Annotated in this window: 48 protein-coding genes, 3 tRNA genes and 2 pseudogenes (1 of these 53 only partly in view); 33 read left to right on the forward strand and 20 right to left on the reverse strand. The window is 70.2% G+C overall.

What is annotated here, in order from left to right; genetic code table 11:
* The 4 genes from gyrB to AB0E67_RS25695 form a co-directional block, all read left to right on the forward strand.
* Positions 1–926, forward strand: the 3' portion of a protein-coding gene (gene gyrB / locus AB0E67_RS25680) for a DNA topoisomerase (ATP-hydrolyzing) subunit B (RefSeq protein ID WP_362030890.1). Its footprint begins 1,216 nt before the window's first position; the window shows 926 of its 2,142 coding nt (coding positions 1,217–2,142); its start codon lies beyond the left edge, outside the window; it ends in the stop codon at positions 924–926.
* Between the two features lie 46 nt (positions 927–972).
* A complete protein-coding gene (gene gyrA, locus AB0E67_RS25685; protein WP_362030892.1) occupies positions 973–3,633 on the forward strand; it encodes a DNA gyrase subunit A in 2,661 nt (886 codons plus the stop codon).
* A gap of 93 nt (positions 3,634–3,726) precedes the next feature.
* Complete coding sequence (locus tag AB0E67_RS25690; protein WP_362030893.1) at positions 3,727–4,338, forward strand: DUF3566 domain-containing protein; 612 nt, start codon at positions 3,727–3,729, stop codon at positions 4,336–4,338.
* A 70-nt stretch (positions 4,339–4,408) separates the two neighbouring features.
* Positions 4,409–4,482 (forward strand) — tRNA-Ile (locus tag AB0E67_RS25695).
* A 362-nt stretch (positions 4,483–4,844) separates the two neighbouring features.
* Here the strand turns inward: AB0E67_RS25695 and AB0E67_RS25700 are convergent.
* Entirely contained in the window at positions 4,845–5,216 is a 372-nt protein-coding gene (locus tag AB0E67_RS25700) for a DUF6344 domain-containing protein (protein ID WP_360105772.1), read from the reverse strand.
* A 381-nt stretch (positions 5,217–5,597) separates the two neighbouring features.
* Here AB0E67_RS25700 and AB0E67_RS25705 point away from each other — a divergent pair, with 381 nt between their 5' ends.
* Entirely contained in the window at positions 5,598–5,732 is a 135-nt protein-coding gene (locus AB0E67_RS25705) for a DLW-39 family protein (RefSeq protein ID WP_003958712.1), read from the forward strand.
* A gap of 370 nt (positions 5,733–6,102) precedes the next feature.
* Positions 6,103–7,494, forward strand: a complete 1,392-nt coding sequence (locus tag AB0E67_RS25710) for a hypothetical protein (RefSeq protein ID WP_362030895.1) — start codon at positions 6,103–6,105, stop codon at positions 7,492–7,494.
* 198 nt (positions 7,495–7,692) lie between these two features.
* Here the strand turns inward: AB0E67_RS25710 and AB0E67_RS25715 are convergent, their stop codons facing one another.
* Together AB0E67_RS25715 and AB0E67_RS25720 are read right to left on the reverse strand one after the other, a co-directional pair.
* On the reverse strand, positions 7,693–9,132 hold the full coding sequence (locus AB0E67_RS25715) for a protein kinase (protein ID WP_362030897.1): 1,440 nt from the start codon (positions 9,130–9,132) through the stop codon (positions 7,693–7,695).
* Positions 9,133–9,303: 171 nt separating this feature from the next.
* On the reverse strand, positions 9,304–9,852 hold the full coding sequence (locus tag AB0E67_RS25720; protein ID WP_362030899.1) for a DNA-binding protein: 549 nt from the start codon (positions 9,850–9,852) through the stop codon (positions 9,304–9,306).
* 172 nt (positions 9,853–10,024) lie between these two features.
* Here AB0E67_RS25720 and AB0E67_RS25725 point away from each other — a divergent pair.
* Positions 10,025–10,097: transfer RNA gene (locus AB0E67_RS25725), tRNA-Ala, on the forward strand.
* A 104-nt stretch (positions 10,098–10,201) separates the two neighbouring features.
* Here the strand turns inward: AB0E67_RS25725 and AB0E67_RS25730 are convergent.
* Positions 10,202–10,945, reverse strand: a complete 744-nt coding sequence (locus AB0E67_RS25730) for a DUF5324 family protein (RefSeq protein WP_362030964.1) — start codon at positions 10,943–10,945, stop codon at positions 10,202–10,204.
* A gap of 563 nt (positions 10,946–11,508) precedes the next feature.
* Between AB0E67_RS25730 and AB0E67_RS25735 the strand changes: the two genes are divergently transcribed.
* Both AB0E67_RS25735 and AB0E67_RS25740 read left to right on the forward strand, forming a co-directional pair.
* Positions 11,509–12,036: a peptidylprolyl isomerase gene (locus AB0E67_RS25735; protein WP_351517567.1), complete on the forward strand. Its 528-nt coding sequence runs from the start codon at positions 11,509–11,511 to the stop codon at positions 12,034–12,036.
* A 163-nt stretch (positions 12,037–12,199) separates the two neighbouring features.
* A complete protein-coding gene (locus AB0E67_RS25740; protein ID WP_362030966.1) occupies positions 12,200–13,102 on the forward strand; it encodes a rhomboid family intramembrane serine protease in 903 nt (300 codons plus the stop codon).
* A 399-nt stretch (positions 13,103–13,501) separates the two neighbouring features.
* Here AB0E67_RS25740 and crgA read toward each other — a convergent pair whose 3' ends face one another.
* Positions 13,502–13,756 carry a cell division protein CrgA gene (gene crgA / locus AB0E67_RS25745; RefSeq protein ID WP_073790737.1) on the reverse strand — a complete coding sequence of 85 codons (255 nt, stop codon included), beginning with the start codon at positions 13,754–13,756 and terminating at the stop codon, positions 13,502–13,504.
* A 140-nt stretch (positions 13,757–13,896) separates the two neighbouring features.
* On the opposite strand from crgA, the gene AB0E67_RS25750 reads away from it, so the two are divergent.
* The 6 genes from AB0E67_RS25750 to AB0E67_RS25775 are packed head-to-tail and all read left to right on the forward strand — an operon-like array spanning position 13,897 to position 18,705.
* On the forward strand, positions 13,897–14,664 hold the full coding sequence (locus AB0E67_RS25750; RefSeq protein ID WP_362030901.1) for a DUF881 domain-containing protein: 768 nt from the start codon (positions 13,897–13,899) through the stop codon (positions 14,662–14,664).
* A gap of 26 nt (positions 14,665–14,690) precedes the next feature.
* Complete coding sequence (locus AB0E67_RS25755; RefSeq protein ID WP_362030903.1) at positions 14,691–15,416, forward strand: class E sortase; 726 nt, start codon at positions 14,691–14,693, stop codon at positions 15,414–15,416.
* Between the two features lie 57 nt (positions 15,417–15,473).
* On the forward strand, positions 15,474–15,656 hold the full coding sequence (locus AB0E67_RS25760) for a hypothetical protein (RefSeq protein WP_073790732.1): 183 nt from the start codon (positions 15,474–15,476) through the stop codon (positions 15,654–15,656).
* Entirely contained in the window at positions 15,653–16,291 is a 639-nt protein-coding gene (locus AB0E67_RS25765; protein WP_362030905.1) for an aminodeoxychorismate/anthranilate synthase component II, read from the forward strand. The genes AB0E67_RS25760 and AB0E67_RS25765 overlap by 4 nt, the downstream gene beginning before the upstream one ends.
* Positions 16,288–17,949: a class E sortase gene (locus tag AB0E67_RS25770; RefSeq protein WP_362030907.1), complete on the forward strand. Its 1,662-nt coding sequence runs from the start codon at positions 16,288–16,290 to the stop codon at positions 17,947–17,949. The genes AB0E67_RS25765 and AB0E67_RS25770 overlap by 4 nt, the downstream gene beginning before the upstream one ends.
* A gap of 27 nt (positions 17,950–17,976) precedes the next feature.
* Entirely contained in the window at positions 17,977–18,705 is a 729-nt protein-coding gene (locus tag AB0E67_RS25775; RefSeq protein WP_362030909.1) for a class E sortase, read from the forward strand.
* A 152-nt stretch (positions 18,706–18,857) separates the two neighbouring features.
* Here the strand turns inward: AB0E67_RS25775 and pknB are convergent, their stop codons facing one another.
* The 6 genes from pknB to AB0E67_RS25805 all read right to left on the reverse strand — a co-directional run bounded on the left by pknB (position 18,858) and on the right by AB0E67_RS25805 (position 26,933).
* Positions 18,858–20,843, reverse strand: coding sequence for a Stk1 family PASTA domain-containing Ser/Thr kinase (pknB, locus tag AB0E67_RS25780; protein ID WP_362030911.1), 1,986 nt, complete (start codon positions 20,841–20,843; stop codon positions 18,858–18,860).
* 167 nt (positions 20,844–21,010) lie between these two features.
* Positions 21,011–22,465 (reverse strand): penicillin-binding transpeptidase domain-containing protein, encoded by a 1,455-nt coding sequence (locus tag AB0E67_RS25785; protein ID WP_362030913.1) that lies wholly within the window; start codon positions 22,463–22,465, stop codon positions 21,011–21,013.
* Entirely contained in the window at positions 22,462–23,862 is a 1,401-nt protein-coding gene (locus tag AB0E67_RS25790; RefSeq protein WP_362030915.1) for an FtsW/RodA/SpoVE family cell cycle protein, read from the reverse strand. Before AB0E67_RS25790 ends, AB0E67_RS25785 begins: the two co-directional genes overlap by 4 nt.
* A gap of 22 nt (positions 23,863–23,884) precedes the next feature.
* The gene (locus AB0E67_RS25795; RefSeq protein WP_362030917.1) at positions 23,885–25,390 is read right to left on the reverse strand and encodes a Stp1/IreP family PP2C-type Ser/Thr phosphatase; all 1,506 of its coding nucleotides are present in this window, start codon (positions 25,388–25,390) and stop codon (positions 23,885–23,887) included.
* A gap of 129 nt (positions 25,391–25,519) precedes the next feature.
* Positions 25,520–26,035 (reverse strand): FHA domain-containing protein, encoded by a 516-nt coding sequence (locus tag AB0E67_RS25800; protein WP_351517553.1) that lies wholly within the window; start codon positions 26,033–26,035, stop codon positions 25,520–25,522.
* Between the two features lie 10 nt (positions 26,036–26,045).
* The gene (locus AB0E67_RS25805; RefSeq protein ID WP_362030918.1) at positions 26,046–26,933 is read right to left on the reverse strand and encodes a DUF3662 and FHA domain-containing protein; all 888 of its coding nucleotides are present in this window, start codon (positions 26,931–26,933) and stop codon (positions 26,046–26,048) included.
* A gap of 314 nt (positions 26,934–27,247) precedes the next feature.
* Between AB0E67_RS25805 and AB0E67_RS25810 the strand changes: the two genes are divergently transcribed.
* From AB0E67_RS25810 to AB0E67_RS25820, 3 genes are all read left to right on the forward strand, one after another.
* Positions 27,248–27,330 (forward strand) — tRNA-Leu (locus AB0E67_RS25810).
* A gap of 399 nt (positions 27,331–27,729) precedes the next feature.
* Positions 27,730–29,451, forward strand: a complete 1,722-nt coding sequence (locus AB0E67_RS25815) for a histidine kinase (RefSeq protein ID WP_362030920.1) — start codon at positions 27,730–27,732, stop codon at positions 29,449–29,451.
* Between the two features lie 33 nt (positions 29,452–29,484).
* Positions 29,485–30,144: a response regulator transcription factor gene (locus AB0E67_RS25820; protein WP_360105725.1), complete on the forward strand. Its 660-nt coding sequence runs from the start codon at positions 29,485–29,487 to the stop codon at positions 30,142–30,144.
* Between the two features lie 214 nt (positions 30,145–30,358).
* Here AB0E67_RS25820 and AB0E67_RS25825 read toward each other — a convergent pair.
* Positions 30,359–30,517, reverse strand: a pseudogene (locus AB0E67_RS25825) (helix-turn-helix domain-containing protein); the annotation flags it as partial.
* A 65-nt stretch (positions 30,518–30,582) separates the two neighbouring features.
* Here AB0E67_RS25825 and AB0E67_RS25830 point away from each other — a divergent pair.
* From AB0E67_RS25830 to AB0E67_RS25845, 4 genes and pseudogenes are all read left to right on the forward strand, one after another.
* Positions 30,583–31,111: pseudogene (locus AB0E67_RS25830) on the forward strand (hypothetical protein); the annotation flags it as partial.
* A 238-nt stretch (positions 31,112–31,349) separates the two neighbouring features.
* Positions 31,350–32,789, forward strand: coding sequence for a DUF2252 domain-containing protein (locus tag AB0E67_RS25835; protein WP_362030968.1), 1,440 nt, complete (start codon positions 31,350–31,352; stop codon positions 32,787–32,789).
* Positions 32,790–32,857: 68 nt separating this feature from the next.
* Complete coding sequence (locus tag AB0E67_RS25840; RefSeq protein WP_362030922.1) at positions 32,858–33,808, forward strand: J domain-containing protein; 951 nt, start codon at positions 32,858–32,860, stop codon at positions 33,806–33,808.
* Between the two features lie 46 nt (positions 33,809–33,854).
* On the forward strand, positions 33,855–34,199 hold the full coding sequence (locus AB0E67_RS25845) for a rhodanese-like domain-containing protein (RefSeq protein WP_362030924.1): 345 nt from the start codon (positions 33,855–33,857) through the stop codon (positions 34,197–34,199).
* 280 nt (positions 34,200–34,479) lie between these two features.
* Here the strand turns inward: AB0E67_RS25845 and AB0E67_RS25850 are convergent, their stop codons facing one another.
* The 6 genes from AB0E67_RS25850 to paaA all read right to left on the reverse strand — a co-directional run bounded on the left by AB0E67_RS25850 (position 34,480) and on the right by paaA (position 39,470).
* Positions 34,480–35,703 carry an acyl-CoA dehydrogenase family protein gene (locus AB0E67_RS25850; RefSeq protein WP_362030926.1) on the reverse strand — a complete coding sequence of 408 codons (1,224 nt, stop codon included), beginning with the start codon at positions 35,701–35,703 and terminating at the stop codon, positions 34,480–34,482.
* A 203-nt stretch (positions 35,704–35,906) separates the two neighbouring features.
* The gene (locus AB0E67_RS25855; RefSeq protein ID WP_362030928.1) at positions 35,907–36,965 is read right to left on the reverse strand and encodes a 2Fe-2S iron-sulfur cluster-binding protein; all 1,059 of its coding nucleotides are present in this window, start codon (positions 36,963–36,965) and stop codon (positions 35,907–35,909) included.
* Positions 36,966–37,478: a 1,2-phenylacetyl-CoA epoxidase subunit PaaD gene (paaD, locus tag AB0E67_RS25860; RefSeq protein WP_362030930.1), complete on the reverse strand. Its 513-nt coding sequence runs from the start codon at positions 37,476–37,478 to the stop codon at positions 36,966–36,968.
* Positions 37,472–38,173, reverse strand: a complete 702-nt coding sequence (gene paaC, locus AB0E67_RS25865; RefSeq protein ID WP_362030932.1) for a 1,2-phenylacetyl-CoA epoxidase subunit PaaC — start codon at positions 38,171–38,173, stop codon at positions 37,472–37,474. The genes paaD and paaC overlap by 7 nt, the downstream gene beginning before the upstream one ends.
* The gene (paaB, locus tag AB0E67_RS25870) at positions 38,170–38,460 is read right to left on the reverse strand and encodes a 1,2-phenylacetyl-CoA epoxidase subunit PaaB (RefSeq protein WP_073790700.1); all 291 of its coding nucleotides are present in this window, start codon (positions 38,458–38,460) and stop codon (positions 38,170–38,172) included. Before paaB ends, paaC begins: the two co-directional genes overlap by 4 nt.
* Positions 38,457–39,470 (reverse strand): 1,2-phenylacetyl-CoA epoxidase subunit PaaA, encoded by a 1,014-nt coding sequence (paaA, locus tag AB0E67_RS25875; protein WP_362030934.1) that lies wholly within the window; start codon positions 39,468–39,470, stop codon positions 38,457–38,459. The genes paaB and paaA overlap by 4 nt, the downstream gene beginning before the upstream one ends.
* Positions 39,471–39,588: 118 nt before the next feature.
* Here paaA and AB0E67_RS25880 point away from each other — a divergent pair, with 118 nt between their 5' ends.
* The 3 genes from AB0E67_RS25880 (at position 39,589) to AB0E67_RS25890 (ending at position 42,490) form a co-directional block, all read left to right on the forward strand.
* The gene (locus tag AB0E67_RS25880; RefSeq protein ID WP_362030936.1) at positions 39,589–40,419 is read left to right on the forward strand and encodes a DUF5819 family protein; all 831 of its coding nucleotides are present in this window, start codon (positions 39,589–39,591) and stop codon (positions 40,417–40,419) included.
* Positions 40,416–41,729 (forward strand): HTTM domain-containing protein, encoded by a 1,314-nt coding sequence (locus AB0E67_RS25885; RefSeq protein WP_362030938.1) that lies wholly within the window; start codon positions 40,416–40,418, stop codon positions 41,727–41,729. Before AB0E67_RS25880 ends, AB0E67_RS25885 begins: the two co-directional genes overlap by 4 nt.
* A gap of 74 nt (positions 41,730–41,803) precedes the next feature.
* The gene (locus tag AB0E67_RS25890; protein ID WP_362030970.1) at positions 41,804–42,490 is read left to right on the forward strand and encodes a TrmH family RNA methyltransferase; all 687 of its coding nucleotides are present in this window, start codon (positions 41,804–41,806) and stop codon (positions 42,488–42,490) included.
* Between the two features lie 208 nt (positions 42,491–42,698).
* Here the strand turns inward: AB0E67_RS25890 and paaN are convergent, their stop codons facing one another.
* Positions 42,699–44,399: a phenylacetic acid degradation protein PaaN gene (paaN, locus tag AB0E67_RS25895; protein WP_362030940.1), complete on the reverse strand. Its 1,701-nt coding sequence runs from the start codon at positions 44,397–44,399 to the stop codon at positions 42,699–42,701.
* A 124-nt stretch (positions 44,400–44,523) separates the two neighbouring features.
* Between paaN and AB0E67_RS25900 the strand changes: the two genes are divergently transcribed.
* On the forward strand, positions 44,524–45,117 hold the full coding sequence (locus AB0E67_RS25900) for a TetR/AcrR family transcriptional regulator (RefSeq protein WP_362030942.1): 594 nt from the start codon (positions 44,524–44,526) through the stop codon (positions 45,115–45,117).
* An 82-nt stretch (positions 45,118–45,199) separates the two neighbouring features.
* Here the strand turns inward: AB0E67_RS25900 and AB0E67_RS25905 are convergent, their stop codons facing one another.
* Entirely contained in the window at positions 45,200–45,706 is a 507-nt protein-coding gene (locus AB0E67_RS25905; protein WP_351631255.1) for an Lrp/AsnC family transcriptional regulator, read from the reverse strand.
* A 282-nt stretch (positions 45,707–45,988) separates the two neighbouring features.
* Between AB0E67_RS25905 and pdhA the strand changes: the two genes are divergently transcribed.
* From pdhA to AB0E67_RS25940, 7 genes are all read left to right on the forward strand, one after another.
* On the forward strand, positions 45,989–47,164 hold the full coding sequence (gene pdhA, locus AB0E67_RS25910; protein ID WP_362030944.1) for a pyruvate dehydrogenase (acetyl-transferring) E1 component subunit alpha: 1,176 nt from the start codon (positions 45,989–45,991) through the stop codon (positions 47,162–47,164).
* Positions 47,161–48,192: a transketolase C-terminal domain-containing protein gene (locus AB0E67_RS25915; RefSeq protein ID WP_362030946.1), complete on the forward strand. Its 1,032-nt coding sequence runs from the start codon at positions 47,161–47,163 to the stop codon at positions 48,190–48,192. The genes pdhA and AB0E67_RS25915 overlap by 4 nt, the downstream gene beginning before the upstream one ends.
* Positions 48,192–49,763, forward strand: coding sequence for a dihydrolipoamide acetyltransferase family protein (locus AB0E67_RS25920; RefSeq protein WP_362030948.1), 1,572 nt, complete (start codon positions 48,192–48,194; stop codon positions 49,761–49,763). Before AB0E67_RS25915 ends, AB0E67_RS25920 begins: the two co-directional genes overlap by 1 nt.
* Before the next feature lie 301 nt (positions 49,764–50,064).
* The gene (locus AB0E67_RS25925) at positions 50,065–50,907 is read left to right on the forward strand and encodes an NTP transferase domain-containing protein (protein WP_362030950.1); all 843 of its coding nucleotides are present in this window, start codon (positions 50,065–50,067) and stop codon (positions 50,905–50,907) included.
* A gap of 215 nt (positions 50,908–51,122) precedes the next feature.
* A complete protein-coding gene (locus AB0E67_RS25930) occupies positions 51,123–52,886 on the forward strand; it encodes a molybdopterin molybdotransferase MoeA (RefSeq protein WP_362030952.1) in 1,764 nt (587 codons plus the stop codon).
* The gene (locus AB0E67_RS25935) at positions 52,844–53,980 is read left to right on the forward strand and encodes a potassium channel family protein (RefSeq protein ID WP_362030954.1); all 1,137 of its coding nucleotides are present in this window, start codon (positions 52,844–52,846) and stop codon (positions 53,978–53,980) included. The genes AB0E67_RS25930 and AB0E67_RS25935 overlap by 43 nt, the downstream gene beginning before the upstream one ends.
* 163 nt (positions 53,981–54,143) lie before the next feature.
* Positions 54,144–55,130, forward strand: a complete 987-nt coding sequence (locus AB0E67_RS25940) for an NAD(P)H-quinone oxidoreductase (protein WP_362030956.1) — start codon at positions 54,144–54,146, stop codon at positions 55,128–55,130.
* Positions 55,131–55,454 lie beyond the last annotated feature (324 nt).

The raw sequence follows: 55,454 nt of genomic DNA on the forward strand, positions 1-55,454 counted from the left end.
TCGAGGGCCAGACGAAGACCAAGCTGGGCAACACGGAGGCGAAGACCTTCGTCCAGAAGGCCGTCCACGAGCACCTCACCGACTGGTTCGACCGCAATCCGAACGAGGCCGCCGACATCGTCCGCAAGGGCATCGCGGCCGCCACCGCCCGGGTCGCCGCCCGCAAGGCGCGCGACCTGACCCGCCGCAAGGGGCTGCTGGAGAGCGCCTCCCTGCCGGGCAAGCTGAGCGACTGCCAGTCCAACGACCCGACGAAGTGCGAGATCTTCATCGTCGAGGGTGACTCCGCCGGTGGTTCGGCGAAGTCCGGCCGCAACCCGATGTACCAGGCGATCCTGCCGATCCGCGGCAAGATCCTGAACGTCGAGAAGGCCCGCGTCGACAAGATCCTGCAGAACACCGAGGTCCAGGCGCTGATCTCGGCCTTCGGCACCGGGGTCCACGAGGACTTCGACATCGAGAAGCTCCGCTATCACAAGATCATTCTGATGGCGGACGCCGACGTCGACGGCCAGCACATCAACACCTTGTTGCTGACGTTCCTCTTCCGGTTCATGCGTCCGCTGGTCGAGGCCGGACACGTGTTCCTCTCCCGTCCGCCGCTCTACAAGATCAAGTGGGGCCGGGACGACTTCGAGTACGCGTACTCGGACCGGGAGCGCGACGCTCTGGTGGAGCTGGGCAAGCAGAACGGGAAGCGGATCAAGGAGGACTCGATCCAGCGCTTCAAGGGTCTCGGCGAGATGAACGCCGAGGAACTGCGCGTCACCACGATGGACATCGACCACCGGGTCCTCGGCCAGGTCACGCTGGACGACGCGGCGCAGGCCGACGACCTCTTCTCGGTGCTCATGGGCGAGGACGTCGAGGCGCGGCGCTCGTTCATCCAGCGCAACGCCAAGGACGTCCGCTTCCTCGACATCTGAGTCGGCCGCATCAGCCAGCCGCCGCTCGAAAGGACTTTGACCAGCAATGGCCGACGAGAACACCCCTGTCACACCCGAAGAGGAGCCCGCCGTCGCCGGTGTGGGCATGCGTGTCGAGCCCGTGGGGCTCGAGACGGAGATGCAGCGCTCCTACCTCGACTACGCGATGTCCGTGATCGTCTCGCGTGCGCTGCCGGACGTGCGGGACGGTCTCAAGCCCGTCCACCGCCGGGTGCTGTACGCGATGTACGACGGCGGCTACCGGCCCGAGAAGGGCTTCTACAAGTGCGCCCGTGTCGTCGGTGACGTCATGGGTACGTACCACCCGCACGGCGACTCGTCGATCTACGACGCGCTGGTGCGCCTGGCGCAGCCGTGGTCGATGCGGATGCCGCTGGTGGATTCCAACGGCAACTTCGGTTCCCCGGGCAACGACCCGGCCGCCGCCATGCGGTACACCGAGTGCAAGATGATGCCGCTGTCCATGGAGATGGTCCGGGACATCGACGAGGAGACCGTCGACTTCCAGGACAACTACGACGGCCGCAACCAGGAGCCGACGGTCCTGCCGGCCCGTTTCCCGAACCTGCTGGTGAACGGCTCCGCGGGTATCGCGGTCGGCATGGCGACCAACATCCCGCCGCACAACCTGCGCGAGGTCGCGAACGGCGCGCAGTGGTACCTGGAGCACCCGGAGGCCTCGCAGGAGGAGCTCCTGGACGCCCTGATCGAGCGGATCAAGGGCCCGGACTTCCCGACCGGCGCGCTGGTGGTGGGACGCAAGGGCATCGAGGAGGCGTACCGCACCGGCCGCGGCTCGATCACGATGCGCGCGGTCGTCGAGGTCGAGGAGATCCAGAACCGCCAGTGCCTGGTGGTCACGGAACTCCCGTACCAGACCAACCCCGACAACCTGGCGCAGAAGATCGCCGACCTGGTGAAGGACGGCAAGATCGGCGGGATCGCGGACGTCCGCGACGAGACCTCCTCGCGCACCGGTCAGCGGCTCGTCGTCGTGCTGAAGCGGGACGCGGTCGCCAAGGTCGTGCTGAACAACCTGTACAAGCACACCGATCTGCAGACCAACTTCGGTGCCAACATGCTGGCGCTGGTCGACGGCGTGCCGCGCACGCTCTCGATCGACGCGTTCATCCGCCACTGGGTGACGCACCAGATCGAGGTCATCGTCCGGCGCACGCGGTTCCGGCTGCGCAAGGCGGAGGAGCGGGCGCACATCCTGCGCGGTCTGCTCAAGGCCCTGGACGCGATCGACGAGGTCATCGCGCTCATCCGCAGCAGTCAGACGGTCGAGGTGGCGCGCGACGGCCTGATGGGCCTGCTGGAGATCGACGAGATCCAGGCGAACGCGATCCTGGAGATGCAGCTGCGCCGGCTGGCCGCCCTGGAGCACCAGAAGATCACCGCCGAGCACGACGAACTCCAGGCGAAGATCAACGAGTACAACGCGATCCTGGTGTCGCCCGAGCGGCAGCGGAAGATCGTCAGCGAGGAACTGGCGGCGATCGTCGAGAAGTTCGGCGACGACCGGCGTTCCAAGCTGGTGCCCTTCGAGGGCGACATGTCCATCGAGGACCTGATCGCCGAGGAGGACATCGTCGTCACGATCACGCGTGGCGGCTATGTGAAGCGCACGAAGACGGACGACTACCGCTCGCAGAAGCGCGGTGGCAAGGGTGTGCGCGGCACGAAGCTCAAGGAAGACGACATCGTCGACCACTTCTTCGTGTCGACGACGCACCACTGGCTGCTGTTCTTCACCAACAAGGGCCGGGTGTACCGCGCGAAGGCGTACGAACTCCCGGACGCCGGGCGGGACGCGCGCGGTCAGCACGTCGCCAACCTGCTGGCCTTCCAGCCGGACGAGCGGATCGCCCAGATCCTGGCGATCCGCGACTACGAGGCCGCGCCGTACCTGATCCTGGCCACGAAGGGCGGTCTGGTGAAGAAGACCGCGCTGAAGGACTACGACTCCCCGCGTTCCGGTGGTGTCATCGCGATCAACCTCCGCGAGACGGGCGAGGGTGCCGAAGGCGCCGCCGACGAGCTGATCGGCGCGGAGCTCGTGTCGGCCGAGGACGATCTGCTGCTCATCAGCAAGAAGGCGCAGTCGATCCGGTTCACGGCGACGGACGAGGCGCTGCGCCCGATGGGCCGTGCCACCTCGGGCGTCAAGGGCATGAGCTTCCGCGAGGGCGATGAACTTCTCTCGATGAATGTTGTCCGTCCGGGCACGTTCGTGTTCACTGCCACCGACGGCGGTTACGCGAAGCGGACTGCCGTCGACGAGTACCGGGTTCAGGGTCGTGGCGGCCTCGGCATCAAGGCTGCGAAGATCGTGGAGGACCGTGGTTCGCTGGTCGGCGCGCTGGTGGTGGAGGAATCGGACGAGATCCTCGCCATCACGCTGGGCGGCGGCGTGATCCGTACCCGAGTCAATGAAGTCAGGGAGACGGGCCGTGACACCATGGGCGTCCAACTGATCAATCTGGGCAAGCGCGATGCCGTCGTCGGCATCGCACGCAACGCCGAAGCCGGCCAGGAGGCCGAAGAGGTCGAGGGGTCCGAGGAGGGCACCGGGGCCGCGACGGCGGAGTCTGCCGAGAGCACGGTTGAGAGCACGGCCGCGAACACGGCCGAGGGCAACGCCGAGGACACGTCGTCCCCGGCAGGGGAGCACGAGGAGTAGAGCGTGAGTGGAGCCACGGGCGCCGGTTCGGCCGCTTCCGGAGCTGGAGCGAACGGTGCCCGTGGCCCCGCCACGGACTCCCGAGGGGGCACTGTGACGGACACCCGGGGGCCTCAGCCCCAGTACGAGGGCTACGCGACCGGGCCGTTGCCCGGCGAGCGCGAGCCCGCACCGGGGCAGGCGAGCGGGCCGTACCACCCGCCGCAGGCGTACCCCTCGCCCGCGGGCGGGACCCTGGGCGGCGACCGGCCGAACGGCACGCAGGGCGGCGCGCAGGCCGGCGGCGCCGCGCAGGCGGCCCGGATGCCGCGGACGGGGGCGCGGACGACTCCGCGTACCCGCAAGGCCCGTCTGCGGGTGGCGAAGGCCGACCCGTGGTCGGTGATGAAGGTGAGCTTCCTGCTCTCGATCGCGCTCGGCATCTGCACGGTGGTGGCGGCTGCGGTGCTGTGGATGGTGATGGACGCGATGGGCGTCTTCTCCGCCGTGGGCGGCACGATCAGCGAGGCCACCGGCTCGAACGAGAACAACGGCTTCGACCTCCAGTCGTTCCTGTCGCTGCCGCGGGTCCTCCTCTTCACCTCGGTCATCGCGTTGATCGATGTGGTGCTGGCGACCGCGCTGGCCACGCTCGGCTCGTTCATCTACAACCTGTCGGCGGGCTTCGTGGGCGGTATCGAGCTCACGTTGGCCGAGGACGAGTAGCGCGCGGGGTATCGATTTTGGGACTGGCCCCGACGTGCGCTAATCTTCAGAAGTCAGCGCGCAGCGCGGAGGGGCTATAGCTCAGTTGGTTAGAGCGCATCCCTGATAAGGATGAGGCCACAGGTTCAAATCCTGTTAGCCCCACAGTGAAAGTCGAAGGCCCGGTTCCTCTTCGGAGGAGCCGGGCCTTCGGCGTGTGGTCGGGTCGGTGTGCGAGTGGCGGGACGTTCGTCGGCGCCGGACGGATCGACACCGTTCGGCGCGGGACGGACGGGGCGGATCGACGAGGGACGGATCGGAGCGGGAAGAACAGACGCGGGACGGATCGGCGCGGTGGTCTGCTCCGTCGGCCGGGTCGGCGCCGGGCGGTCGGCCGTGCTCGACGGGTGCGCGCCGGCGGTCGACGGGTGGGGCGGCAAGCCGGGGGCGGGGGCCGGAGCGCGTGAAGAAGCCCCCGCCCGGTGCGAACCGGTCTCGGGGGCTCGTGCGATCGGCCGGTGCCGCGCTCAGGGCGGCAGGAGGGACGCGTCCCCCGCCGGGGCCCGGAGGGTGGTGCGGGCGGGGCTCATGGTCGCCGCGGTGTACGCGGTGTCCGGGGACAGACGTCTCGCGGCGGGCGAGGAGCCGTGTGCCTCTGCCTGGATGCGCTGCTTCATCGTCGGTGGCAGCGACCTGTCCCGCGGAAGAGTCCATCGGACGGACGGGGCGGTCGCGGTTGCCGCGGTCGCACCGGCGTGCTCCTGGTTCGTGGCGGTCGGCTCCGCGGCGCTCTGCTGCGTGGCCGCCGCGGGGGTGTTCATGAGTCCCAGGGCGGCGAGGAGCGCGAAGAAGGCGGTGACGAAGGCGGTCCAGATGCTCTTGGGCGTGAAGGTGCTCATGGCCCCTCGCTTTCGGGCTGTCCGTTTTGCTTACCTTTCCGATGATGTGGATGTGGGTTGTGATTTCGTGGACCGACGCTGCGGATCCGTCGATCTTCAGATGAACACCACTCGTCTGGTGCAACCGGCCTCGACGGGCTTCTGCGAGGCGTTCGGTGCGGCCCCGCCTCCCGGGCCGCACCGGCCTCTGGTGTGCGCCGAGGGGCGGCCTCCGGGGCTTCGCCGGTGCGATTCGCCGGGCGGTCACCGGCGCCGGGGGCCCGAGTGATCGCTTTGCCTGCGGCGCCAGTTGGGTCGCGGGCAGGTCACCGATCGATATCGGCCGGTGTGTATAGTCGGGCGGCAGAAGTCCCCTACGTCAAGGAAAGACGAGGTCGCGCGGTGAAGAAGCTTCTCCTGGTCGCACTGGCCGCCATCGGCGGGCTCCTCGTGTACCGCCAGATCCAGGCGGATCGCGCCGAGCAGGATCTGTGGACGGAGGCGACTGACTCCGTGCCCGCAGGTTCGGGTGTGTGAGACAGACAGTCCGATTGCGGGCCCCGGTCGCTGAGCGGCCGGGGCTTCGTGCTGTTGCGGCGCCGGAACATCCGTGCCTCCGGGGGTCCCACGCGAATCGACGGCGTGAAAGCCGGGGGAGTGCGGGCGGCCGGGGTGCGGATGACAGGGGCGCGTATGGCGACGACGCGGTCGGCGAGCGTACGGACGGCGACAACGCGGACAAGACGGGCAATCGGATCGGCGTCGGAGACAGCGGCGGCGCGGGCGGGGCAGGATGGACCGGGATCGCGGCCGCTGCCGGGGCGGGCGCCGTGGCGGTGATCGCGTGGCCCGTGTCCGTACGCCCCGGCGTCGCGGGCGGGCCGCACGGACGACGAGGGGAAAGCGCGTGATGAGGCAGCGCAGCAGGGGCCGGGTGGCGCTGGCCGCGGTCGCGGCGATGTGCGCGGCGGCGGCGCTGCCGGCGCAGGCGTACGCGGCCGGTGAGGACACCGCGTACGCCTTCGATCCCGGGGCGAAGAGGATCAGCGGCGCGGAGGTCAGCATCGAGGCGTCGCCGCTCGCGGCCGGTTCGGTCTACCGGAGCTCGATCAAGGGCGGCGAGAAGCTCTACTACCGCCTCGACCTCGACGCGAGGACGAACGCGTACGTCTCCGTCGTGGCCGTGCCCAAGGGCGGCGGCCAGGTCGCCTACGGGGACGGCTTCACGGTCAGCGTCCGCGACAGCACGGACCGGCAGTGCAGCTACGAGACCGCCCGGTTCGGGTCGGCGGAGTTCCCGCGCCCGATCGCCGCGTACGCCCATCGCACCGTCGGCAAGGACGGCAGCGCCTGCCAGGAGGCCGGGACGTACAGCGTCCTGATCGAGCGGGAGAGCAAGGACACCTCGTCACCCGATGCCTGGGACCTGGAGCTGCGCTACGCGTCGGAGCCGCAGGTGAGGACGGGCGGTTCGATGCCGACCGAGGCGCCGGAGAACTGGCCGTCGGAGACGCCCGCGCCGCCCACCGCCACTCCGCAGAAGCGCTCCGGCGGTACCAGCTACTACGACGCGACCGGCTTGGAGACCGGCGAGTGGCACGACGACGTCGCGCCGGGACAGACCCGCTTCTACCGGGTTCCGGTCGACTGGGGGCAGCAGCTCTTCGCCACCGTCGACCTGGGCAACAACAACGCCTCCACCGAGTTCGTCGGCAGCGCGCTCACGCTGTCCCTGGACAATCCGGCCCACGGACACGTCGACGACGCGTCGCCGCTGTCGTACTCCGGGAAGTCCACGTCGGTGTCGCTGGACCCGCTGCCCCCGGTGGCGTACGAGAACCGCTATTCGTCCACCGGCAGCGTCGGCGCCATGCGGTTCGCCGGGTGGTACTACCTGTCGGTCACGCTCAGCCCCAAGGTGGCGGAGGCGTACGGCGACAAGGCGATTCCGCTCAGCCTCAAGGTCATGGTGAAGGGGAACCCGGACAAGTCGCCGTACGCGGGGGACGCCGGGATCTTCTCGGTCACCGGCAGCGACAAGGACATGGCGAGGAGCGGGAAGAAGGCCTCCGAGGCGGCCCGGAGCAGCACCATGAGGATGATCGGTGTGGCCGGGATCGGCGCGGGTGTCGTGCTGGTGCTCGGACTGGGGGTGTGGACGCTGCTGGCCCGGCGTCGTGCCGCCACGGCCCCGGCCTCCGCCGGACCGGTGCCGGGCGGAGCCGTGCCCGGGGCGCCGGGCGGACCGACGGGCGACGGCCGGTCGCCGTACGGAGGGCCGCCGCCGCAGGGCTGGTAGTCGCCGTGCGCGGCGACGCCGGGCAACCGCCGCGCACGGGAAGGGCTCGATATGTACGGGACGGTTGCCGGTGTACGTACGGGACGGGCCCCGGTGTACGGGACGGGCTCCTGGGCAGGGGCCGGGTCCCGGCGTACCGGACGGTTGTCGGTGTACGGGGGACGGGCCGCGCGTACGGGAGGCTCCGGGGCCTCGTGCTCAGATCTGGGTCAGCGCCCAGATGCCCACGGCGAAACAGAGCAGCGCCACCACCAGGATCGGGACGGCCACCTTCGGGGGCGGCCCCGGACGCCTCGTCGGCGACGGGGCAGCGGTGTGGGCGGGCGGTGCCCCCGTCGGCCCCGGCCCGGCGAACGGTGGCTGTCCGGCGGTGTACGCGCGAGTGAGGGCCGGGTCGCTGCGCACCCCGGTCGTGGGGAGCTGCGAGACATCCGGTGCCGGTGCCGGGTAGGGGGCGGCAGCTGAATGCGGCGGGTGCGGTGCGGGAGGTGTGGCCGCGGGTTCCGGGGCCGGCGCCGGCTGCCGGGGAGGCGGCGGGAGATGGAAGCTGCCCGTCTCCGACATCGATACGGGCGCCTGGGCCTGCGCCTGGGGCGCCGCCGCGGACGGCTGTCCCTGGTCGGTCGCCCATGCCTGGCCGGTCGGTCGTCCCTGCGCGGTGGGGGTCGGCGCGGTCCCGGATTCCGACGGCACGGTCCCGGGGACCGAGGCAGCCGACGGCGCGGGCGGATCGTCCTGGACGTCCGTCCGGGGTTCCGCGACCGGTCCTTCGGGGCCGAACCCGGCGGGCAGCGGCCCGATCTGGTCGAAGACCTCCACCGGCTCGTCGTCGGGGCCGGGCTCCGGCAGCATCTCGACCGCCGCCGACAGCGCCTTGCGCGCCCCCGTCGCCGTACGGAACCGGGCCTGGGGATCGGGCTGCAGCAGCCCGGCGAGGACCTGCCACAGAGGTTCGGGAATGCCTTCCGGGGCGCCGGGGGTGCCGTACGCGGCGAAGTGCTCGACGATGGCCCGCGCGTCCGGCTTCTTCCCCTGGAGCAGATACAGCGCGACCAGGCCGACGGCGAACAGGTCCGCGGGGAAGTCGGGTTCCGCACCCATCATCTGCTCGGGTGCGAAGTAACCGGGCGTTCCCACCACGTAGTTGGTCTCGGTGAGGCGCGGCTCGCCCTTGCGCATGGAGATACCGAAGTCGGACAGCCGCAGATGCGGCCGGCCGGTGCCGGTGGCCTCCAGAAGGACGTTGGCGGGCTTGATGTCCCGGTGCACCACGCCCTCCGCGTGCACCGTGGAGAGACCGGACAGCAACTGGTCGAGCAGCACGCACACGAAGCGCGGCGGCAACGGCCCGTAGTCACCGATCAGATGGGCGAGCGAACCCCCGCTCACCAGGTCCATGGTGAAGAGCACCTTGTCGTCGTCCGCGGCCCAGCTGGCCGGGGCGAGCACGTGCGGGTGCTCGATCCGCAGCGCCTGCTCGCGGACGAACCGCAGCAGTGTGTGGGCGTCGCTCTGCTGGAGGACCTTGGCCGCCACGTAGCGGCGGCGACGGTGGTCCCAGGCACGCCAGACGGCTCCGACTCCACCCCGTCCGATCGGATCGATCAGTTCGTACCGACCGGCGAAGACCTCACCCATTGCGCTGCGTCCGCTCCCCGTCCCTGACTCCCGGCCGGGCTCACGCCCGGCTCATGCCCCGCTCACGCCCGATCTCCGCACTTCTGCGTTCCGTGCGCCTTCGTGTTCCGTGTGTCTTCGCGTTCTGTGCGCTTTTGCGTCCCGTGATCCGTGTCCCGCGAACGCGCCGCGTCAGCCCTGGTGTCCCTCGTAGTGCGCCACCGCGTCCGCGGTGCGTCCCGCGCCGTACACCTTCAGGAACTCTGCCAGTTCCGGGTGGGTCGGGGCGAGGGAGTCCGCGGCATCGATGATGTCGCCGGCCGCCGCGACGGACCGCAGCAGCGACTGGATCTCGCGCACCACGCGCCGGACGGTCGGGGCGCCACCGGTGTGGGAGGTCTGGCTGGTGGCGGTGAGGACGGAGCCGCCCTGGGACTTCTTGATCTCCTCCATGCGGTCGGTGGCCTCGCCCGCGCTGATGCTGCCGTCGGCCACCTGACCTGCCAGTTCCTGGAGGGCCTGGACGCGCTGGACGACCGCGGGGTTACCGATCTTCGCGCGCTGACCGCTCATCAGCTGGGAGAGCATGGGGGCGGACAGCCCGAGGACTGCGGCGAGCCGGGCCTGGTTCAGGCCGAGGTCGTCGATCAGGCGGCGGAACAGGGCCCCGAGAGGTTCTCCGTACCAACTGCGCTGAAGCTCCCTGGCTCTTGCCGTTGCCTCTTGCTGAGCTGCATCCATGGCGTCTCCCCTTCGCTGCCGCTTCGCTGCTGCGAACCTCGTCGTGCATCTTACGGAGAGTGGTTGCCGACCGGGAGTCCCCATCTTTTTTGCGAGATTCCCGGGAGTACCCGGTACTCTGGTCTGCGGCGGTGGCCGAGGCGCGGAAACGTCCGGTGTTGTCCGCCTATTCGGGGCCTTAGCTCAGTTGGTAGAGCGCTGCCTTTGCAAGGCAGATGTCAGGAGTTCGAATCTCCTAGGCTCCACAGAACACGACGAAGCGGCTGCCGGAAGATCCCAAGATCTTCCGGCAGCCGCTTCGCTGTACGGGAGCCGCCGGTGGCGGCCGGGGCGGCGGTGGCCGAGCGGTTCAGCCGCGGTCGTCGGGGCCGGTGCCGTTCACGCCCTCCGGGCCGTCCGCGCCCCCGTTCCTCCTCGCCTCGCCGTTCTCCCCGGCTTCCCCGGACTCCGGGTCGAGCGGTGCCGGACCGGAACCGTCGACCGAGGACAGCGGGCCGCTTTCGGAGACCTCCGTGGGCGCGGACGGCTCGACCAGCCAGTCGGGGTTGGCCTGCTTGTCCCACCACCTCCAGGCGGCGTAGGCGGCGCCCGCCACGATGCCCGCCACGAAGAAGCCCTTGCACACCCGGCCGGCCTTCGCCCGCCGTTCGTGCTTCCTGGCCAGTTGCCTGATCTCCTTCGCGGTGACCTGGCCGCGCAGTGCGGCCAGCGCCGCCGCGCTGCGGGCCGACGCCTCCTCGGCCATGGGCTGGGCCACGGCCATCGCGTGCTCCATGCGCGGCACGGCGTAGTCCGCGGCGGTGCGGGCGGCCCGGCGGGTGCGGCACGCGGCGCGCTGCGCGACCTCGTCGACCTTGGGCGGGACGTGGGCGCGGGCCTGTTCGATACGTGGTGCGAGATGCGCGCCGTACTGGACACGGGCCTGATGGGCCGCCTTCGTCACCTTCGGTGCGAGCCGTGCGCGGGCCTCGTGCGCGAGATGCGCGGCCTGGTCCTTGGCCGTGTCGGCGTAGGGCGCCACCACTTCCGCGGCGTGCTGCACGCTGTCCTTGGCCGAGTCGGTTGCGGCGCGCACGCTGTCGATGCGGGTCACGGGATCCTCCTCCTTGGTGGCGGGTGGTTGGTCCGCCTTTCCACCCATTCAGAGATCATGCCTGCCGAAGGCGGGTCCGGCATGCGGGGCGGGCATCCGGGGCAGGCGTCCTGACCGGTCCGGGGCGTCCGGATGCCGTTGCGTCCGGCTGGTCGTGTTCGCGTGGTGCGACGTGGTTCAAGGGGGAGCTTGCCGACGAAGGTGCCGGGGTTCGGTTCAGCCCGCGCCGGTTCGTCACGCGCTTGGCCGCACGTGTTCCTGCGGGGAGCGGCACCTTCCTGCGGGGAGCGGGGAGCGGGGAGCGGGGAGCGGCCGAGCTGCCGAGCGGCACACGGCTGCGGCGTAACCCGTCGGGCGAGGCCGACACAGGTCGCCGGGTCGGAACGATGTGTGCCGTCGCGCGGGGATCGGGCATGGGAGTGAGGGGCGCGCGCGGGGATCGGGCAACGAGGTGAGCGGGGCGCGCGCGGGGTGGCGGCCGGGCGCCGGAACGGGCGGTCCGTGCGAGGATCGATGGGCGTCACCGACATCTGACGTCACCGAGGACTTACGGAAGGCAGATCGTGGCCGAGCAGCTTTACGCCACCTTGAAGACCAACCAGGGCGACATCGAGATCCGGCTCCTGCCGAACCACGCCCCCAAGACGGTCAAGAACTTCGTGGAGCTCGCCAAGGGCGAGCGCGAGTGGACGCACCCCGAGACCGGCAAGAAGTCCACGGACAGGCTGTACGACGGCACCGTCTTCCACCGTGTCATCAGCGGCTTCATGATCCAGGGCGGCGACCCGCTGGGCAACGGCACCGGCGGCCCGGGGTACGAGTTCGGTGACGAGTTCCACCCCGACCTGGCCTTCACCAAGCCGTACCTGCTGGCCATGGCCAACGCGGGCCCGGGCACCAACGGCTCGCAGTTCTTCGTGACCGTCGCGCCGACCGCCTGGCTCACCGGCAAGCACACCATCTTCGGCGAGGTCGTCGACCCGGCCAGCCAGAAGGTCGTCGACGCCATCGCGTCCACCCGGACCAACCCCCGCACCGACCGTCCGGTGGAGGACGTCGTCATCGAGTCGGTCGTCGTCGAGACCCGCTGATCACCTGCATCACCTGCGGTCATCGGATGATCACGTTCTGATCGTCCGATCGGGAACCAATCGCCCTGCTCGTCCGTACTTGTTACATGGCGGACGGGCAGGGCCGCGTCGTGCGTGCCGCCGCCACGACCAGGACCGAGGTGACCCGGAAGTGAGAGGACCGATGGACGAGCAGTCGCCGGAGGGCCGGGAGCGTCCGGGCGGCGCGGACGGTCCGCTCGGCTGCCACCGCCATCCCGGCCGCGAGGCGCACATCCGCTGCACCCGGTGCGACCGTCCGATCTGCACCGACTGCATGGTCGACGCCTCGGTCGGCTTCCAGTGCCCGGACTGCGTCCGCCGGGGGACCGGTACGGGACACGCCCCGGCCGCCGCCCGTCCGCGTACCCTCGCGGGCGGCGCCGTCGCAGCCGATCCCCGGCTCGTCACCAAGATCCTTCTGGGGATCAACGTCGCCGTGTTCGTCGCCGTCCTGGCGAAGGGCGACGAGCTGGTCAACCAGCTGCTGCTGCTCGGCCGCGCGACCACCTACTACGGCGGCCCGCTGGAGGGCATCGCCGAGGGACAGTGGTACCGCCTGGTGACGTCGATGTTCCTGCACCAGGAGGTCTGGCACATCCTCTTCAACATGTTGGGACTGTGGTGGCTCGGCGGTCCGCTGGAGGCGGTGCTCGGACGCGCCCGCTATCTCGCGCTCTACATGCTCTCCGGCCTGGCGGGCGGGGCACTCACCTACTGGCTCTCCGCCCCGGTGCAGGGATCGCTCGGCGCCTCCGGCGCGATCTTCGGCCTGCTCGGCGCCACCGCCGTGCTGATGCGCCGGCTCAACTACGACATGCGCCCGGTCTTCGCGCTGCTCGCCGTGAACCTGGTCATCACCTTCAACCCCTGGGGCGGAATCGCCTGGCAGGCGCATGTGGGAGGTCTGATCGCGGGCACGCTGATCGCGATCGGCATGGTGCACGCGCCCCGGGAGCGGCGTGCGCTGGTGCAGTACGGCACCTGTGCCCTGGTCCTGGTCGCGGTGATCGGCATCGTCCTCGCCCGGACGGCCGCGCTGACCTGACGCGGGCCGACCGACCCGGGGCGACCCGAGCCGGCCCGCGCCGCTCCACATGGACCTGAGAGCCGATCTCCTGGCGGCCCGAGCGGGCAGTTGCCGTGCGGCCGAGCCCGGAGGGCCCAGTTGTCCACAGCATGTGCCGGATCTTGTGCGTTCTGTGGGAACAAGTGAGCCCCTTGTCGCTGAGCTGGGTTTTTCCAGCGAGGACAAGGGGCCTGCCGACCCTGAAGGAGGGCGGCTGCAGTCACATCGGTGTCAACAGTCGGTGAGTTATCCACAGATCGTCTGACCTTTTCCCCTGCCTGTGGATAACGCTGTGGGTAACTTGGGGCAAGGCTTGCGCGAGCGGAGCCCGCTGTGCCCCGGCGCTCCGCGCCGGGGCGGGCCGACCCCGCCGCGGTCCTACTTCCACTGAGTGGAGACGCCGAAGCCACCGGCGATGAAGCCGAAGCCGACGACGATGTTCCAGTTGCCCAGCGACGTGATCGGGAGCTCGCCGTCGGTCACGTAGAAGACGACGATCCAGGCCAGACCGATCAGGAAGAGCGCCAGCATGACCGGCGCCACCCAGCTGCGGTTGGTCAGCTTTATATTGCTCGCCTGCTTCGCCGGAGGGGGCGTGAAGTCGGCCTTCTTGCGGATACGTGACTTCGGCACGAGGAACTCTCCTGTCGATGCGCTGCGTGACCGCGCAGGTAACTGTGGCTGGCGCCGGGGCGGGTGCGAGGGGGAATACTGCCTCCCCCGGGCGTCCGTTAGCGTAGTGCTTCCGTGGCGTCGAAGGAGATAAGGGTACGTTGAGCAATTCCGCCGACTCCTCCCGAGCGCCGGGCCGCCGCGCCTTCCGGCACCCGGCCCGGGTGCTCACCGCTGCGGTTTTCGCTCTCGCCGGCCTGATCTTCGTCACCAGCGCCAACACGGCCAAGGGCACCAACATCCGCACCGACGCCTCCCTGCTGAAGCTCTCCGACCTCATCCAGCAGCGCAGCGGCAAGAACGCCCAGCTGGACGAGACCAACGCGTCCGTGCGCGAGGACATCGACGCCCTCGTCCGGCGCGACGACGGTGCCACCGAGGAGGAGAACGCGCGGCTCAAAGAGCTGGAGCGGGCCGCGGGCACCACGAAGCTCTCCGGCCGCGGGGTGGCCGTCACCCTCAACGACGCCCCGCCCGACGCCACAGCGAACCCCGGCTACCCCGATCCCCAGCCCAACGACCTGGTCATCCACCAGCAGGACCTCCAGGCGGTCGTCAACGCGCTCTGGCAGGGCGGCGCGCAGGGCATCCAGGTCATGGACCAGCGGCTCATCTCCACCAGCGCGGTCCGGTGCGTTGGTAACACCCTGATCCTCCAGGGCCGCGTCTACTCCCCGCCGTACAAGATCACCGCGGTGGGCGATCCGGCCGCCCTCAAGCAGGCGCTCGACGACTCCCCGGCGATCAACAACTACCTGCTGTACGTGAAGGCGTACGGGCTCGGCTGGAAAGTCGACGAGCACCAGGCGGTGACTCTTCCCGGCTACTCGGGCACAGTGGACCTCCACCAGGCGGAGCCGGCGAAGTAGCGAGCTGCTGTGGGGAGGCCGACGCGGTGTCGGTGCGACTGATCGTGCGGACGTTCAGCGAACTCTGCATCACCGTCGGTGCCCTGATCGTGCTCTTCGTGGTGTACGTGCTGTTCTGGACCGGGGTACGGGCCACCGGCGCGGCCGAGGACCAGATCGGCACCCTGCGCGACCAGTGGGCCCACGGGGCGGCACCCGCCTCCGTGTCACCCGCGCCTTCCGTATCACCCGCGCCCTCCTCGTCCCCGACGGCGGCGCCGGAGCCCGTCCCCGCGGCGTACCGGGACGGCAAGCCGTTCGCGATGCTCTACATACCCCGCTTCGGCAAGGGATGGGAGTGGCCCGTGCTGGAGAACACCGGGACCCGGACCCTGCAGAAGGGAATCGGCCACTACTCCGGGACCGCCCGCCTCGGCGAACTGGGCAATTTCGCGCTGGCCGGGCACCGCCGCACCTACGGGGACCCGTTCAAGGACTTCCCGAAGCTTCGCCCCGGGGACGCGGTGCTGCTGACGGACGGGACGACGTGGTTCACGTACCGCGTCGACAGGAAGCCCTACCGGACGGTGCCGGGCGACATCGGGGTCATCGACCCGGTACCCCGCAAGTCCGGCTTTGACGGGCCGGGCCGCTATCTGACACTGACCACCTGCGACCCCGAGTGGGGGAGCAGCCACCGGCTGATCGCCTGGGCGCACCTCGACGAGACCCGGCCCGTGGCCGACGGCAGACCGGCGGCTTTCCACAGCTGACCCACGCGCGCGCCCCGGCCCTTTAGTCTGGTTCCCGTACCGAATGGAGGGGACCGCATGTACGGCTGGATCTGGCGGCACCTGCCGGGCAATGTGTGGGTGCGTGCGCTCATCTCGCTCGTGCTGGTGCTGGCCGTCGTCTACGCGCTTTTCCAGTACGTCTTCCCGTGGGCGGAGCCACTGTTGCCGTTCGGCGACGTGACGGTCGACGGCGAGGGCGGATCGGGGGCCGGACGATGAGCGCCCGCATTCTCGTCGTGGACAACTACGACAGCTTCGTCTTCAACCTCGTCCAGTACCTCTACCAGCTCGGCGCCGACTGCGAAGTGCTCCGGAACGACGAGGTGTCCACGGCGCACGCCCAGGACGGCTTCGACGGGGTCCTGCTCTCCCCCGGTCCCGGCACCCCCGAGCAGGCGGGTGTCTGTGTGGAGATGGTCCACCACTGCGCGGCGACGGGCGTCCCGGTCTTCGGGGTCTGCCTGGGGATGCAGTCGATGGCGGTGGCGTACGGCGGTGTGGTGGACCGCGCCCCGGAGCTGCTGCACGGCAAGACCTCGCCGGTCGTCCACGACGGCGCAGGGGTCTTCGCGGGCCTTCCCTCCCCCTTCACCGCGACCCGCTACCACTCGCTCGCCGCCGAACCGGACATGATTCCGCCGGAGCTGGAGGTGACGGCCCGCACGGCCGACGGCATCATCATGGGGCTGCGCCACCGTGAGCTGCCTGTGGAGGGCGTGCAGTTCCATCCGGAGTCGGTGCTGACCGAGCACGGCCACCTGATGCTCGCCAACTGGCTGGCGCAGTGCGGCGACACGGGAGCCGTCGCGAGATCGGCGGGGCTCGCGCCGGTGGTGGGCAAGGCCGTAGCGTGACCGAGCTCCGCCCCGAACCCGACGCCGGACGGGACGGCCCGTACGAGCGGGGAGCGTACGAGGCGGGTGCCTCCGGGACGGCGAGCGCGTTCGAGGCGGCGGGCTTCGAGGAGACGGGTGCCTTCGAAGCGGCGGTCGGTCGGCTGGCCGATCCGCTGAACGACCCGCTGCCGGGGCCGGTTCCGGGGCAGCACACGTTGCCATGGTTCCGCGCGGAGAGCGTGTCGCCGCCCGCGGAGGCCGTGTCGTCGGACGAACCGGGACCGGGGCACGAGCAGGGGCGGGGCCGGCGGCGAGGGCAGCACCGGGCTCCGGACCCCCAGGCACGGGCGCAGACGTATGTTCCGGCCCCCGAGCAGGCACAGACGTCACAACAGCCACACCCGGCGCAGCCGTCACCGTCATCACAATTGCCGGAGTCATCACCGTCCTCACAGTCATCGCCGCCGACACCGTCATCACCATCGGCACAGTCACCGCGGCCGCCACGGATGGCGCGTGTCTCTCAGGAGACCCCGCCGGAGTGGTACGACCCCGAGGGCTTCGAACGGGACTGGTACGGGTCACGGAACCCCGCACCGGCGCCCGAGGCGCGGCCGGTCCCTCCGCGGCCCTCCTCCCCCTCGTCCGTGGCTTCTGCCGTCGCGGACGACGAGGCGGCCGGGGCGCGGGCAGCGGAGCCCGGGGGCGCCGACGATCCACTGGCGTCGACCCGGCAGATGCCTCCGCTTTCCGTCCCCGTTCCCGACCCTATTCCTGTTCCCGGGCCGGACCCGGAGTCGGTGTCGGAGACGACATCGGTGTTGGCGTCGGACCTGGAGCCGGAGGAACCGCGCACCGGGGGCCGTGCCGAGCGCCGACGGGCCGCGAAGGGACGAGGCCGCCGACGTGCCGAACCGCGGCAGGGGCCCGCGAGTCCCGCCCCGCCGACGCCCGACAGGCCGATGTCGCGGGTCGAGGCGCGGCGTGCGGCGCGTGCGGCCAAGGAGAGCCCGGCCGTCGTCGCCAGCCGGGTCGTCGGCGAACTTTTCATCACGCTCGGTGTTCTGATGCTTCTGTTCGTCACGTACCAGCTGTGGTGGACGAACGTGCGCGCCGACCAGTACGCCGGCAAGGAGACGCACAAGATCCAGGACAAGTGGGCGAAGGGCGACCGCACTCCCGGCGTCTTCGAGGCGGGACAGGGCTTCGCCATCCTCCACATCCCCAAGCTGGACGTGGTCGCTCCGATCGCCGAGGGCATCAGCAAGGAGAAGGTCCTCGACCGGGGCATGGTCGGCCACTACGCCGAGGGCGCGCTGCGCACTGCGATGCCGTCGGACAAGCAGGGCAACTTCGCGCTCGCAGGCCACCGCAACACGCACGGCGAGCCCTTCCGCTACATCAACCAGCTGGGCCCCGGTGACCCGATCGTGGTCGAGACGCAGGACACGTACTACACGTACGAGATGACGAAAATGCTGCCGCAGACCTCGCCGTCCAACATCTCGGTCATCGGTCCGGTGCCGCCGGAGTCGGGATTCACCAAACCCGGCCAATACATCACGCTGACGACGTGTACACCGGAATTCACGAGTACGTACCGTTTGATCGTCTGGGGCAAGATGGTCGACGAACGACCGCGCAGCAAGGGGAAGCCCGACGCGCTTCTCGACTGACACATCATCACCACAGGGACGGGTGCGGTGACAACGAGGACCGAGCACGAAGAGCTGACCGGCGAGTCCGCGCCACCGTCGCGGCGTGCGGGCCGCCATCCCGTCGAGACCGCGATCAGCGTCTTCGGTGAACTCCTGATCACGGCGGGCCTGGTCCTGGGCCTCTTCGTGGCGTACTCCCTCTGGTGGACCAATGTGCTCGCCGACCGTGAGGCGACGAAGCAGGGGGACACCGTCCGCGACCGCTGGGCGGACGGGCCGGGCGCGCTGGACACCAAGGACGGCATCGGCTTCCTGCACGTTCCGTCGATGAGGAACGGCGAGGTGCTCGTCAAGAAGGGCACCGACACCGAGAACCTCAACGACGGCATCGCGGGCTACTACACGGACCCGGTGAAGTCGGCCCTGCCCTGGGACAAGAAGGGCAACTTCACCCTGGCGGCGCACCGCGACGGGCACGGTGCCAAGTTCCACAACATCGACAAGGTGCGGACGGGCGACGCGGTCGTCTTCGAGACCAGGGACACCTGGTACGTCTACAAGGTCTTCAAGGAGCTTCCCGAGACGTCGAAGTACGACGTCGACGTGCTGCTGCCGGTGCCGAAGGGATCGGGCGCGAAGAAGCCCGGCCGATACATCACGCTGACGACCTGCACACCGGTCTACACGTCCAAGTACCGCTACATCGTGTGGGGCGAGCTGGTGCGTACGGAGAAGGTCGACAAGGACCGCACGAAGCCGGCGGAGCTGCGCTGATGCCCGTCGGGTACAGTGCCGCCCCGTTGCGCGCCCCCATGAACGGCGCGAGCACGGTCATGACGGCGCGAACGCGGTCGTGACGGCGATGGCAAAGGGCCCCGGTCACCCGTTGTCGGGTGACCGGGGCCCTTTGAGGCCGGGACGGACGGTCAGTGTCTCCGCTGACCGTTCGGGCCGCCGAAGGAGTTGCCGTCCCCTCCGCCGGGAATGGTCATCACGCCGACCTCGCTGTTCTTGTCGACCTGCTGTCCCTGGCCGGGCTGGGAGGTGACGACCCGGGCTTTGTCGTCGTTCGGGCCCTGTACCTGACCGAGCCGGAGTCCCGCCCCTGCGAGCAGGTTCTTCACCTCTCCGAGGGTCTTGCCCTGGATGTCGGGAACCGTGGTCTGCTCCGGCTGCTTCGGGCCCTTCGACACCGTCAGGACGATCTGGGCGTCCAACGGCTGCGCCGAGTTCCCCGGCGGGTTCTGGCTGATGACCGTTCCCGCGGGCTTGTCCGAATCGACGTCGGTCCTGGAGACGTTCTTGAAGCCCAGGGCGGTGAGCTGTGCCACCGCGTCGTCATAGCTCCGGTCGGTCACCGGCGGAAGCTGCTGGGTGGCCTGCTTGGCGACCGTGATCGTGACCTCGGAGTTCTTCTCGGCCTTCGTTCCACCTTCGGGGTCCTGCTTGATGACCGTGCCCGGGTTGCTCTCGGACTCGACCGCGGTGACGTTGACCGTGAAGCCCTTGTCCTCAAGGTTCTTACGGGCGTTGGCCTCGGACTTCTCCGTGACGTCCGGGACCTCGACCTTCGGCGGACCGGCGGAGACGACGACCGTGACGGTGTCCTTCTCGGCCATCTTGTCGCCGGCGGTCGGGGTCTGGCTGCAGATCTTGTCCTTGGGCTGGTCCTCGCAGGGCTCGTGCGAACCGACCTTGAGGACGACACCGGCGTTTTCCGCGAGTTTCTGTGCCTGCTCCACGGTCGAGCCGACCACGTTCGGCGCACTGATCCGGCCGCTGTCGTCGTTGCCACCAGAGAGCGACTTGCCGATCAGGATCGCACCGATCAGGACCAGGACACCGGCGACGACCAGCAGGATCGTCGACGTGTTGCTCTTCTTCTGGCGGCGACGGTCCGGGCGGTCGTCGTAGCCGTACCCGCCGTCGTCCGGGTTGACCGGGGGCAGCATGGAGGTGGCGCCCGCGCCGTTCTGGTCGGCGGAGTGCAGTGCCGTGGTGGGCTGGTCGCCGTAACCGCCGTCGTAGCCGCCGTAACCGGGCGCGCCCATCGCCGCCGCGGCTGCGACCGGCTGACCGTCGAGGCACGCCTCGATGTCGGCGCGCATCTCGTCGGCCGACTGGTAGCGGTAGTCGGGGTCCTTGACCAGGGCCTTCAGCACGATCGCGTCCATGGCGGGCGTGATCTCGGGGTCGAAGTTGCTGGGCGGCTGAGGCTCTTCCCGCACGTGCTGGTAGGCGACCGCGACGGGGGAGTCCCCGACGAACGGCGGCCGGACGGTCAGCAGCTCGTAGAGCAGGCAGCCGGTCGAGTACAGGTCGGATCGCGCGTCGACCTGCTCGCCCTTGGCCTGCTCCGGCGAGAGGTACTGGGCGGTGCCGATGACGGCCGCGGTCTGGGTCATCGTCATGCCGGAGTCGCCCATGGCGCGGGCGATGCCGAAGTCCATGACCTTGACCTGCCCGGTGCGCGTCAGCATGACGTTCGCCGGCTTGATGTCACGGTGGACGATGCCCGCGCGGTGCGAGTACTCCAGTGCCTGGAGGATGCCGACGGTCATCTCCAGGGTCCGCTCGGGCAGCAGCTTGCGGCCGGAGTGCAGGAGCTCCCTGAGCGTCGATCCGTCGACGTACTCCATCACGATGTACGGGATGGAGACCCCGTCGACGTAGTCCTCGCCGGTGTCGTAGACCGCGACGATCGCCGGGTGGTTGAGCGAGGCGGCGGACTGGGCCTCACGGCGGAACCGGGCCTGGAAGGACGGGTCGCGGGCCAGGTCGACCCGGAGCGTCTTCACAGCTACGGTGCGGCCGAGCCGGGTGTCGTGTGCGAGGTAGACCTCGGCCATGCCACCACGGCCGAGCACCGAGCCCAGCTCGTACCGGCCGCCGAGGCGACGCGGCTCTTCCATAACTGTTCCAGCCCTCTCCGTCAGTCCCGACCGCACCGGTGCGCGGTCCGGCGGTGTGCTGCTCGCGCCTACGCTACCGGCCGCGCACTACCCGATCGGCCCGGAGCCCGGACCTGATACCTGACCGGTATCCGAAGATGCAGGTATGACACTTGGTGTGACGGTCATCACTTCTTGTCGATGACCGCTTTCATCACTGCCTTGGCGATCGGGGCGGCCAGACCGCCACCGGAGATGTCGCCGCGGTTCGCCTCGCCGTCCTCGACGACCACGGCCACGGCGACCGGGGAGCCGTTGTCGGTCTTGGCATACGAGATGAACCAGGCGTACGGCTTCTCGCTGTTGTTGAGGCCGTGCTGGGCCGTACCGGTCTTGCCGCCGACGGTGACGCCGGGGATCTGGGCGTTCTTACCGGTGCCGTCCTGGACGACGGTCTCCATCATCCGCTGGAGCTTCTGGGCGTTCTCGGCGGAGAGGGCCTGGCTGAGCTGTTCCTTCTTGTGGGTGTAGATGACGTCCAGGTTGGGTGCCTGGCGCTCGGCGACCATGTACGGCTGCATCAGCTTGCCGTCGTTGGCGACCGCGGCGGCGACCATGGCCATCTGGAGCGGGGTGGAGCGGTTGGACGCCTGGCCGATGCCGGCCATGGCGTTCTGCGGCCGGTTGTCCTTGGGGTAGATGCTGGCGTCGGACCGTACCGGAGTGAAGATCTCCTTGTTGAAGCCGAACTTGTCGGCCTGGTCGATCATCTTCTGGTTGCCGAGGTCGTCGCTGATCTTGCCGAAGACGGTGTTGCAGGACCACCGCAGCGCCTCCCGGAGCGAGGCGTTCTCGCACGGGATGTTGCCCTCGTTGTTCAGGTTGTTGGTCGACAGGGGAAGTCGCCAGGGCAGCGGGGAGTTCGTCTTCGCGTCGATGTCGGTGTACAGCCCGTTCTCCAGGGCCGCGGCGGCGGTGACGACCTTGAAGGTCGAGCCCGGAGGGTAGGTCTCGCGCAATGCTCGGTTGAGCATCGGCTTGTTCTTGTCCTCCAGAAGGACCTTACGGGCCTTCTCGTCCTTGAGGGAGTTGCCCGCGAACACCGAGGGGTCGTACGAAGGCGTACTGACCAAGGTCAGGATCGCGCCAGTCCTCGGGTCGAGCGCGACCACGGCGCCCTTCTTGTTGCCGAGCTTCTCGAATGCTGCCTTCTGCGCAGCACCATTGAGAGTGGTGACGATGTTGCCACCCTTCTTCTGGCCGCCCGTGAAGAGGGACAGTGTGCGGTCGAAGAAGAGCTGGTCGCTGTTGCCGGTCAGAATGCCGTCTTCAAGGTTCTCGAGCTGCGAGGCATCGAAGGCTTGTGAGGAGTAACCGGTCACAGGAGCCCACATGGGGCCGTTCTTCCATACCCGCTTGTACTTGAAGTCGCTGCCTGAGGTCTCGACGGATCCGGTGACGGGGTTGCCGTCGACGATGATGTTGCCGCGCTCGTGCGAGTAACGCTCGATCTGAACACGGCGGTTGTGCTCATGCCCATTCAGTTCGTCGGCACGCACGTACTGGAGCCAGTTGACACGGACCAGGAGAGCGAGGACGAGCAGCCCGCAAAAAATTGCGATCCTGCGAAGTGGCTTGTTCACGGTCGGACCACCTGGGTCATTTCGGCGTCGGGTGACGGAGCTGGGGCCGGCGCGGGGCGCCGTGCGGTGTCGCTGATACGGAGCAGGATGCCGACCAGGGCCCAGTTGGCGATCACGGACGAACCACCTGCCGCGACGAACGGCATGGTCATGCCGGTCAGCGGAATGAGTCCCATGACACCACCGGCGACGACGAAGACCTGAATGGCGAAGGAGCCGGAGAGACCGATCGCGAGAAGTTTGCCGAAGGGGTCGCGTGCGGCGAGAGCGGTGCGAATGCCGCGCTCCACGATGAGACCGTAGATCAAGAGGATGGCCATCATTCCGGCAAGGCCGAGCTCTTCACCGACAGTGGCAAGGATGAAGTCGGAGTTGGCGGCGAAGCCGATCAGGTCCGAGTTGCCCTGGCCGAGTCCGGTGCCGAGAGTGCCGCCGGAACCGAAGGCCATGAGGGACTTGGCCATCTGCTCGCTCGCGGCTTCCTTGCCCCAGCCCGCGAAGGGGTCGAGCCAGGCGGTGACGCGCTGCTGGACGTGTGGCTCGAACGAGGCGACGCCGACAGCGCCCGCAGCGGACATCAGCAGACCGAAGACGATCCAGCTGGTGCGTTCCGTGGCCACGTACAGCATGACGACGAACATGCCGAAGAACAGCAGGGAAGAACCGAGGTCGGTCTCGAAGACCAGAATCAGGATCGAGAAGGCCCAGACCATGAGGATGGGGCCGAGGTCACGGCCCCGCGGCAGGTACAGCCCCATGAAACGGCGGCTGGCCAGGGCCAGGGCATCGCGCTTGACCATCAGATAGCCCGCGAAGAAGACCGTGATGATGATCTTGGCGAACTCGCCGGGCTGAAGGGTGCCGATACCTGGGATCCGGATCCAGATCTTGGCACCGTTCACCGCTGGGAAGAACATCGGAAGGATCAGCAGGAACAGCGCTACGACCATGGAGATGTAGGTGTAGCGCTGCAGGATGCGGTGGTCCTTGAGGGTCAGCAGTACGACCACGAGCAGTCCGACCCCGACCGCCGAGAACATCAGCTGCTTGGACGCGGCGGGGGCGAAGGTCTTCAGCGCCTGGAATCTCTCCGACTGGTCCAGGCGCCAGATGAGTGCAAGGCCCAGACCGTTGAGCAGCGTGGCCAGCGGTAGAAGTAGCGGGTCCGCGTAGCGAGCGAATCTGCGCACGGCGAGATGCGCGATGCCTGCGAGCAGGGCGAGCCCGAGGCCGTATCCGAGCATGCCGGAGGGCAGTTCGCCGTTGAGAGCAAGGCCCACGTTCGCGTAGGCGAAAACCGAGATGAAGACCGCGAAGACGAGCAACGCCAACTCGGTGTTGCGGCGGCTCGGTGCGTCGATCGCGCCGATCGTGGTCGTATTGGTGACAACGCTCATGGTGCTGAAGGCCCCCTACGGCTTACTGCTTACCGCACTGCGGGACCAGCTTTTTCTCTTCCGCCGAGAGGCTGGGGCCAGGAGTGGGGGTCGCTGCGGTCGACTTGGTCGTGGCGGTGCTCGGTGTGGTGGACGGCTTGACGGCGTCCGAGTCCGCACCGGCGGCTTGGCCCTCGTCGGAGCGAGCCTTCTCGGCCGCGCGTCGCTGGGCGTCCTTCTTGCAGGCGGATGCCTGGACGGCGAGTTCGCCGATCTTCTCGCGGGCGGAGGCGAGGTCGCTCTCGGCGATGGTCGCCTCGACCTGCTTGCGCTGGTAGGCCGGGAGGTACTCGAGTTCGATCTCCGGGTGATCCTTCTCGACCTTCGAGAGCGAGACCCACGCCAGGTCCTGACTGATGCCCCGGAACAGCGCGACGTGCTCGTTGTTCGCGCCGACGTAGAACTGGTTCTGGGTCCAGCGGTATCCGCTGTAGACGCCACCGCCGATGACGGCCAGCGCCAGGACGGTGTAGAGCGACCTCTTGAACCACTTCCGGCCGCCGCCCGGCTTCACGAAGTCTTCGTCCGTGTACGCGTCGAAGGAGCTCTCGGGCATTTCTCCGTACCCGGCGGCTTCGCCGCTCCCGGGCGGGCCGAATCCGCCCGCGGGAGGCGGTACGGGGCGGCCCAGGCCGGCCGCCCGTCCGGCGGGGGTCTGCATGGCGGCCGTGCTCTCGCCGGCGGCCATCTGTGCCGCCTGGTTCTCGGCGACAGCGCCGACCACGACCGGGGTGTCGTTGAGCCGCCCGGAAAGGGTGTCGTTGTTGTCGACGTCGACGACGTCGGCGACGATGCAGGTGATGTTGTCCGGGCCGCCGCCGCGCAGAGCGAGCTGGATCAGCTCCTGGATGGTCTCCTGGGGGCCCTGGTAACTGGCGAGAGTCTCCTCCATCGTCTGGTGGGAGACGACGCCCGAGAGCCCGTCGGAACAGATCAGATAGCGGTCGCCGACCCGGACCTCGCGGATCGAGAGATCGGGCTCGACGTGGTCGCCACTGCCCAGTGCCCGCATCAGGAGGGCACGCTGCGGGTGGGTGGTGGCCTCCTCCTCGGTGATCCGGCCCTCGTCGACCAGCCGCTGCACCCAGGTGTGGTCCTGGGTGATCTGAGTGAGCACGCCGTCGCGCAGCAGGTACGCGCGGGAGTCGCCGACGTGGACGAGACCGAGGCGCTGACCGGTCCAGAGCAGGGCGGTGAGCGTCGTGCCCATGCCCTCCAGCTGGGGGTCCTCCTCGACCATCATGCGCAGCTGGTCGTTGGCCCGCTGGACGGCCGAGCCGAGCGAAGTGAGGATGTCCGAGCCCGGGACGTCGTCGTCGAGCTGGACGAGCGTGGAGATCACCTCGGAGCTGGCGACCTCTCCGGCCGCCTGTCCGCCCATGCCGTCGGCGATGGCGAGGAGGCGCGGACCGGCGTAGCCGGAGTCCTCGTTGCCCTCCCGGATCATGCCCTTGTGCGATCCGGCGGCGAAGCGCAGGGAAAGACTCATGCGCACCTCGCCCGTCGGCTCGGGGTACCGCCGGTCTCGAGCCACACTGCCCACCCTCCGGTCGGGAGCCGGGCCGGGTCCGTTGCCCGGGCCGCTGCGGCTCGCTCGCTCCGCTCGCTCATTGTCGTACTACTTCCGCAGCTCGATGACGGTCTTGCCGATACGGATCGGCGCGCCCAGCGGAACAGGCGTCGGGGTGGTGAGCCGGGTCCGGTCGAGGTACGTGCCGTTGGTGGACCCGAGGTCCTCGACGATCCACTGGCCGTCACGGTCGGGGTAGATCCTGGCATGCCTGCTGGACGCGTAGTCGTCGTCCAGCACGATCGTCGAATCGTGGGCCCGTCCCAGCGTGATGGTCTGCCCCTGGAGCGCGACCGTGGTGCCGGTGAGCGACCCCTCGGAGACGACCAGCTTTGTGGGCGCTCCCCGACGCTGCCGGCCGGACTGCTGGCGCTGCTGCGGCGGGGCCGCGGCGTTCTGGCGTGCCTGTTGTGGTCGCGCGTCGTTCGTGGTGCGGCGTGAGCCGCGCTGCGTGACGCGCGTTCCGAACAGGTCGCTGCGGATGACCTGGACGGCCACGATCACGAACAGCCACAGAACAGCCAGGAAACCTAGCCGCATGACCGTCAGGGTCAGCTCTGACATTGCCCCCGCTTCACCCTTCGGCTTGCCGGTAAACGATGGTGGTGCTGCCCACGACGATCCGCGAGCCGTCGCGGAGCGTAGCGCGGGTGGTGTGCTGCCCGTCCACCACGATGCCGTTGGTGGATCCGAGATCCTGGATCGTCGGGGGCGTTCCGGTCCGGATCTCACAGTGCCGACGCGATACGCCGGGGTCGTCGATCCGCACGTCGGCGTCGGTGCTGCGCCCCAGCACCAGCGTCGGGCGGGAGATCTGGTGGCGAGTGCCGTTGATCTCGATCCAGCGCCGCACCTGCGCGTTCGGCAGGGGGCTGGGGCCGGCCGGCGGGTGCCGGTCGGCGCCGGTCGCTCCCGGCCTGCCGGCGCTTGGCGGCGGGGCCGAGGGCATGGGCGGGGCGGAGCTGGGCGGGTAGCCGTAGCCACCGGTGGGCTGCGGGGGCCGCCCCTGGGCCGGGTAGGGGGACTGGCCGGGCTGTCCCGGGTGGTTCGGCGCTTCCTGCCGACCGAAGTCCTGGTGCTGTGACGAACTCGACGCCAGAGTGCGGCTGCGCACCCGGTACAGGCCGGTGTCGAGATCGTCGGCCTTCTCCAGGTGGACCTTGATGGGGCCCATGAAGGTGTACCGCTGCTGCTTGGCGTAGTCGCGGACCAGCCCGGAGAGTTCGTCGCCCAACTGGCCCGAGTACGGGCTGAGTCGCTCGTAGTCGGGCGTGCTGAGCTCGACGATGAAGTCGTTGGGCACGACGGTCCGCTCGCGGTTCCAGATCGTCGCGTTGTTGTCGCACTCGCGCTGGAGGGCTCCCGCGATCTCCACCGGCTGGACCTCGGACTTGAAGACCTTGGCGAAGGTGCCGTTGACCAGACCCTCGAGACGCTGCTCGAAACGCTTCATGACTCCCATGGGGCACCTCCTCCGTTGTGGTCGGCCCGGTACTGCTTACTGATCGTATCCACGCGTCGGGAAATCGGCTGGTTCCCCTTGTCTGCCCTGTGGATGAGTGTCACCTCTCACACGGATCGTAGAGGCGGCCTCCTGACAGTGTCCCGCACAAGGGGGGTACTGGGGAGGAGTGGGGGCGGCCGCTCGGCGTTCCCTCTCCCGCCATGCCTTCGGTGAAACAACGGATGTGAATCCACCCTGTCCAGCGTGCTAATCTTCCGGATGTCGCCAGGCGATCGCACCAAACGGTGGGAGAGCCCGGAAACACCACTCATGCGCGAGTGGCGGAACGGCAGACGCGCTGGCTTCAGGTGCCAGTGTCCTTAGGGACGTGGGGGTTCAAATCCCCCCTCGCGCACAAGGAAGAAGCCCCACGGATCAAACGATCTGTGGGGCTTCTTCGTTCCCGGGTTTCCGTGACTTTTTCGGTGCTTCCGATGGTTTCGGCGCTTCCAGGGCCTTCCAGGGCCTTCCCGTGCTTCATGGCGTTGGCTCGGTTCGCTTGGTTTGCCTGGTTCGGTGGGTTCGCTGGGTTCACGGCGTCCGTGGCGTCCACGGCGTTCGCTGTGCTCTCCGTCGCTTCTTGGTGTTTCGGTGCTGTGTTGTGCAGGGCTTTTCGGTGACTTCTGGTGTTCGCAGGGCTGCATGCGGTTCATGAAGCTTGCGGGGTTCGTGCGTCGGGTGACGACTTTCGTCGTGGGCAGGTGCGACGAAAGTGGGGCGTCGTACGCATACAGGACTGTCTAGGGTGCGGAGCGTGTACGCGATATCGAAGCTCCGGGCCGGGTGGCGATGGTGGGCCGCGCCCGAGCTGTGGTCCCGGCGCAGGACAGCCGGCGAAGCGGTACTGGCCGCGGTCCTGGGGCTGCTCGCGGCCGGTACGGAAGAACTGCTGAGCAGCGGGAACCTGCGTCTGTGGACGGTGTCGGCCGCAGTCGTGGTGCTGTCCCTGATGAGGCGCCGACTGCCCGTGACGGTGCTGGTGGTGACGTCCGCCCTGGCCGGTCTGTCCGGCGGCTTCGCGTTGTTGCTGATGGTCGTGGCGTGGAGTTCCGGGCGCAGGATCGCGGGGGCGGGGCGGGCCCTGGGCGCCTTCACCGCCTCGTACGTGTTCTACGTCGGGCTGGCCGTCGCCGTGAGCTCGTCGTCGCTGTGGCCCCTGACACAGGTGCTGTTCACCACCCTCTACTTCCTGGCGACGACCCTCGTGCCCGGCCTCGCCAGCCGGTACTGGACACAGCGCCGGACCCTGCTGCACGCCCTCCAGGAGCGCAATGCCCAGCTCATTCGGGAGCGGGCCATGATCGTGGGCCAGGCGCGGCTCATGGAGCGCCAGCGAATCGCGCAGGACATGCACGACAGCCTCGGTCATCAACTGGCGCTCATCTCCGTCCATACGGGGGCGCTGGAGGTCGACCGGGAGCTGACGGGGCGGCAGCGGGAAGTGGTCGGGGTACTGCGGGATGCCTCGGTGCACGCGATGCACGAATTGCGCGAGGTCGTCGGCATTCTTCGGGACGGTGTCGAAGCACCTGCGCACGGTGCCGAGAGCGGGCAGCCGACGGCGCGCGGAACGGCGGGCATCGAGGAACTGACGGACGCCGCGCGGGCCGCCGGGAGTGCGGTGGAACTCCGCAGGACCGGAGAGGTGCGGGAGCTCGCGGGTCCCTCGGACCGTGCGGCCTACCGCATCGTCCAGGAGGCGCTGACCAACGCGTACAAGCACGCGCCGGGTGCGGCAATCACGGTCGAGCTGCGCTACGAGCCGGACTCCTGCGTCGTCGAGGTCGTCAACGGACCGCCGAGCGATGCGCAGCTCGCGGTGGAGGTGGTCAGCGGCGGGCAGGGACTGCCCGGTCTGCACGAACGGGCCCGGCTGGTCGGCGGCATGGTGCACACGGGTCGGACCGAGGACGGGGGCTTCCGGGTGGCCGGAGTGCTTCCGTATGGCACCGAGGGGGCACCCGGTGGCGCGGTGGGGGCGCCGATGGTCGATGTGGAGGACGACTTTCGGCAGCAGTCGCAGAAGGCCCTGCGGGGGAACGGTGGTCCGGTCATGGACTGGACGGTTTCCGAGCGGGAGTTGGCGATGGGCGGCAACAGGAGAGGCACGGGCAGCGGGATCGCGCTGGGCTGCGGCATAGGCGTGGGAGCACTGGTGCTGCTGGTGCTGGCCGGCGGGTTCGGCCTGTACTTCCTGACGACGGAGCTGGACAAGGCGACGATCGACCCGAGCCAGTACCAGTCGATCAAGATTGGGGCGGCCGAGGACGAGGTGCGGGAGCAACTGCCCGACGGCGATACATTCGTTGCGACCGGACTGGACCGTAAGGGGCCCAAGAAGCCGGCCGGGGCGCGGTGCCTGGTCCTGATGTCCTCCGAGCTGGGCGACGACCTCAACACCGAGCCCGTGTTCCGGTTCTGTTTCCGGGACGGCAAGCTGATCGAGAAGAGGTCCTACGAGGTCGTCGGCAGATGAGGCGCCCAGGACGAGCGCGGGGGTGCGAGTGAAGTGACGGGGCAGCCGATCAGGGTCGTCATCGCTGACGATGAGCCCCTCATCCGGGCCGGGATACGGATGATCCTCACCTCCGATCCGTCCATCGAGGTGGCCGCGGAGGCGCCGAACGGACGTGAGGCCGTCGAGCTGGCCCGTGCCCACGCGGTGGATGTGGTGCTGCTCGACCTGCAGATGCCGGTGATGGACGGGCTCACGGCACTGGCGGAGCTGCGCACGGCGGCGCCGAAAGCGCGGGTGATCGTGCTCACGACGTTCGGGGAGCGGGAGAACGTCCTGCGGGCGCTGGAGCAGGGGGGTGCAGGCTTCCTGCTCAAGGACACCGCCCCGGCGGAACTGATCCAGGCCGTGCGGGCGGCGGCGGCCGGGGACGCGTATCTCTCCCCCGGCGCCACCCGGCACGTGGTGGATCAGCTCACTCTGGGGCGGGCCGCGGTGCGGGGCGAAGAGGCGCGGCAGCGGGTCGCGGCCCTCACCGGGCGGGAGCGCGAGGTCCTCGGACTGCTCGGGGAGGGGCTGTCCAACGCGGACGCGGGCCGACGCCTGCATATGAGCGAGGCGACCGTGAAGACGTATGTGAGCCGGATCCTGGCGAAGCTGGGATGCGAGAACCGGGTGCAGGCCGCGTTGCTGGCGAGGGACGCCGGGTTGTAGGCGGGGAGCGCGGGCCTGCGGGTGAGGGAAGCCGGGTCGTGGACGGGCCGCCCGGCGTTGTACGGGGCGGTGGCGAACCCGTTCGATCCATGGCGAACTCGGTCGAGCCCTGGGGTCTTGTTTCACGTGAAACACCCCATTGGGGATGTTCTCGCGGTTGCGGCGGTCTCACACGTACGAGTCCCGGAACGCGTGGATCCCGATGCGTCCTGCGTTGTCGCCGCGGGTCGTCCGGGTCCGGATGGTGTTCGACCAGCCCCAGTTTCTCCGGCTCGCCGATCTGTCGGCTGACCGTCGATTTGTCCAGCGTGTGGTGGGCGGCCAGGTCCGTCGCGCGGCAGCCGTGCCGGTCGTCGATGTGCGACAGCGGCGTCCTCAGGCCCGGGTGTCGCCGTCGGCTCCACCGCCGTCCTGCGCCATATCGTCACGCCGCTGCTGATGTGCGTCGGCATGGGGCTCGCCTACCTCGGCGCGTTCCACGCCCCTGAGCCGCACGATCCGCGGGTCGACGTGGTCGGGGTGGGGGGGGCAGTGAACAAGTGCTCGCGCAGACCCCGCAGGACGAGAGCGACGGTGCACAGAGAGTTCGGACGGCCCCGGACCGCGCGACCGCGGTGAATCACCTGGCGACACAGGAGAGTTACGGTGCCTATCTGCAGGGGAAGCGCCCCGAGCTGCTGGTGGCGAGCGCGTCCTCCGACACCAGTGCCACGGTGGCCGAGAAGGTCTTCACGAAGGTCGCCACCGAACACGGGCACCCTCTGAAGGCGACCGGCACGGCCCGACCGCGGACGGCGACCCGACTGGGCAGGGCATCTTCTTCCTGCTGGTCGCGCTGAGCATCTGCTCCTGCGCGTCGGTCGCGGTCATCGGTGGCGCGGGCGCGGTGCTCGCGCTGCGGGTCAGGGCGGCGCCGGCGATCGCCGCGTCCTTGGTGGTGAGCCTGATCGGGGCGGTTTTCGCGGGTGGGGTCCACAGGCCGGCAGGCGGTTTCCACCGGGTTGTCCACAGGGGGAGACGGACTTCGGCCGACAGCGGTAGCGTCGTCGCGGTTGATCTGCGACAAGGCACCGGGCCGGTGCGCAGGACAGAGTCGGGGGAGGCTGCGCGCCATGCGTGAAATCGAAGTGCCAGCTCTGGAGCGGGGGACGGCGCCGGGGCGGGGTACGGCGTCTGATCGGGCCGCGGTGGCGGTCCGGGAGTCGATGCCGGAACAGCGGGCTGCGACAGGGGAGCGGCGTATCCCGGTAGTGCCCGGATTCGCGCCGCGGGCGTTTGCGGCGGCCAAGGGTTCCGGCAAGGCATCGCGGTCGCTCAAGGCGGCGGGCAAGGCGCTGCGGGAGCGGGTGTCCAGGGCCTCGCATTCCTCCTTGGTTCTTCCGTCCGGGCGGCCCGATGCCGTGCAGGCGGTCGAGCGGTCGAATCTGGGCAGGGTGCCCGCCCTCGCGCCGATACGGGTCGGACGGATGGCGGCCACGCCGTTCGCCTTTCTGCGCGGCTCGGCCGGGTTGATGGCGCATGACCTGGTGGGCACGCCGGTCAGCCGGGTGGGCGCCCAGCTCTGCGGCGACGCCCACGCCGCCAATTTCGGGTTGTACGGGGATGCGCGTGGCAGCCTCGTCATCGACCTGAACGATTTCGACGAGACCGTGTTCGGTCCCTGGGAATGGGACCTCAAACGCCTTGCCACCTCCCTTGTACTGGCCGGGAGGGAGGCCGGTGCGGACGAGGACACCTGCCGTCGGGGCGCGTACGACACGGTGGGCGCGTACCGGCGGACCATGCGGCTGCTGGCCGGGCTGCCCGCGCTCGACGCCTGGAACGCCATCGCGGACGAGGAACTGGTCTCGCACACGGACGCGCGGGATCTGCTCGGCACGCTGGAACGCGTCTCGGAGAAGGCCCGCAGCAACACCAGTGCCCGTTTCGCCGCCAGGTCCACCGAGGACTCCGGTGACGGGGGGCGCCGCTTCGTCGACGCCCCTCCTGTGCTGCGGCGGGTGCCGGACGAGGAGGCCGCGGCGGTGGCGGCGGGGCTCGGTGACTATCTGGGCACGATCTCCGAGGACATGGTGCCCCTCCTCGGCAGGTACGCGATACACGACGTGGCGTTCCGGGTGGTCGGCACGGGGAGCGTCGGCACCCGGTCGTACGTGGTGCTTCTGCTCGACCACCGGGGCGAACCCCTGGTGCTCCAGGTGAAGGAGGCGCGGCCCTCCGCGCTCGCGCCGTATCTGCCGGCCGTCGGGTTCGACGTTCCGGAGGTGGCGCACGAGGGGCGCCGGGTGGTGCTCGGGCAGAGGCGGATGCAGGTCGTGAGCGACATCCTGCTGGGTTGGGCGACCGTGGACGGACGTCCGTACCAGGTGCGGCAGTTCAGGAACCGCAAGGGCAGTGTGGACCCGGCGGCCCTGGCGGCCGACCAGGTGGACGACTACGGCCGGATGACCGGGGCATTGCTGGCGCGTGCCCATGCGCACAGCGCCGACCCGAGACTGATCGCCGGATACTGCGGCAAGAACGACGAACTGGACGAGGCGGTGGCGGCATTCGCTGTGACGTACGCGGACCGTACGGAGGCGGACCACGCGGAGTTGCTGCGGGCCATAGCGGCGGGGCGGATAGCCGCCGAACCGGGCGTGTAGGCGCGCGCAGGGGGGCGCTCCGTCACCATGCGTCCTCGGGGCGGTGGTGATGGCCATACGCTGGACGGGTGACGCACGAAGCCGCCGGGGTGCCGACCACCCGGAACGACGATGACCGGCAGGACAACGGCCAGCAGGACGAGCCGCATGCGCAGACCGAGCAGGACGGTCGGTCGGCCGGTGGTGGTCCGGGGACCGATACCGCCGCCGGGAGCGGTGGAGCCACGGACAGGACGGCCGAGGAGGCGAGGCCCGAGGCGCGGCTGGCCAGGGCCGTGCGGGTGGCGGAGCAGGCTCTGATCGAGTTCGAGATCGCGGTGGAGACCTTCCGGGTCGAGGTCGAGAACTTCTCCCGGTTGCACCACCAGAAGCTCGGCCCGATGTACGCCCGCCTCGACGAGCTCGACGCGCGGATCGCGGAGACCCGGGCCGCCAGAACGGGGGACCCCGAGGATCTGCGCAAGGCGCGTGAGGCCCGGGCGGCCGTGATGCCGATGCCGGGTGTCGACGAGCTGTTCCACGACTGGATCGACTCCGACGGGCTGTCCCCCGAGGCGGCGGCGATGCTGACCGAGCAGCCGGTACGGCCGCCGAAGCGGGTCCGGCCGACCGACGAGGCGCGCAAGCTCTATCGCGAGCTGGCACGCAAGGCCCACCCGGACCTGGCGCAGGACGAGACGGAGCGGGCGCGCCGGGAGGAGTTCATCACCCGGGTCAACGCCGCTTACGGACGCGGTGACGAGGCGTTGTTGGAGGAGCTGGCGCAGGAGTGGGCGGCGGGTCCGGTGGTGCCGGAGGTGGAGCTGAGCGAGAGCGAGGAGCTCTACGCGCGGCTGAACTGGCTGACCCAGCGCAAGGAACTCCTGACGGTTCTGGCACGGGAGCTCGAGGAGAGCGCGATCGGCGCCATGCTGCGGATGGCGCCCGACGACCCGGACCGGTTGCTCGACGAGATCGCCGAACAGCTGCTGGCCGAGGTCGCCCGGCGTGAGGAGGAGCTGGCGGGACTGGTGCAGTAGCGTTTCTGGTGACCCAGGAGCGTACGTACGAGAGAAGGCACATCCCATGAATTTCGCCCCGCTGCCCTCGGTGGATGCCGCGGCGGTCCCGTCGGACGGCTTCGTGCTGGACGTCCGGGAGGACGACGAATGGGCGGCCGGGCACGTCGAAGGTGCCCTGCACATTCCGATGAGTGACTTCGTGGGGCGTTTCGGTGAGCTGACCGGGGCCGTCGAGGACGGTCGGCGCGTGCATGTGATGTGCCGGGTCGGCGGTCGGTCCGCCCAGGTGACCCAGTACCTGGTGGGACAGGGCATCGACGCCGTGAACGTGGACGGCGGCATGCTCGCCTGGGACGGTGCCGGACGCCCCATGGTCACCGACAACGGCAACGCCGCCGTCGTGCTCTGAAGCGGTCCTGAGGCGCTCTGAGGCGATCCGGAGGAGCCCTGGCCTCCGTTTCCTGGAGCAGAGGGGCGCGCAGCCCTCCGGGGTCGGTTCCCGGGACCACCGGGATGTCTGGGCCTCCGGAGCGGTTCGGCCCCGTCGCCGTGCGGGCCTCGTGCGGTACGGGCCCGCTGTGGTTCGGGCCGACTGTGGTTCGGTTTCCGTACGGCACGGCGCCGATGTCGTTCGGCGCGGCGGCGGTGCCTTTCTCGGTTCCTTTCCGCCGGGTGGGGCGCTGGTCGGGTCAGCCGAGCAGGTGCGCGGCCAGCAGGTCGCCCAGTGCTTCCTCGTGCGCGGCAGCCGGACCGAGGGAGAGTTCCACCTGCTTCGCCCAGGCATGGAACCGGTGCAGGGAGTAGTCGGTGTCCGCACCGAAGCCGCCGTGTACATGCTGTGCGGTTTGCACGACCCGGCGGACGCCCTCCGAGGCCCAGATCTTCGCCACGGAGATGTCCCCCTCGACCGGCAGGGCGCCGTCGGCCGCGGTGGACAGGCGCCAGGCCGCCTGCCAGAGCGTGACCTCCATGGCCCGAAGGTCGATGTAACGGTCTGCGGCCTGCACGGCGACGGACTGGAAGGTGGCGATCGGATGACCGAACTGCTCGCGTCTCCCCGCGTATGCGCTCGTCATGCCGAGCACGGCCTCGCCCAGCCCCAGCGCGAGCGCGCAGGTCCCGGTGGTGAGCAGGGCGCGCAGCCATTCCCAGGCCCCGGCGGTGTCGATCAGCGCCTCGCCACCGACACGTACCGCGTCCAGCCGGACCTCGGCGAACGGTTCACCGCTGGTGGAGAACTGCTCGGCCAGGGTGACGCCTTCCTGTGAGGGGCGGACCAGGGCGATGACCGTCCGGCCCTCCTCCGTACGGGCGGGGACCGCAATCCGGTCCGCGGACGCCGCCCACGGCACCCCCGTCTGTACCCCGTCCAGCACCCGAACGGTGTCGTCACCCTCGCGGCCGGACGCATCACGGCGATCATCGCCGGGAGCACCGCCCGGGGTGTCACCGGCGCCTCGTCCCGCGACATCGCGAGGGACGGTCCGGGCGGTGACGGCGAGTTCCGCCGGGTCGTGGCCGGAGCGGCCGTTGGCACCGACGGTGAGGACCAGTTCCCCTCGGCCGACCCGGGGCAGAAGGCCGGAGGCCGACGCCGGGTCGCCGTAGCGCTGGAGCGCCATCGCGACGGCGTATGTCTCCAGCAGCGGTACCCGCGCGAGCACCCTGGCGGATTCCCGCAGCACCAGGCAGAGGGCGACGAGGTCGAGACCTGCCCCGCCGTGTTCCGGTGACAGGGGCAGACTCAGCAGGTCGCTCGCGGCGAGCCGGGCCCACAGGCTCCGGTCGATGTCCTCCGCCACGGCGCCCGGTACGAGGGCGGGGCTGGGAACGCCGTCGGGTGCGACACCCGAGAAGACCGCTTTCGCCGCCTCCGCGGCCGCTCGCTGTTCCTCGGTGAAGGTGAAGTCCATCGTCCCTGCCTCCCGCGAACCGCCGCTCCCGGATCCCATGTCTGACGGTCCGTCAAGATAGAACAGGTTCTATGAGAAGGGAACAGGAGAACGCGCGAGTGCGCACGGCGAGACGGAGGAGCGAGGTGAGGCGGGGCGGGTGAAGCGGCATCGAGCGGCGCCAAGTGGTGCGAGGCGGCGTGGGGTGGGCGGTTCGGGTGCGCTCAGCGGTCGAAGTCCAGCTCCACCTCCGGTGTCGCCGGATGTGACTGGCACGCCAGCACGTATCCCGCGTCCGTCTCCTCGGGTTCCAGTGCGAAGTTGCGGTCCATCCGGACCTCGCCCGAGACCAGGAACGCCCGGCAGGTCCCGCACACACCGCCCTTGCAGGCGTACGGCGCGTCGGAGCGGCTGCGCAGAACCGTCTCCAGCAACGACTCGCCCTCCTGCACGGGCCAGGTGCCGGAACGGCCGTCCAGGGTCGCCGTGAGCCTACTGTGGGCCGGTGCTTCGGGCCGGGGCCGGGTGGCCGAGCCCGGGGCGTCGTCCACATGGAAGATCTCCTGGTGGATGTGCGTCCGGTCGACACCCAGGTCGCGCAGCGCCCCTTCCGCCGCCTGCACCAGGCCGAAGGGGCCGCACAGATACCAGCCGTCCATCTCCGCCACCGGGAGCAGCGCGGGCAGCAGTCGGCCGAGCCGGTCCCGGTCCAGTCGGCCGGAGGGCAGACCCGCCTGCTGTTCCTCCCGGGAGAGCGCCGTTACCAGCTGGAATCTGTCCGGGTAGCGGTCCTTCAGGTCGGCGACCTCGTCCAGGAACATCGTCGATCCGGCTGTCCGGTCGCTCCGGATCAGGCAGAAGACGGCGTCGGGCTCCCGCTCCAGCAGCGTCGCCGCGATGGACAGCACCGGTGTGATCCCGCTGCCTCCGACGATCGCCGCGAAGCGCCCGGGGCGCGGCACGAGCACGAATCGGCCCATCGGGGGCATCGCCTCGATCATGTCGCCCACGGAGAGTTCCTTCAGCGCGTAGGTGGAGAACGCGCCGCCGTCGACGAGCCGGATCCCCACGCGCAGCACCGGGTCGGCCGGTTCCCCCGTGGCCGGGGAACAGATCGAGTACGAGCGGCGGATCTCCTCGCCGTCGACGGTGTAGCGCACGTTGAGGTGCTGACCGGGCTTGTGGCGGAAGGTGTCGCGCAGCTCGGGCGGCACGGCGAGGGTGACGGCCACCGAATCGTCCGTGAGCCGTTCGATCGCGTGGACCCGGAGCGGATGGAACATCTACAACTCCTTGAAGTGGTCGAACGGTTCGTGACACGCCACACACCGCCGCAGCGCCTTGCACGCGGTGGAGGAGAACCGGCTCAGCAGCTCCGTGTCGGTCGAGCCGCAGTGCGGGCAGCGCACCGAGAGCGCGAGCGGTACCGGGCCGGTGCCGGGAACCGCGGACGCGGCGCCGTGCGGGCGCGGGGGCGCGATGCCGGACTCGGCGAGCTTGCGCCGTCCTTCCGCGCTGATGTCGTCCGTGGACCATGCCGGGGAGAGCACGGTGACCACGCAGACCTCCGGTATGCCGTGGTCGTTCAGCACCCGCTCGATGTCGGCGGACATGGCCTCGATCGCCGGGCATCCGGTGTACGTCGGGGTGAGACGCACGGTGACCCGTCCGGGTGCGAGCACCTCCACGCCCCGCAGCACCCCCAGTTCGTCCAGGGTCAGCATGGGCATCTCGGGATCGGGCACGGAGCCCGCCAGCCGGTGCAGTTCCGCTTCGAGAAGGGTCTCGGTCACCATGTCGCCCCCGGATGGCTGCGATGCAGATGCTGCATCTCGGCGAGCATCCGGCCGAAGGGTTCGGTGTGGATGCCCTGGCGTCCCGCACCCGCCGTCCACGCCGTGGACCGCGGGCCGTCCGGCACGGTCAGCGTGGCCCGTTCCAGCACGTCCGTGACGGATTTCGACCAACTGTCCTGCAGTGAGGGCCAGTCGACCTCCACTCCCTCGACGGGCTGGAACAGCTCACCGGTGAACCGCCAGAGTGCGTCCACGGCGCGCTGCATCCGCTCATGGCTCTCGTCCGTGCCGTCGCCGAGCCGCAGGGTCCATTGCTCCGCGTGGTCCAGGTGGTACGCGACTTCCTTGACCGCCTTCGCGGCCAGGCCGGCGAAGGGGCCGTCGCCCGCCGCGAGCCGCTCGTACAGCAGGTGCTGGTAGGCGGAGAAGTAGAGCTGCCGGGCGATGGTCTGGGCGAAGTCGCCGTTCGGCTGCTCGACCAACTGGACGTTGCGGAACGCGCGTTCCTCGCGCAGATACGCCAGCTCGTCCTCGTCGCCCGCGAGGGAGAGCAGCACACGTGCCTGCCCCAGCAGGTCCAGGGCGATATTGGCCAGCGCCACCTCCTCCTCCAGGACGGGGGCGTGACCGGCCCACTCCCCCAGCCGGTGCGAGAGCACCAGCGCGTCGTCGCCCAGGGCGAGTGCCGCGGTCACAGGTGCTTCACCCCTTCGGGGATGTCGTAGAACGTCGGGTGCCGGTACGGCTTGTCGGCGGCCGGTTCGAAGAACGAGTCCTTCTCGTCCGGCGACGACGCCGTCACCTGGGCGGACGGGACGACCCAGATGGAGACGCCCTCGGAGCGGCGGGTGTACAGATCGCGTGCGTTGCGCAGGGCCATCTCCGCGTCCGGGGCGTGAAGGCTGCCCGCGTGGGTGTGGGACAGACCGCGGCGCGAGCGCACGAACACCTCCCACAGCGGCCATTCGGTCGAGCTGCTCATGCCGTCGCCTCCCCGTTCCGTACCGGTGTGTGCTTCGCGGCGTACGCCGCCGCCGCGTCCCTGACCCAGGCGCCTTCCTCGTGCGCCCGGCGGCGCCGGCCGAGGCGCTCTTCGTTGCACGGGCCGTTGCCCTTGAGGACCTCCTGGAACTCCGCCCAGTCGATCGCCCCGAAGTCGTGGTGCCCACGCTGTTCGTTCCACCGAAGGTCCGGATCCGGGAGGGTGAGTCCCAGGGCCTCGGCCTGCGGGACGCATATGTCCACGAAGCGCTGCCGCAGCTCGTCGTTGGAATGCCGCTTGATCTTCCAGGCCATCGATCGTGCCGAGTGGGCGGACGCGTCGTCCGGCGGACCGAACATCATCAGGGACGGCCACCACCAGCGGTTCACCGCGTCCTGAGCCATCTCGTGCTGGGCCGGGGTGCCGCGGCTGAGGGCGAGCAGCAGCTCGTACCCCTGACGCTGGTGGAACGACTCCTCCTTGCAGATGCGGACCATCGCCCGCGCATAGGGGCCGTAGGAGCAGCGGCAGAGCGGCACCTGGTTGGTGATCGCGGCGCCGTCCACCAGCCAGCCGATCGCTCCGACGTCCGCCCAGGTCAGCGTGGGGTAGTTGAAGATCGACGAATACCGTTGGCGGCCCGCGTGAAGCTTGTCCAGCAGCTCCTCGCGGCCGACGCCGAGCGTCTCGGTGGCGCTGTACAGATAGAGCCCGTGCCCTGCCTCGTCCTGCACCTTGGCCATCAGGATCGCCTTGCGGCGCAGCGAGGGTGCTCGCGAGATCCAGTTGGCCTCCGGCTGCATGCCGATGATCTCGGAATGGGCGTGCTGGGCCATTTGCCTGATCAGCGAGGCGCGGTAGGCGTCCGGCATCCAGTCACGGGGCTCGATGCGCTCGTCCGCCGCCACCGCGGCGTCGAAGGCCGCTTCGAGCGCCTCGTCCGCTTCGCCGGCCCCCTCGGGCCCGCCTGCTCCCGTCTGCGTCGTCTGGCCCGCAGTCACTGCCGTCATCCCGGACTCCCTACCGACCGACCGATCGTTCGGTTCGTTGTCTACAATGGTGAGTCGGCGGCCCGTAGGGTGTCAACCCTGTGGACAACTCACCGGGATCGACGGGGATCGGGGCGGGATGGATTCGTACGACGAAACGGACGGCGAGAGCGGAGACGGGGGAGCCGGGCCGGGGCGGCAGTGGCGCGGAGCGGGGCAGGGAGAGGACGCGCCGACCGGTGCCGCCCCGGGGCCGGGACGCGCCTCCCCGGGTGGCGTGGCCGCACTCTCGCTGCCGTACCAGGCCGTCGCGGCGATCGCCCTGTCGGTCATCGGACTTCTCGCCTGCGGCCACCTGGCCATGGTCTTCCTGCACGTCGCACCGTCCAACACGCTGACCAAGCAGCACGGCGAAGCGGTCGACGACTGGATCTACCCGGAGTTCGAGCAGAACTGGAAACTGTTCGCCCCCAACCCGCTCCAGCAGAACGTGGCCGTGCACGTACGGGCCGAGGTGGCGGGGGAGGACGGCCGACGCACCACCGCCTGGATGAGCCTGACCGGTGAGGACACCGAGGCGATACGCGGAAACGTCATACCCAGCCACATCCACCAGAACGAGCTGCGACGCGCCTGGGACTTCTACATCAACTCCCACGACAACGAGAACCGGGCGAACGGCGTGCGCGGCGAACTGTCCGAGCGCTACCTGCGCCGCATCACGATGCTGCGCCTCACCGGACACGACTACGGCGGCACCGTCGAGCGCATCCAGCTCCGTTCCGAGGTCCGGTCCGTCGGGGCACCCGCCTGGAGCAACGAGAAGATCAGCACCAAGCCGTCCTACCGGGTGCTGCCGTGGTGGACCGTGACCTCCGCCGATCTACCCGAAGACGCCGAGGACGCCGAGGACGCCGGGAACGCCGGAAAAGCGATGAGTGCCGGGAGCGCCGAGGGGGCCGACAAGTGAGTACGCTCTCCCTCGATCGCAAGCTCGCCCGCGCCGTCCAGCGCGTCACCTCCACGGCCCTCGGCCCGTACCAGAGCGCCGTCATCCGGATCGGATTCTCCGCCACCTACCTGCTGTTCCTGCTGCGCGAGATACCGAACCGCCATGAGATGTACGGCCCCGATGCCCCGTGGCGCTGGGACATGGCGCGGGAGCTCATATCGGGCAACCAGGCGTTCACCGCGCTCATGTGGTCGGACAGCACGGTCTGGTTCGAGATCGTGTACGCGGTCGCCCTGCTCTCGGCCGCGCTGCTGATGGTCGGATGGCGCACCCGCGCCGTATCGGTCCTCTTCATGGTCGGTGTGCTCTCCCTGCAGAACCGCAGCATCTTCATGGGCGACGGCGGTGACAACGTCATCCATCTGATGGCCATCTACCTCGTACTGACCCGCTGCGGGCAGGTGTGGTCGCTGGACGCACGACGCGCGGCCCGTACGGCACGCGCCGCCGGTCTCGCGGCCCTTTTGCCTCCGGTGGGTGCCGAGGCGCCGGGGCAGGTGGGCGCGCCCGCGAAGGCGAACGCCGACGACCCGGCGCGGCCGGTGCGGCGGGATGCGGTCGGCCCTGTTCTCTGGGGGGCGCTGGGCCTGGTCCTCATCGCGGCCACGCTGACCGACGGCCTCGGGGGCACCTGGTGGTTCCCGGTTCTTCTCTGGATCCTCTGGGTGGGCCAGGGGCTCTGGTGGATCGTGAACCGGCGGGCCCCGCACAGCGAGATGCGCACCCTGCTCGACATCGTGGCCAACCTCGCCCACAACGCCACCCTCGTCGTGGTCATGGCCGAGGTCTGTGTGATCTACGCGACGGCCGGCTGGTACAAGGTCCAGGGGTCGAGGTGGCAGGACGGCACGGCGCTGTACTACCCGCTGAAGCTCGACTACTTCGCGCCGTGGCCCGCGCTGTCGGACATCCTCGCGTCCAGCGGTGTGATCGTGATGCTGGTGAGCTACGGCACGGTGATCGTGCAGGTCGCCTTCCCGTTCACCCTGTTCAACCGGAAGGTCAAGAACGTCCTGCTCGCCGTCATGATCTGTGAGCACGCCGGCATCGCCCTGCTGCTCGGGCTGCCGTTCTTCTCCATGGCGATGATCGCCGCCGACTCCGTGTTCCTGCCGACCGCCTTCCTGGTGTGGCTCGGCGACCGGGTGGCCCACGGGCGGAGGCTGCTGTTCGGGCGGAAGGTGAAGGTGCCCGGTCAGCGGCGTTCCACCGATGCCGAGGAGGCCCCGCAGCAAGTCGGCGGCGAGGGTCATACGCTCGTCGGGTGAGTAGTGAGAACGGCAGCACGACCGGCGGTATCGGCCGCACCGGCAGCATCGGCGGGAATCCGCCGACCGATGAGCTGCCACGACCCGGGGCGTCGGGTGCGCCCGGACCGGCGGCGGAGCCCGTGCAGTACGACGACGGGTTCGGGCCGCAGGTCGGGGTGGGGCCGCATCCCCTGCCCTGGCCCGTGGACGAGCGGTACGACCCCGAGCTGCTCGCCCACGGGGACCGGCGCAATGTCGGCGACGCCTATCGCTACTGGACGCGGGAGGCGATCGTCGCCGACCTGGACCCGCGGCGGCACGACTTCCACGTGGCGGTCGAGAACTGGGGCCACGACTTCAACATCGGCTCCGTGGTGCGGACCGCGAACGCGTTCCTCGCCAAGGAGGTCCACATCGTGGGGCGAAGGCGCTGGAACCGGCGCGGTGCGATGGTCACCGACCGGTACCAGCACGTGCGGCACCACCCCGACACGGAGTCGCTGACCGCATGGGCGGCCGCGGAAGGGCTGCCGATCATCGGCATCGACAACCTTCCGGGCTCGGTTCCGCTGGAACGCACCGAGCTGCCGCGTCGGTGCGTGCTGCTCTTCGGACAGGAAGGGCCCGGGCTGACCGAGGAAGCCCGGGAGCACGCGGCGATGGTGTGCTCCATCGCGCAGTTCGGGTCGACGCGGTCGATCAACGCGGGCGCCGCCGCCGCGATCGCCATGCACGCGTGGGTGCAGCGGTACGCGGAGATTCCGGAGCCGGGCCAGTAGCCGGGGCAACAACACGGCAAGCCCCGCACCAGGAGTTCTGACGTGGGCGGGAACATCCGGCGAGGCCAGGCCGTGGATGCCGACGCGGGCGCGGGTACGGGTGCCGTTGCTGGTTTCCCGACGCCGGCCCCGGACCCGGCCTCGACCCATGGCCCTGCCCGAGCCCGGCCCTTGCCCCCCGGTCGGCTCCTCGGCTCCCGGACCGGCGTCACGCCTGGCGGCGGACTTCCACCATACGGAAGCGGTTGGCCACGAAGGCGCTGTCGCACAGGGCCGCGTTCGCTGCCGGGTTGCCGCCCGAGCCGTGGAAGTCGGAGAACGCCGCGGTCTGGTTGACGTACACGCCACCCGTGAGGTTCAGCGAGAGTTGGGCCGACTCGTCCAGGCAGACGTCCTCGACGGCACGCTCCACGTCCGGTGAGGTGGTGTACGCGCCGACGGTCATCGCGCCCTTGTCGCGGATCGTACGGCGGAGCAGTTCCACGGCATCGGCCGCCGAGTCGACGGCGACGGCGAAGGAGACCGGCCCGAAGCACTCCGACATGTAGTGCTCCGCGTCGTCCGGCTTGTTGCCGTCCAGCTTGACGATGACGGGCGTGCGGACCACGGCGTCGGGGAATTCCGGGTTGACCACCGTGCGGGAGGGCAGGGCGACCTCGCCCAGCCCCGCGGCCGCCTCCAGCCGGGCCTTCACATCGGGGTTGACGAGGGCGCCGAGCAGGGCGCCCGCCCGCGCGTCGTCCCCCAGCAGACCGTCGACCGCGGTGCCGATGTCGGCGACGACCTCGTCGTACGTCTTGTCGCCGGCGTCGGTCGAGATGCCGGCGCGGGGAATCAGCAGGTTCTGCGGGGTGGTGCACATCTGGCCGCTGTACAGCGAGAGGGAGAAGGCCAGATTGGAGAGCATGCCCCGGTAGTCGTCGGTGGAGTCGAGGACGATGGTGTTGACCCCGGCCTTCTCCGTGTACACCTGCGCCTGCCGGGCGTTGGTCTCCAGCCAGTCGCCGAAGGCCGTGGACCCGGTGTAGTCGATGATCTTGATCTCGGGGCGTACGGCGAGGGTCTTCGCGATGCCTTCGCCGGGCCGCTCGGCGGCCAGGGCGACCAGGTTGGCGTCGAAGCCCGCCTCGACGAGCACCTCGCGGGCCAGCCGGACCGTGAGCGCGAGCGGGAGCACGGCGCGCGGATGCGGCTTGACCAGGACGGGGTTGCCGGTGGCCAGCGAGGCGAACAGGCCGGGGTAGCCGTTCCACGTGGGAAACGTGTTGCACCCGATCAGCAGCGAGATGCCGCGCGGAGCCGCGGTGAACGACTTGTGCAGCCGGAGCGGATCGCGCTTGCCCTGCGGCTTGGACCAGTCGGCGCTCCCCGGCGTGCGGACCTGCTCCGCGTACGCGTACGCCACGGCTTCCAGTCCGCGGTCCTGGGCGTGCGGGCCGCCCGCCTGGAGCGCCATCATGAACGCCTGGCCGCTGGTGTGCATCACGGCGTGGGCGAACTCGTGGGTCCTGCCGCTGATCCGCGAGAGGATCTCCAAGCAGACCAGGGCCCTCGTCTCGGGGCCCGCCGTCCGCCACGCGGCCATGCCGGCACGCATCGCCGGGAGCAGCACGTCCAGGTCGGCGTGCGGATACTCGACGCCCAGCTCCGGTCCGTACGGAGACACCTCTCCGCCCGTCCAGCCGTCGGTGCCGGGCTGGCCGAGGTCGAGGCGGGTGTGCAGCACGGCGTCGAACGCGGCCTTGCCCTCGGCGGCTCCCAGGCTGCCGGGGGCTCCGCCCTCGCCGTACGCCTTCGGGTGCTCGGGGTGCGGGGACCAGTACGCGCGCGTACGGATCGCGTCGAGGGCCTGGTCGAGCGTGGGGCGGTGCTTCTCGGAAAGCAGATGCGGGGTGAGCTCGGCGGCCATGACGGACCAACTCCTCATCGAGCTGGGCAGGAACGGGTGGACAGAGTTAGAGTAACCGAACGATCGGTCGGGACAAGGGGGCCCGCCAAACCTGTGGACAAACTCGTAGGGGAGGATCGCGGACATGACCACGGCCAAGCGGGACACGTACACCCCGGAGACCCTGCTCACCGTCGCCGTCCGCGTCTTCAACGAGCGCGGCTACGACGGTACGTCGATGGAGCATCTCTCCAAGGCGGCGGGCATCTCCAAGTCCTCCATCTATCACCACGTCACCGGCAAGGAGGACCTGCTCCACCGTGCGGTGAGCCGGGCGCTGGACGGGCTCTTCGGGATTCTCGACGAACCCGGCGCCACGCAGGGGCGGGCGGTCGAGCGCGTCGAATACGTGACGCGACGGACCGTCGACGTGCTGATAGCCGAGCTGCCCTACGTCACTCTGCTGCTGCGGGTGCGGGGCAACACGAAGACCGAGCGCTGGGCGATGGAGCGGCGGCGCGAGTTCGACCAGCGGGTGACGGATCTGCTCGGGGCGGCCGTCACCGAGGGTGATCTCCGCTCGGACGTGGACATACGACTGGTGACGCGGCTGCTTTTCGGAATGGTCAACTCCCTGGTGGAGTGGTACCGGCCGCAGCCGGACGGCGGCGCCGACGGCGAGCGGCTGGCGGACACGCTCGTCCGGGTGGCCTTCGAGGGGATGCGGTCCAGCCGCTGAGACCTGCTGAGGCCTTCTGAGACCCGCTGGGACTGCTGAGGACCGGCGCCGGGGCCCGGGTCGGCGCCGATGCGGGCGTCGGTCAGGTGAGCTCGGTGGGCCGGTCCGGGCCCGGGGCCAGGTCCGTCTCCTCGAACACGAGCAGCGTGCGGGTGGAGAGCACCTCCGGAATGGACTGGATCTTCGTCAGGACCAGTTCGCGCAGTGACCGGTTGTCCGGTGTGTGCACCAGCAGCAGGACATCGAAGTCGCCGCTGACGAGGGCGATATGGGTCGCGCCCGGCAGGGCCTGGAGCTGCTCGCGCACGGTGCGCCAGGAATTCTGGACGATCTTGAGCGTGATGTAGGCGGAGGCGCCCTGGCCCGCCCGCTCGTGGTCCACGCGGGCGCTGAATCCACGGATCACGCCGTCGTCGATGAGCCGGTTGATCCGCGCGTACGCGTTGGCGCGGGACACATGGACGCGATCGGCCACCGACCGTATCGAGGCGCGGCCGTCCGTCTGGAGCAGCCGCAGGATGTCGCGGTCGACGGCGTCGAGCGGGCGGGCCGGCGGAATCCGGTCGGGTTCCGCGATCCCGTCGGCCATTTGTTCAGCTGCCATGTGCCCGCGCCTCCTCGTCCTGGACGACCTGCCCCTATCCCAGGCTGTGGATAACCGTTTGTCCACAGGCTGAAGGTGCCTGTAGCCAAAATGCGCTCGCGACCGAACAATCGGTAGGTGAGGCACGCCATAGTCGCGCCTCGGACAGCGCTCGACATTTCGATGTATTTCGACACCCCTCGGCTTCGGACGATCCCCCCGTGGATTGGACGACCCCCGAAGCCGACAGACGCCGCTCGAAACCCTCGACGCCAGGAGGTGCTTGTCATGACGGTCCAAGAGCTGCCCGGCGCGGCCGCTTACCGCCCCACGCCGCCCCCGGCCTGGAAGCCGCTCACCGATCCCGCGCCGCTGCTCCCGGACCCCGAGCCGTACCGTGTGCTCGGTACGGATGCCGCGGGCGACGCCGATCCCGGGCTGCTGCTCCGGCTCTACGCGGAGCTGGTCCGCGGTCGCAGGTACAACGCGCAGGCCACCGCCCTGACCAAGCAAGGGCGGCTCGCCGTCTACCCGTCGAGCACCGGGCAGGAGGCGTGCGAGACAGTGGCCGCGCTGGTGCTGGAGGACCAGGACTGGCTCTTTCCCAGCTACCGCGACACGCTGGCGGCCGTGGCGCGCGGACTGGACCCGGTCGAGGCGCTGACGCTGCTGCGTGGCGACCGGCACAGCGGTTACGACCCGCGTGAGCACCGCATCGCACCGCTCTGCACCCCGCTCGCCACCCAGTTGCCGCATGCCGTGGGCCTGGCCCACGCGGCGCGCCTGCGGGGCGACGACGTCGTGGCGCTGGCCATGGTCGGCGACGGCGGCACCAGCGAGGGGGATTTCCACGAGGCGCTCAATTTCGCGGCCGTCTGGCGGGCCCCGGTCGTCTTCTTCGTGCAGAACAACGGCTTCGCGATCTCCGTGCCGCTGGCGAAGCAGACCGCGGCCCCGTCCCTGGCGCACAAGGCCGTGGGGTACGGGATGCCGGGCCGGCTGGTGGACGGCAATGACGCGGTGGCCGTGCACCAGGTCCTCGGCGAGGCGGTCGCGCGGGCGCGGAGCGGTGGCGGTCCCACACTCGTCGAGGCGGTGACATACCGCATGGACGCCCACACGAACGCCGACGACGCCACGCGCTACCGCACCGACAGCGAGGTGGAGGCGTGGCGTGCGCACGATCCGATCCAGCTCCTGGAACGGGAGCTGACCGAACGGGGACTGCTCGACGACGGTGTGAGGGAAGAAGCGCGCGCGTCCGCCGAGCGGATGGCGGCGGCGCTGCGTGAGCGGATGAACGCCGATCCGGTGCTGGACCCCATGGATCTCTTCGCCCACGTATACGCGGAGCAGACCACTCAACTGCGGGAGCAGGCTGCCCTGTTGCGCGCGGAGTCGGAAGTCGAGCAGGACCAGCGGTACGACCAGCAGGACCGTGACGGAACGGAGGAGGGGCGATGACCATCGCAGCGGCGCCGGCCGGCGAGCGGACCGCGAAGACCAGACCCGCCACGATGGCGCAGGCTCTTGGGCGGGCGCTGCGCGACTCGATGGCCGAAGATCCGACGGTGCACGTCCTCGGTGAGGACGTCGGCACGCTCGGCGGGGTCTTCCGGATCACCGACGGTCTGGCGAAGGAGTTCGGCGACGACCGCTGCACGGACACCCCGCTGGCCGAGGCGGGCATTCTCGGCACGGCCGTCGGCATGGCGATGTACGGGCTGCGGCCCGTGGTGGAGATGCAGTTCGACGCGTTCGCCTATCCGGCGTTGGAGCAACTCATCAACCATGTCGCCAAGATGCGGAACCGGACGGGCGGTGCCATGCCGCTTCCGATCACGGTCCGGGTGCCTTACGGGGGCGGGATCGGAGGGGTCGAGCACCACAGCGATTCCTCGGAGGCGTACTACATGGCGACGCCCGGCCTCCATGTCGTCACCCCTGCAACGGTCGAGGACGCGTACGGGCTGCTGAGGGCGTCGATCGCCTCCGACGACCCGGTGGTCTTCATGGAGCCGAAGCGGCTCTACTGGTCGAAGGCGGACTGGTCGCCCGACGCGCCCGCGGCCGTCGAGCCGATCGGGCGGGCCGTCGTCCGCCGACGCGGGCGCAGCGCGACACTGATCACGTACGGCCCTTCGCTTCCGGTCTGCATGGAGGCCGCGGAAGCGGCGGTCGAGGAGGGCTGGGACCTCGAAGTCGTCGACCTGCGTTCGCTGGTGCCGTTCGACGACGAGACGGTCGGCGCCTCCGTACGGCGTACGGGGCGCGCGGTCGTCGTCCATGAGTCCTCCGGTTTCGGCGGTCCGGGCGGTGAGATAGCGGCCCGGGTGACCGAGCGGTGCTTTCACCACTTGGAGGCGCCGGTGCTGCGGGTCGCCGGGTTCGACATCCCGTACCCGCCGCCGATGCAGGAGCGGCACCATCTGCCGGGCGTGGACCGGGTGCTCGACGCGGTCGCCCGCCTGCAGTGGGAGGCGGAGAGCTGATGGCCCAGGTACTCGAATTCAGGCTGCCGGACCTCGGTGAGGGGCTCACGGAGGCGGAGATCGTGCGCTGGCTGGTGGAGGTCGGCGATGTCGTCGCCATCGATCAGCCGGTCGTCGAGGTCGAGACGGCCAAGGCGATGGTGGAGGTGCCGTGCCCGTACGGGGGAGTGGTGACGGCTCGGTTCGGTGAGGAGGGTGCGGAACTGCCGGTCGGGGCACCTCTGTTGACCGTTGCGGTGGGCTCCGGGGAGGACGGAGGGACCGAGGCGCCCGTAGGGGCTGGGGCGTCTGCGGAGTCCAGGAGGGCTGTGGGGACCGGAGGGGCCGTGGGGGCTGAGGGATCTTTGGGAGGTGCGGGGGCCGCGGGATCCGGTGGGTCGTCGGGTGCCGGGGCCCGGGCCGCGGGGGTGTCCGGAACCGGTGAGGCGGAGTCGTCCGGCAACGTGCTCGTCGGATACGGGACCGGCGCGCCGGTGGCCCGCCGTCGACGGGTGCGTCCTTCGGCGTGGGCGGTGGCGGGCGTCGAGCGGGAGACGACCGGTTCGGCCGGGGCCGCTCCGGTGGCTCGCGCCGCCGTTCCCGACGCGGATCCGGGGCCGGTGGCCGTTGTCTCGCCGCTGGTGAGGAAGCTGGCGCGACAGCATGGCCTGGATCTGCGCCGACTGGTGGGATCCGGCCCCGAAGGGCTGATCCTCCGGGCCGATGTCGAGTCCGCGATCAGGGCGTCGGAGCAGGAGGCTGCGGAGGCCCGTACCGCCGCCCCCGATTCCGCCGCCACAGGCACCGCCTCGCAGTCCGCGGTCCCGCAGCCGGTTGCGGCGTCGGCGGCGTCGATGCGGCCCGCGTCGGTGGGTCGAGGGGCGGTTCCGGCTGCGGAGCGGATCCCGCTGCGGGGCGTACGGGGCGCGGTCGCCGACAAGTTGGCGCGCAGCCGCCGGGAGATTCCCGACGCCACGTGCTGGGTCGACGCGGATGCCACCGAGCTGATGGCGGCCAGGGCCGTGATGAACAGCGCGGGCGGCCCGGTGACGGGCCCCAAGGTATCGGTGCTGGCTCTGTTGGCGCGTATCTGCACCGCCGCGCTGGCCCGGTTCCCCGAGCTCAATTCCACGGTGGATCCGGAGGCGCGGGAAATAGTGCGGCTGCCGGAGGTCCATCTCGGGTTCGCGGCACAGACCGATCGTGGACTGGTCGTCCCTGTCATACGGGACGCGCAGGCCCGGAACGTGGAGTCGATCGGGGCCGAGATAGGCCGACTGACCGAGGCGGCGCGGGCGGGGAGACTCACTCCGGCGGAGCTGACCGGGGGCACGTTCACGCTGAACAACTACGGGGTGTTCGGTGTCGACGGCTCGACCCCGATCATCAACCACCCGGAGGCGGCGATGCTCGGTGTCGGCCGGATCGTGTCCAAGCCGTGGGTGCACCGGGGCGAACTCGCCGTACGCCAGGTCGTCCAGCTCTCGCTGACCTTCGACCACCGGGTCTGCGACGGCGGTACGGCGGGCGGGTTCCTGCGCTACGTGGCCGACTGCGTGGAACAACCGGCGGTTCTGCTGCGCACGTTGTAGCCGGACGGCCGGGGAGTGGCCGCGGATTCCGTTCCTCCGCGTACTCCTTGCCCCTCTTCGCCGCCTTCTCGTCCTCTCCTCGTTCCTCTTCGCCCCTCCTCGCCCGTGTCCTCTGTGCCTGCGTCTGTGTCCGCGATCGGTCTGCCTCAGCGGTCGGGCAGGGACACGCGGACAGGGCGGGGAGAGGGGCGGGGGACGAGGGGCGCGGAACGGGGCACGGCGAGGAGCGGGGTCGGAAGGGCCGCGAGGACCGGGAGGACCGGAGGACCGCCGGGAGGGCGTGGCCCGCATACTCGGAGGCATGACCGCGTATGACGCCATCGTCCTTGCCGGAGGGGCCGCCGCACGACTCGGCGGAGCGGACAAGCCCGGAATCCGGGTCGGTGGCCGCACGCTGCTCGACCGGGTGCTCGCGGCCTGTGCGGGCGCCTCGACCACCGTGGTGGTGGGCGGGCGTCGGCCCACGGCGCGTGCGGTGACCTGGACACGTGAGGTTCCGCAGGGAGGCGGGCCGTTGGCCGCGCTGGACGCCGGGGTGCGGCGCACCGGAGCGGAACGGGTGCTCGTGCTCTCCGCCGATCTGCCGTTCCTCGCGGGGAGCACCGTCGCGGCGCTGCTGGACGCCGTCGGCGACGGCGAGCGGGAGGGGGCCCTGTGCACGGATCAGGAAGGGCGCGACCAGCCTCTCGTGGCCGTCTACCGGGCCGAGCCACTGCGCCGTGAACTCGCCCTGATCGCCGTCGAGCACGGCGGTCTGTCCGGACTTCCGTTGCGGCTGCTGACGGAGGAACTGGATCTGGTGCGGGTGCCGGCCGGCCCTCTCGCCTCCTTCGACTGCGACACCTGGGAGGACATCGCGCAGGCCCGAGTCCGCATCAGGGAGCATGGGACCGTGCTGGACGAATGGATCACCGCAGTCAAGAACGAACTGGGTATCGAGCTCGATGTGGACACCGATGTCCTGCTCGACCTCGCCCGTGATGCCGCTCATGGTGTCGCCCGGCCCGCGGCGCCGTTGACGACCTTCCTGGTCGGATACGCGGCGGCGAAGGCGAGCGGCGACGGCCCGGCAGCGGTGGCCGAGGCAGCCCGCAAGGCTGCGGCGCTGGCTCGGCGGTGGGTGGACGAGAACGAGAGTCGATGACGATCCGGGACGACGGGTCCGACCCGTTTCCGGGGTGGAGCCCGGGGCTGAGCACGAGCCATGGCCCTGGCCCGGCAGCGGGACAGGGGCCGGGAATGGGACCGGGCCCGGCAGCGGAACCGGACTTGGGAACGGGGCCGGGCCTGGGAACGGGACAGGGCCCGAGTGCGAATCCGGTACCTGAGCCGGGCGCGGCTCCGAGCAAGGAGCAGGGCGTGTCCCCGGGGCCGGGTACGAATCCGGCTCCGGGTGCGAGTCCGGAGGAGGTGCGGGCCGCCGAGGAGGAGCTGGCTGTCGAGCAGGCCCTTGCCCTGGTCAGGCGTCAGTCGTCGGGTGAGCCCCGCCCTACGGGTCGGCCCGCCTCGGTGGATCAGGGGCCCGACGCTCACCGGGCCGTCTCCGCCGGGCAGGGGTCCGCGGCCGGTCGGTCCGGCCCCGCATCCGAGCACGAGGACGCGGCCCGGTCGTCTGCCTCGTACCGGCGAGCCGGCCGCATCCCCGACCCGGACCGGCGTGCCGACAGGCGCCCCGCGCGGGATCGGAGCGGGCGGTCGACCTCCTGGCCGGAGGCGCGCGCCCTTGCCGCCCGGTCGGGCCGCGGCGACCCCGCCCGCGTCCGGCACCTTCCCCTCGACCAGGCACTCGGGCACGTACTCGCCGAACCGCTCGTGGCACTCACCGATCTGCCGCCCTTCGACACCTCCGCCATGGACGGCTGGGTCGTCAGCGGGCCGGGACCGTGGACCGTCCGCGAGTCGGTGGGGAGCGAGGAAGGTCTCGAAGGGGCCGGGGACGCGGCTCCGGGTCCGGGGCCGAGCCCGGACCCGAGTGCGAAGAGCCGGCGGGTGCGGGAACGGGGGATCCTCGCCGGTCACGCTGCTCCCGCCAGGCTCCCCGACGGGGACGCCGTACGGATCGCCACCGGTGCGCGCGTCCCGGCGGACGCCAACGCCGTGATCCGCAGCGAGCACGGCCGTGTCGACGAGGCCAAGGGACTGCTCCACGCCCGGTACCGGGTGCACCCCGGGCAGGACATCAGGCCCCGCGGCCAGGAATGCCGCTCCGGTGATCTGCTGCTGCCCGCCGGAACCGTGGTGACCCCCGCCGTACTCGGACTGGCCGCCGCCGCGGGATACGACGGACTGGCCACCGTTCCGCGTCCCCGCGTCGATGTCCTCGTCCTCGGAGACGAGCTGCTGACCAGCGGTCTGCCGCACGACGGACTGATCCGCGACGCGCTCGGGCCGATGATCGGCCCCTGGCTGCGGGCACTGGGCGCCGCCGTCTCCGCCCCGCAGCGTCTCGGCGACGACGCGGCGGCCCTTCGGCGCGCGCTCACCGATTCCGACGCCGATCTTGTCGTCACCACGGGCGGTACTGCTGCGGGCCCGGTCGACCACGTCCATCCGGTGCTCTCCGAGCTCGGGGCCGAGCTGATGGTCGACGGCGTCGCCGTTCGTCCGGGCCACCCGATGCTGCTGGCCAGACTCAAAGCAGCCGGACCGTACGTCGTCGGGCTGCCCGGCAATCCGCTGGCCGCCGTGGCGGGCCTTCTCACGCTCGCCGAGCCGCTGCTCCACGGTCTGGCCGGCCATGTTCCGCACGAGCCGTACCGGGCCGCCGTGCGCGACGAGTTGCCCGGGCATCCGCATGACACCCGGCTGGTGCCCGTCGTCCACCGGGTGGCCGTTTCCCGCCACGAAGCGACCGGGGGCCGGGAGGGCGGCGGCCGAGGAGCCGGGGGGCGGGGAGCCGACCGCCCGACCGGTGGCGTGGGCGCGCGCGATGTCGGAACCGGAGGCGTTGCCGAGTACGTCGTACCACTGCGTTACGACGGTCCGGCGATGCTCCGGGGGGTCGCCGTGGCGGACGGGCTGGCCGTTGTGCCGCCGGGCGGGGTACGGTCCGGCACCGAGGTGGAGATCCTCGAACTACCGTGGGCGTCGGCGACGCCGTGGACGGAAGGGTGTTTCACGTGAAACTTCCCGGCCACGATGCGATGGCCAGGCGCGCTGACGAGCATGTGGTCCCCACACGGGTACAGCTCCCGCGCAGGGTCGTCGACCGGCCTGCCCGGCAGGTGACCAAGCGGCTGTCGATGGCGCTGCTGGTGCTGGCCATCACGGTGGTGATCGTCTGGCTGGACCGCAAGGGATACCACGACGCCGCCGATGACACGGTCGACCTGCTGGACTCGGTGTACTACGCGACGGTCACCCTCTCCACCACCGGCTACGGCGACATCACCCCGTACAGCGACAGTGCCCGGCTCGCCAATGTGCTGCTCGTGACGCCGCTGCGGGTGCTCTTCCTGATCATCCTGGTCGGCACCACCCTTGAGGTCCTCACTGAACGGACCCGGGAGGACTTCCGGCTGAAGCGTTGGAGAACCAACTTGCGTGACCACACCGTCGTCGTCGGATTCGGCACGAAGGGCCGTTCGGCCATCCAGACCCTGCGTGCCTCCGGCCTGAGAAATGACCAGATCGTCGTCGTCGACCCGGCGAGCAAGGTGATAGAGATCGCCAACGCCGAGGGATTCGTGGGGGTGGTCGGCGATGCGACGCGCAGCGATGTGCTGCTGCGGGCCGAGCTCCAGAAGGCGCGGCAGATCGTCATCGCCACGCAGCGCGACGACACGGCGGTGCTGGTGACGCTGACGGCGCGGCAGCTCAACCGGAGCGCGAAGATCGTCGCCGCGGTGCGTGAGGAGGAGAACGCCCCGCTGCTGCGGCAGTCCGGTGCCGACGCCGTGATCACCAGCGCCAGCGCGGCCGGACGACTGCTCGGCCTCTCCGTCCTCAGCCCCAGTGCGGGCACGGTGATGGAGGACCTGATCCAGCAGGGCAGCGGTCTCGACCTCGTCGAACGGCCGGTGATAAAGGCCGAGGTGGGCAAGAGCGTCCGGGAGACGGACGATCTCGTGGTCAGTGTGCTGCGTGGGCACCGGCTGCTCGCCTACGACGACCCGGCGGCGAGCCCGTTGCAGTTGACGGACCGCGTGATCACCATCGTGCGCGCCACGAACGAACAGGCGCTCGGCAACCCGGCGCCCGGCGGCCCCCGCCCGTAGCCGGCGCTTGGACGCACCGCATGCCACCGGCCCGTACGGTGGTGCTGTCCGACCTCGTCCGCGTTGCTGGTCGGCCCTCGTGAGGGGGTGGGCGCTCTTGCGGCGGGGGTTGTCCGGCTCGCGTCAGGGCGCCCGGCCCGTGGCACGGAGTAGCCTCGCGGCCATGTATGCGATCACCATCCCCGAACCCGGTGGCCCCGAGGCGCTCGTATGGGCCGAGGTGCCCGATCCGGTGGCCGGCGAGGGCGAGGTCCTCGTCGATGTCGTGTCCAGCGCGGTCAATCGCGCCGACGTGCTGCAGCGGCAGGGGTTCTACAACCCGCCGCCCGGGGCGTCACCGTACCCGGGCCTGGAGTGCGCGGGGCGTGTCTCGGCGGTCGGCCCCGGCGTCAGCGGCTGGTCGGTCGGCGACGAGGTGTGCGCGCTGCTCGCCGGTGGCGGTTACGCGGAGAAGGTCGCCGTGCCGGTGGGGCAGCTGCTGCCGGTGCCGGAGGGGGTCGACCTGGTGACGGCCGCGGCGCTGCCCGAGGTGACGGCCACGGTCTGGTCGAACGTGTTCATGGTGGCCCATCTGCGCCCCGGCGAGACCCTGTTGGTGCACGGCGGGTCCAGCGGCATCGGCACCATGGCGATCCAGCTCGCCAAGGCGGTGGGCGCGCGGGTCGCGGTGACCGCGGGCGGACCGGAGAAGCTGGCGCGCTGCGCGGAGCTCGGGGCCGACATCCTGATCGACTACCGCGAGCAGGACTTCGTCCAGGAACTGCGCAGGGCGACGGACGGGGCGGGCGCGGACGTCATCCTCGACATCGTCGGCGCGAAGTACCTGGACCGGAACGTGAAGGCACTCGCCGTCAACGGCCGACTGGCCATCATCGGGCTCCAGGGTGGCGTGAAGGGCGAGCTGAATTTGAACGCCCTGCTGCGTAAGCGAGCCGCCATCACCGCGACCTCGCTGCGGGGCCGTCCACTCGACGAGAAGGCGGCGATCGTCGCCGCCGTACGCGAGCATGTCTGGCCGTTGATCGCCGGTGGGGTCGTCCTGCCGATCGTGGACCGCTCGCTGCCGATGCCGGACGCGGCCGAGGCCCACCGGGTGCTGGAGTCCAGCGCCCACATCGGGAAGGTGCTGCTGCGGAACCCGGCGGCCTGACCGCGCCCGGCGCCTGCCTGACAGCTGCCCGTGCCTGGTCGACCGCGCCCGGCGTCTGCCCGACCGTTCTCCGTGCCTGGCCGACCGCGTTCCGTGCCTGGGCCTACGGCGCTCCGGACGCCCTGACCGGTGCCCGCGGCACGTGCGGGCCACGTGCGCACGGGGCGACGCATCGCGCTCGTGCCGGGCGCGTACACATGTACGTCGGGCGCGGGCCGCGGTGACCACGGGCGTCCCCGTACGCGCCCGTGCGGGGACGTGCATGGAGAGGCCCGGGGGGCGCCCGGGGGGGGCGCCGGGGGCCGGGGGGCCACCGCCGGGGCG

Origin of the sequence: Streptomyces sp. NPDC032161 (assembly GCF_040636995.1) — a bacterium.
Lineage (GTDB): Bacteria > Actinomycetota > Actinomycetes > Streptomycetales > Streptomycetaceae > Streptomyces.

Bases quoted from the DNA above. Each gene is read 5' to 3' on its own strand.
- gyrA (WP_362030892.1), top strand. From the start codon at position 973: ATGGCCGACGAGAACACCCCTGTCACACCCGAAGAGGAGCCCGCCGTC.
- AB0E67_RS25700 (WP_360105772.1), bottom strand. From the start codon at position 5,216: ATGAGCACCTTCACGCCCAAGAGCATCTGGACCGCCTTCGTCACCGCC.
- AB0E67_RS25715 (WP_362030897.1), bottom strand. From the start codon at position 9,132: ATGGGTGAGGTCTTCGCCGGTCGGTACGAACTGATCGATCCGATCGGA.
- AB0E67_RS25720 (WP_362030899.1), bottom strand. From the start codon at position 9,852: ATGGATGCAGCTCAGCAAGAGGCAACGGCAAGAGCCAGGGAGCTTCAG.
- AB0E67_RS25740 (WP_362030966.1), top strand. From the start codon at position 12,200: ATGGACGAGCAGTCGCCGGAGGGCCGGGAGCGTCCGGGCGGCGCGGAC.
- AB0E67_RS25760 (WP_073790732.1), top strand. From the start codon at position 15,474: ATGTACGGCTGGATCTGGCGGCACCTGCCGGGCAATGTGTGGGTGCGT.
- AB0E67_RS25765 (WP_362030905.1), top strand. From the start codon at position 15,653: ATGAGCGCCCGCATTCTCGTCGTGGACAACTACGACAGCTTCGTCTTC.
- pknB (WP_362030911.1), bottom strand. From the start codon at position 20,843: ATGGAAGAGCCGCGTCGCCTCGGCGGCCGGTACGAGCTGGGCTCGGTG.
- AB0E67_RS25790 (WP_362030915.1), bottom strand. From the start codon at position 23,862: ATGAGCGTTGTCACCAATACGACCACGATCGGCGCGATCGACGCACCG.
- AB0E67_RS25795 (WP_362030917.1), bottom strand. From the start codon at position 25,390: ATGAGTCTTTCCCTGCGCTTCGCCGCCGGATCGCACAAGGGCATGATC.
- AB0E67_RS25800 (WP_351517553.1), bottom strand. From the start codon at position 26,035: ATGTCAGAGCTGACCCTGACGGTCATGCGGCTAGGTTTCCTGGCTGTT.
- AB0E67_RS25805 (WP_362030918.1), bottom strand. From the start codon at position 26,933: ATGGGAGTCATGAAGCGTTTCGAGCAGCGTCTCGAGGGTCTGGTCAAC.
- AB0E67_RS25835 (WP_362030968.1), top strand. From the start codon at position 31,350: ATGCCGGAACAGCGGGCTGCGACAGGGGAGCGGCGTATCCCGGTAGTG.
- AB0E67_RS25845 (WP_362030924.1), top strand. From the start codon at position 33,855: ATGAATTTCGCCCCGCTGCCCTCGGTGGATGCCGCGGCGGTCCCGTCG.
- AB0E67_RS25850 (WP_362030926.1), bottom strand. From the start codon at position 35,703: ATGGACTTCACCTTCACCGAGGAACAGCGAGCGGCCGCGGAGGCGGCG.
- AB0E67_RS25855 (WP_362030928.1), bottom strand. From the start codon at position 36,965: ATGTTCCATCCGCTCCGGGTCCACGCGATCGAACGGCTCACGGACGAT.
- paaD (WP_362030930.1), bottom strand. From the start codon at position 37,478: ATGGTGACCGAGACCCTTCTCGAAGCGGAACTGCACCGGCTGGCGGGC.
- paaB (WP_073790700.1), bottom strand. From the start codon at position 38,460: ATGAGCAGCTCGACCGAATGGCCGCTGTGGGAGGTGTTCGTGCGCTCG.
- paaA (WP_362030934.1), bottom strand. From the start codon at position 39,470: ATGACGGCAGTGACTGCGGGCCAGACGACGCAGACGGGAGCAGGCGGG.
- AB0E67_RS25880 (WP_362030936.1), top strand. From the start codon at position 39,589: ATGGATTCGTACGACGAAACGGACGGCGAGAGCGGAGACGGGGGAGCC.
- paaN (WP_362030940.1), bottom strand. From the start codon at position 44,399: ATGGCCGCCGAGCTCACCCCGCATCTGCTTTCCGAGAAGCACCGCCCC.
- AB0E67_RS25900 (WP_362030942.1), top strand. From the start codon at position 44,524: ATGACCACGGCCAAGCGGGACACGTACACCCCGGAGACCCTGCTCACC.
- AB0E67_RS25905 (WP_351631255.1), bottom strand. From the start codon at position 45,706: ATGGCCGACGGGATCGCGGAACCCGACCGGATTCCGCCGGCCCGCCCG.
- pdhA (WP_362030944.1), top strand. From the start codon at position 45,989: ATGACGGTCCAAGAGCTGCCCGGCGCGGCCGCTTACCGCCCCACGCCG.
- AB0E67_RS25915 (WP_362030946.1), top strand. From the start codon at position 47,161: ATGACCATCGCAGCGGCGCCGGCCGGCGAGCGGACCGCGAAGACCAGA.
- AB0E67_RS25920 (WP_362030948.1), top strand. From the start codon at position 48,192: ATGGCCCAGGTACTCGAATTCAGGCTGCCGGACCTCGGTGAGGGGCTC.
- AB0E67_RS25925 (WP_362030950.1), top strand. From the start codon at position 50,065: ATGACCGCGTATGACGCCATCGTCCTTGCCGGAGGGGCCGCCGCACGA.
- AB0E67_RS25940 (WP_362030956.1), top strand. From the start codon at position 54,144: ATGTATGCGATCACCATCCCCGAACCCGGTGGCCCCGAGGCGCTCGTA.